This is a genomic window from Pseudomonas sp. MF08831, from assembly GCF_059862645.1.
In genome coordinates, this window is record NZ_JCBCUX010000020.1 from 1 (window position 1) to 51,588 (window position 51,588).

Here is a 51,588-nt window from a genome sequence, read left to right on the forward strand (position 1 = left end):
CGCCGACGCAGTGGCCAACATCAACGCTCAGACGATCAACCTCACGGCCGGGGCTCAGATTGTCCTGACAGTGGGCGGCTCTACGGTAGTTATCACACCCGATTCCGTGAACATCAAGGCTGGAACAATCAATCTCAATAAGTAGGTGTAGGCATGCCAGGAGTTGCGCGAGTAGGCATAGATTCAGCCGGTGGGGTCATCAAGGACGCCCTGGTGCCATCCGTGCTGGTCAATGGTGCACCCATTGCGGTAAAGGGGGCGGGGATTACCGGGCATGGCGCAGGCGCGCATGCCGGGCCTGTAATGATCGGCGCCAGTTCAACGGTATTTGCTGGTGGAATCCCTGTGTGTCGCGCAGGTGATGTAGCCACTTGTGGCGATCAAGCCACGGGCTCGGGCAACGTGTTTGCCGGGTAGCGCAGTTACTCAGGCGCCTTGTACTGGTCAAGCGCCCCCCGATGGATCATCACGAGCATAGGACCCATCTGACCCTCATCTTCCACCAAGTGATACTCAGGAAGGTCATTTGCCTGAATGATTTCACGCAGCATGCGGTTGAACTCCTTAAGCGAGCCAGCGCTACCACTGCGCTGATACAGCGTCTTGAAGCCCCACGTTGCCGAGTCCTTGCCAGCCGCCTTGCGGGCCAGTCTGTACACGAAGCGGCCCAGGGCCGGGTCGATCAGGAAATAGTCGGGATGCACTGTGAGCACATCCGGCTTGGTCCCCTGCGTCACCTCTTGATACATCCAATCGGCAATCTTGATCTCTACGTATTCGACTTTTTTGGTCGAGGGATTGCTGATCACCTTAAACGGGCCGATTAGGTTTTCACCCTCGGTGAGAGTGATGGGCTTGCCCTTGACCGTCTTCGTGCGCTCGATGACTACATGCGTCGTGCTGAGTCGCTGTAGGGCCGGCACCACTGCGTCTTTCTGGTTGCCACCATTGTCCTTTCGACAGAACTTGAGCACGTCGGAAATGTGTGGCTTGAATATCTGGACGGGCTTATCCCCCTTCCCGTCACGGTAGCGATTCATGGCGTCGGTCAGATGCGATACGGCCATGAGCACTATGTCGTAATCCCACACTGACGCCATACCGTATACGCCGGACGAAACCTCAACGAAACCGTCCGGCAAGTCATACCGAATGATTGAGTTGGCCCGCTTGTCCTTCTTCGACAAGCGGAAAACAGCAACATCCATCACTCCACGGCTATCCCGAGCGCCCACGTCGTACAGGGCCGGCGTAAAGAAGTCGCCTTGTTCATCGCCACGAGGCTTGGAGCGCAAGCTGGTAGGTGCCTTTTCAACGGGCTTACGTTCCGGCTTCTGTGCTTGCACCTCTTCCTTGGCCTCTGGCGCTTCCACTGCCGCTAAAAGGTCTCCCTGGGCCGCAGATTGCGCCTGCATGCGGCTCAGGCGCTGCTCCTTCCGTGTCGGCGTAGCGTTCAGGCTGCTTTTCATTGTGGGCGTTTTCCTTTCGCGCGGTGGGATCAGGCAGCGTGCAGCCGAGTAATGGTCGGCACTTCTTTGTGCTTGGCCTGCCAGAGGTCGTATGCCGACTGGCGCCCAAGCCACATATGCGCCTTGCCCAGGCCCGCCAACTCCAACCGCCACGCAAGATCAGCGCTTATGGCTGACCGGCAGTGCAGGACGCTGGACAGCTGCACCCTGGAGTAACCAAGGTGCTTGGCCAGCGCGGTCACAGTCATATTGATGTCAGGCAGCACGTCCTCGCGCAGCCCCTCCCCTGGGTGGGGTGGATTATGCATAGTCATTTGGTGTTCTCCTGTCAGTGGTAGTCGAGATAATCGACCAGCTCAACATCGGTGCCAATAAAGCGGAAAATAACCCGCCAGTTCCCCGACACGCTGACTGACCAGAATTCGGCCAGCTCGCCCTTAAGTAAATGCAAGCGCATTCCCGGCTCATCCATGTCGTCGGGCACCTTGGCAATGTCCAGTGCTGACAGCACACGCCGCAAGCGGGCAGCATGGTCAGCTCGCACACCCTTGGTGCTGCCGGTCTGATGCAGGGCTTTGAGCCCCTTATGTCGAAAAGTCTTTATCATGTGGGAAAGTGTAAAGCCTAGCCATACACCTTGCAAGCTGTTTCTGTATGGCTAGGCTTTACACTTTCTAAGTGGTGGCGCTCGCTCACTCTGGGGCGAAGGTGGGTAATTTACGCGTTTAATGCGTGTGGTCGTCCGGGCGGGCGCTATTTGCGGGGGACCAACCGTAAATTACCCACCGCTGGACGGGCCTTTCAGACGTTTTTCGTAAATTACCCACCGAATCCCGTAGAACACACACTGAGGTCCGTACATTACCCACCCTGTCCCGTAGATTACCCACCAGTCCACAGGTTTACTAACAGGCTCCGGCCAAGGACCGGCGGGCACAGCGACCGGTTATCAACAACGGGTAAAACTTAGATTAAAAACCTTAAAACTAAATAAAACCTCTATGGGTAAAGAAAACGGCTTGCGCGACGTTAACCACCCTGCAAATGGCAGAATTTCTCCCCTACTTTGGCCCCGCACAATACCCCCTGTAATTCACTCCACGGGGGCAGTCATGCCAGCTACGAATACGCTAGATTTTTCCAATGCCCAGGCTGCTGCGAAGGCGCTCAAGAAGGTCAGCCAAATCATGATTCGCGCGGGTCAGCCCGTGGTTTCATCGGAATTCAACGAGAAATCGCGCCGCGCAGCTGGCATCACGTACCGGGAAGCTACCTTGACCGTCGCAAGCGGCCAAATGGTCGTCCTTCGCGTGAACCAGACCGGTGATATTTTTCAGGTGAAACTCAACGGCGCGCATTTGCCTATCAAGAATCAAACCGATTCGGCCCAAGCCATCGGCGAAATTGCCGCGATGCTTGAAAAAAATCAGGTTTCGTTTCAAAAGGCGCAGGCTCGCAAACAGATCGCTCTCCCGAAGGGGATGAGCACCCCCACTCCAAAGCAGGCGCTTGTCTACGCTGAGCGCATCACACAGCTCGACAGCCAGATCGCTGAGCGAAAGGCAACTGTGGTGGAGCTGCAACAGCAGCTGGGGACTATGGCCGATGCGCTTCCCGCCGTAGCGGCGCCCCTACGCCCTGAGCCTATGTCGTGGCTCGGCTTCAAAATCGTGAATCAATCTTTCGTCGATGATGCCGGTCCCATCGAAGTGCCATCACGTTTTCAAATCGGCGCCGATGTGTTCCTGGGCCTGGGCCAGGCCGGTGACAAAATCGACATTGCCGCAAAGGTTATAGGCGCAAACTTCCGGGCATCTAAGGTGCATTACACTTTGGCTGTCCCGACGCAATCTGTTGGTGAGCAGCAGGTGTACGCAGTGCTCTACGACGTAGATTCGATTAACGTCGCCTCTCCGCAAGAAGTCATGCTCGATAGTGACGGCCAGTTCGCGCCTTTGGTGTCGTTTGAACCCCACAAAACGCCATCGCTGGAACGAGAGGACCAAGGGTTAGCGTGGGCCTATGTTGCTGCGCGGGAAATCGTTATGGGCGATCCGGTAATGCTCGACAGTTTGGCCACCGCAGGTGCTGTCGCACAACTGCGCGCTGCCCTTGAGGTAGTAGAAACGAATGCCCCAATTAACGAGGCTGAGGGCAACCTTGATCAGGCCGGACTTGAGCGAAGCCTTGCAAAATCATTCATCACGGCTATCACCATGCTCGACAGCATTGATGCGCCTATTACGGATGCAGGTCTGGACGAATTGATTAACATCGCCACTGTATCGGCGGCCGACGTTAGCGATATCAAGGATCAGCCGGCGCTGGCGCAACTGCTCAAGAGCGGTCTAGTAGAGACCGCCGAAGGCTTGTATATGCTGACCGACGCAGGAAAGAGTGCGCTGGAAGATGCGGGATATGATGCCTACGGCGAGCCCTTTGGCGCCCAGGATTAAACGGACGTGATTTGATACAGCCGAGCGATGTCTTCGCTCATTTTCCCCAGTGACTCGATACCGCGCTGGCGTGACATAAAGTGCGCCAGCGCGAGTATCGCAACCTCATCGTTACCGATATCAGCGGCAAGCCGGTACTTCTGCCCCTGGGTGTCGACACCATCTGATTCAATCCTTGGCCGCCACCTGGCTACGTCGTCCGCCAGGCTTATCGTGCCCATGCCTTCGGCCTCCTTGTATGCAGTGATTGCGTCCGCCAGATGCTCCTCCTTGAACAGGCAGTCGTAGTCGTTCAGCCGCAGATTCGTGACGAACGCAAACCCGTCATCAGCAGACTCCCTATACGAAATCTTATTCAGTACCACCAGGATGCCGAGAGCGTTGTTCTTGAACGCGATAAGGGTGACGGGCTGAGCACCAGCGGGACCGTACCCACCAATTGAAACCATTATTTTCATGCCAGCGGGAGCTTGAGACATTTGAAACCTCACGGAAATACATAAAAACGATGTATCTGTGTTTACATTACAGACAATCAAATGATAATGTCCTTTCCGTCGGCGGCTAGACCGCTCCAGTGAAAGGTATTAGGCAATGAGCGCTGCAAATCTTAAGCGGTTACGCATGTACGTCTGGGCTGGTGTTTTGCTCATGGCGGCGCTGTATCTCCTTGTGGTGCTCGTGTTGGGTGGCAGTGATTATGACCAGGCAGTGGCGCAGCATGAGTGGGCCTGTCAGATGATCAGAGAGGGCAGTTGGCCTCCAGATCCTGCAACCCACTGCCCTGAGCCCTTGGAAAGACTGGCCGCCAACACGCCTGTCCGGTGAGCCAAGTCGGTACGATGCGCCCCGCCAGACGGGGCTTTTTTCTGCCTGAAATAACACCATAACGCATTAACGTTAACGCGTCATAGCGTGAGAGCCCTATTGCGTTATAGCGTGATGGCGCTAGAATCGGCGGCACGTATAAATCGCCGGAGCAAACCAGATGACAGTTATTGCAGTGATGAATGGGAAAGGTGGCGCAGGGAAAACCACAATCTGCCTGGGTGTGGCGCGGGCGCTGAATTTGGTAAGCCGGGACGTCGTTCTGGTTGATTCCGACCCCCAGGGAAGCATGAGGGATTTGGCTGATGAATATCCGGACCAGCCTGTGCAGATTTACACGATTAGCCCTGCACAATTGGCTTTGCAGATTCCAAAACTGAAAAATGAAATCGTGATTATCGACGGTAGCGCCAAGGCGTCCGACCTGGCTAAGAAAACCATCGCTGTTGCTGACATCATCCTGATCCCCGTCCAGCCTTCTCCCTTGGATGTGTGGGCAACTGCCGAAACCGTAGGGTTGATCCAGGACTATCAAGACGCTCAGCGGGCTACGGGCAAAAAGCCCGTTCGCGCGTACTTTGTCGTCTCGCGCGCAATTGGCAATTCCAAGCTCAGCCAGAGCATCGCAAACACTCTTAAGGGGTACGGGTTCCCTGTACTGAATACTCGCCTTGTGTCACGCACTGCGCACCCTAACGCACAGGCTTCGGGCAAGACACCGCTGGACACTCAGCCTGGCGGGCTGGCTGCTCGGGAGTTGCGCGCCTTGCGCGATGAGATCCTGACGCTGATCGCTTAGCAATTAGACGTTAAGGCGCTACATGCACTATGATGCGCGAAACGCCGTAACGTTAAATAGGTAGGTGAATTATGACTGGTGAATTGAAGATAAAGCAGCGTACACGTCCAGCTGAGGAAGCTTCCGCTAGTGTGGATGCCACCGCCGGCCGCACAAACGCCAAGTCAGCACCGGCAGTCATCAAGCTGGGCGCCAAAGAGCGTCTAAATAGCTATTTGACCCCGGAACAGAAGCGCAAGGTACGTCTGCTGGCGATTCAGCGCGACAGTGATATCTCCGAAGTCGTTGGATGGCTTATCGATCAGGCCGAAACCCCGACGTTCTAGATTTGCCGAAACACCCAAGGGGCGCCAGATGGCGCCCTTTTTTGTGTCAGCGATTCGGCGCAAACCGCTGGCCAGGGGCTGGCAAAACCGACGTTATCGTGGCTGCTTTCAGGGAGCGGCTTTGATGACAGACGTTTTTAGCAATCTCCAAAGCGCCGCGCATGCCGGCGCTTTTGGCGTGGGCTCGCAAGCGAACCCTACGCCCGCGCAGATCCGCGCCGGTAACTACGCCAAGGGCAGTTTCCGCATGCACGGGCTGCGTATAACCATCGAGACGCCCATGTATCAGTCCCGTCGGGGTAAGGAAGACGGTGTGCCCTGGTCAGTCACCTGCATGGCGCACTACGGCTATGTGAACGGCACCAAGGGCGCCGACGGAGACGCTGTAGACGTGTTCGTCGGTCCTGCTCCTGAGAGCCTGCGCGTATTCGTAGTCAACCAGCGCGCGAAAGACGGCTCGTTTGATGAGCACAAAGTGTTGCTTGGCTTCACTGACCAGGAACAAGCCTGCACCGCCTACACGAACTCCTATGAGAAGGGCTGGGCCGGCCTGGGCAGTGTGGCGGCGTGCACCATCAAGCAATTCAAGTATTGGCTCCGGCATGGCGATTTGAGCCAGCCATTGAGCCCTGAATTACCCAATATTCCAAAAGATGAGGCCTTGAGCATGACCGACGTACTGACGCGCTGGGGCGCTGACTTCCTTCCCGTGGGCGAAACCGTGGGCGCCGTGCTGTACCAGCTGCGCCGCGCGGACACTTCGGCCCTGATGATGGATAGCGCCACCCTGGCCGATATCAGCGAGAGCCTGGGCGACGGTGGTGAAATGCTCGATGCCATGGTTATCGAGTACAAGCAGTTTGAACGCAAGGCTGGCCAGCTGCTGCGCGTGATGCAGGCGGCGACCTCCCAAGTAAAGGCTGTGAGCGTTGAAGTGAGCAAGCCATTCAAGAATCGCGGCACCACCCAGGTGGCGATGCTGTTCGTCATGGATGACGGCCAGAGCGTCTCAGTGTTCTTTCACAACCCGGATAGCACGCCGAACAAGCTCATGCCGGCCGACGAACTGATCAGCTGGAAGTGGGTACTCAACAAGCTCGATATCACGGCAGTTGTGGCGCCTGAGCGCGGCCAGGACTTGAGCCCGCGTGTGGTTGCCCGGCGAATCATGGCCCTGGTGCAGAAGAACAGCGCGAAGTTCATCAAGGCGAACGAGGGCAAGGCTGAGCGTAGTGCGGCGCTGGAAGCACAGAAAGCGGCCGTGGAGGCCAAAACTACCGAGCTGGCGGACTTGGACAGCCAGATTGTTGAGCTGCAAGCCCAGCTTGAGCAGAAGAAATCAGCGCCTGTACAGCCAGTCGTCGCGGCCAAAGTGCCAACTGCTGATGAGTTCAACGAGGCTTATCCCGCTTGGGAAACAGCAATGATCGAAGCCTTGGCCCTGCTGATGGGGATTTCTGACGGTGATGCCCAGGGCGTGGCCATGGCCCAGGACGACCTGGTAAGCCAATTGCACGTTGATAAAAAGACCCCCGAGGAAGCCGCGCAGGCTGTTGCGGACGCTGCGCGAGGCGCAATTGCTGAGCCTCCAGCCGCCACGCCCGAAATAGATGATTCGTCGGCGATTCTGCAAGGTCCAGCCGGGCCGGTGACGGTCGCCAAAACCAAATACGTGGAAACCGGCGAGTGGGGCGTGAGCTGGGCCAGTACCCATATCGCCACGGCGGCAAACAAGGCTGATGGTTTGGCTATCGCAGCGAGAGTTATTGCGTCTGGCGCTGACAACATCGCTGATATGCGGGCCGCAGCTGCTGACACTGAGCCAGCGCCTGATACCTCTTCGGCGCCGAAATCAGTATTCCTTAGCGCTACCCTGGTGTGGTCGGAAGGCAGTCACGACGAAAACAAGGAATTCTCCACCCTGGCGGACCTGGAGGCGTGGTTTAAATCGACCTATGGCCCCGGCGACATGGCGGAAATCGCTAGCAACGGCGGTTACAGTAAAAACAAACTGGTCATTCGCATTGCGGATGAAAGCGGTCAGGCTCGCGAGGATACGACGCGTGTTGACGTCTCCGGCCTCAAGGGTGATTTTGATCCATCCCGGCAGACCGTGGCGCAGTACCTTTCAGAAAATGGTTTCGGTGGTTTCAGCGCTGGCATGACGCAAATTGTTGATTCCGCTCCCACAGGCCAAGAGCCCGCCAGCGTTGACCCTAAGCCCCTAGTTGAACCTGAAAAGGTTGATCCTGCTCCTACAGGTGCAGACGATCATCAAGACGAGGATACGAGCACCATTGAGGCCGAGGGCCGTGACAACACTGTAAAGACCGCCAAGGGTACAAAGGTCGTTACTGGCTTCAAGGTGATCGAGGCGAAAAACCTCGTTATCAGCCACGAGGCGGACGGCACCGTAAACCCGGACTACCCGGCTGAAATTCAACCCCGAGACCGTGCACGGGCAACGTCGCAGGCCTGGGTGCAGAAAACCGCTCGCAACCTGGACCCGGACAGCCTGGGCCGTACCCAGCGCGCCGACAGCGGTGCGCCTATCGTTGGCGCTGACCGCGTTGTTGAATCGGGCAACGGCCGCGCCATGGCGGTACGTGAGGCCTATCGTATCGGCCAGGCGGATGAGTACCGCGAGTGGCTGCTGGAAAACGCGGAGTACTTCGGCGTCGACCCGGCCAAGATCCAACGCATGAAAGCGCCCGTGCTGGTGCGTGTGCGCAAAACCGACGTGAACCGGGTTGAGTTTGCTGTCGAATCCAACCAGGACGACAAACTGGCGATGACGGCCACGGAAAAGGCCCGCAGCGATGCCAAGCGCCTGGATACGGCCATGTTGTCGAAGTTGGCAGACGGCGACCTCAATAGCGCCGCCAACCGTGACTTTGTAGCGGCGTTCCTGCAATCCCTGGGCGATGCTGAGGCCGCGCAGTACCTGACCAGCGACGGAAACCCGACATCCAGCCTCATCAGCCGTCTACAGGCCGCCCTGTTCGCTGGCGCCTACTCTGATGACCGTCTGCTTGAAATGACCGCGGACCAGGCCAAGCCAGAGATTGCCAACATCGTCAACGCGTTGAATAGTGCCGCGCCTGACTTCATGCGTGCCAAGGAGCAGGATCGTGTGGGCACCGAGCGGGCCGGTGAGCAGGTCACTGACTCCCTGGAGCTGTCGCTCAACCAAGAGGCTGTAAACGCCATCATTGGCGCCACCAACGTGCTGCGCCAGGCCAAAGAGGCCGGTATGGGCCTGGATGAGTTCTTGCGCCAAGGCGACATGTTCGGCGGTACCGACCCGGCCGTGGCGGCAATGGCCGTGTTCATCAGCGCCAACAACCGCAGCGCCAAGCGTATGAGCACTGCATTCAAGGCTATGGCTCAGTTCGTTGAGAGCGAGAACGTGCGCAAGCAGACTGCCGGATTGTTTGGTGATGAGCCGGCGAGCTTTACCGATATCGTCGGCGCCGCCAACCGCAAACTGGAGCAGGAATATGGTGAGGGCATGTTTGCTATCGACCAAGCCGACATGTTCAGCCCAGCGCCGCCAGTCAGCCCGCCTGCACCAGAAGTGCCGCCGGTGACTGAGCCTGAGGAACCCCAAGAGCCGAGTGCCGAGGATGCGTTGCAGAAGGCCAAGGCTTACCTGGACGACATCATTGGCGGCACGACTGACCTGGGTAGCCCTGGCGACGTGCTCAAGGAGCTGGAACGGATCTATGCCGCCTATGGTGAGGATTCGTTGAGTGAGCTGTTTGTAGAGGCTTCGGACGCCTTCCGTGATTACGCGCTTAAAGCCACCGCTGGCGCTTTCTAACCCCAATCAATAGAGCCCTGCCCCAGGGCTCTATCCATCACTTACTCAGGGCGTATACCTCATGGCACAAGAAATTCTATTGGACGCAGGCCTTACCGCCGCAAAATCTTCATCGGTTACTGTTGCTGCTGGGCAGACGGCAACACTGGGCCTGTACAGTCTCACAGGTGACGAAAAATCAGTATTTCCGGCATTCCCGGTGCTGCTGGCGACACCGGGCGTTGAAAACCGAATGGACTACCTCAGCACCGAAAAGCGCCAGATTGTCGTCGGGCCAGGCACTTACCGTGTGCAGCGCTTCGAATACAAAGGCCTCCCCTACGGCGTTTTTGCCGAGAAATAAGGCTATAAACCGGCCTATTAAGCCCGCCGAATGCGGGCTTTTTTGTGGGCGCCGTTTAGCGCTCTAGCGCTGTGACGTATTAGCGCTATAACTCATTAGCGTTAAAAAGTTATTGATCATTAGGCACGTTGTGCCTATTATGATGCCAAGCCGAACGAAGCGGCGCCAATCATCATCGGAGCAAAATCAATGACCTGCACAGCACCCTCCACGCTTAACGTGGGTACCGACCGCCAAAACGCAATCCTCAACGCCATGCTTGCGGCGATCACCTCGGCCCCCACTGACTGGCAGGACATCAGCAAGGCTGTTGGTGAGCAGGTGAAAATCAGAAGCAACGGCTGGGCGTCTGTACGTGGCCTTCTGCAATGGCTCATGAATAACGCCTATGTGGCACGGGCGCCGTTCGATCCCAATGCTGGCGAGTGCTACGTACGTTTGCCGCGATAACCGCCCAACCCCTCCCCCAACCCCCTTAACTGGGGGTGTGTCAGTAGAAGTGCGGCGATATTCGCGCCCTCGGAATAGACGGAATCAGTGATGAGTAGCCCAGCAGCCTTGCCTTCGACATTCAGCTACGCACCAGAACATGCAGCAGTAGGCGCGAATGACTGCGCGCTGTCGGAACTCGTCGAGGGTTTCAGCGCTGCACTGCGCCAGATGAGCGCTCAGGAAGAACTTACTCACCATCTGTTCGATGCCCCTCGGGCCGCTGATGTGGTGCGCTTGAATGACAAGGCAACCGTGCACCAGAAGAACCATGGCTGGATGACACCAGCTGAGGCCCGTCAACGCATTGAGGCGTGGAGCGAGCATTGCGCCGCTCAAGGGATGACTGGCGCGAACGCGGATAAGGTCGTGCTGTCGTTGTTCGACAAGTCCGGCGCCTGGTCGCGGCCTTGGGAAGAGGCTGGCTATCAGGTTTACCGTTTTGATATCCAAGAGAACCCGGAAATTGGTGATGTGAACAAGTTCGACGTGGATTTCTTCTCTGACTGGTTTGGCGACTTCGGCGGGCTCGACATCTACGCAATCCTTGCTGCATGCCCGTGCACGGACTTCGCTCGGTCGGGTGCCCGGCACTTTGCCGCAAAGGATGCGGACGGCCGCACAGCGGCGTCGGTGCAGCTGGTGCACCAAACCCTGCGGGTGATTGAGTACTTCCGTCCGGCGCTGTGGGCGCTGGAGAACCCTGTGGGGCGTATTGAGCGCTTGGGCGGCCTGCCGTCGTGGCGCCTGTCGTTTGATCCCTTCCACGTTGGTGACACGTACACCAAGAAGACGCTCATTTGGGGGCGCTTCAATGCCGATTTGCCGGTGGCCCCTGTTGACCCGGTGGAAGGCTCCAAGATGCACCGCATGTACGGCGGCAGCAGCTTGGCCACCAAAAACGCCAGAAGTGTCACGCCCGAAGGCTTTGCATATGCGTTCTTCATGGCCAACAACGCAGTTGACCACCCTCAGCTGGCGATATCTGGCAAGTATGACCGCCTGTGCGCTCGCCTGATCGGTGAGGCCGTCAAGGCTGGGCTTTCGGCCTCGGATGTCGATGAGCTGGTGGCTGACGCCTATTACATGGACCTGGACGATGCTGGCGCTGAGCAGGCGCTGCGCGATGAACTGGCAGGGTTAGGCGTGAAGCTGGACACCTACGCGGATGAGGCCGGGCAGCTCGCTATGTGGCTCTAGATAACTCTTTAGCGTTTTAACTCTTTTGAGTTAAAGCGTTAAATAGTTGTTGATAAATAGGCACATCGTGCCTATTATCATTCCAAGGCAAACGAAGCCACCACAGTCCTGGAGCAAGCCCGATGACCACCAATCAAAAGAACATCAGCAAGTTTGTACAGCTGGCTCGTCGCCAAAACACGATGTACGTGAAAAGCCTAAAGCTGGGGTATCCGTCTTGCGAGTTCGACTTTGTGCAAAAGCGCCGCATGTATATGGCCTGCGCTCGCGAGGTAAAAGCGAATCCAAATTTGTAGCCCCTCAATTGGGGCTTTCCCGGTACCAACACACGGACAACGGAGTAACGCAAGATGGCAAACCAGTACGACAGCGATGCATACAGGCTCGGGTATACGGCTTGCGAACGAGGCGACGAATACCGAAACCCATTTACGCATGACACTGAGGAGGAGCAGCACAACGACTTTAACGAGGGATGGAGTGACGCCGAACTAGACCTTAACGACGCTTAACCTCAAGCCCCTTAACTGGGGCTTTGCCAGTACAACCTGACGGAGTAGGACCGCATGACCGATAAACGAAATGCCCGTGAAACAATCGCTGCCGTAGCTGAATGGCTGGGTTATCAAGAAGAGCAGTTGTCGTATGGACTTCGCTCGCCCGAAGACGCCCTTAAGCTGCACGCTTACTGGGAGGCGCGCCCGGACACGCTGCCTGAAATGGCTGATGAAGATTTTGACGATGAGGGCGAGGATATTTGCGCCCACCGCATTGCGGCGGTTGGTTATGACCCGATGTATGACGCCAACCCTAATAATTGAAAGCCAAGCCCGCCGTCGTGCGGGCTGAGCCAGTACCAACATAAGGAGATTCACCCATGCCAGCACCTAAGCGCCCTACCGCCGCCCAGCTTCAACAGCAGTGTGATAAGTGGAACGTCGCGAACCAAGTCGGCACCACTGTATCGTTTGAAGAGCTTGTAGGCCGTGGCGAAACCTTTCGCGGTAAGTCGGCCAGTGAGGCCCAGGTGATGGGCGGCCACTCCGCTGTCATCTGGCTGGAAGGCAAGAGCGGCTGTGTAGACTTAGGGCACTGCACAGCAGTTGCTGCCGAGGTCGTGGGCGCATAAACGCTTAGCGCTGTAACAACCCCCTTGATTGGGGGGTTTCAGGTATCAGCAAAGGAAAACCCGAATGAGCTTTAACCACCTACATGGCGCCAAGCCGGACGCAGCCCTGCATAAGCCAGACGCTGCGTACATGCGCGAGCTGGTGAAAGCGACCGGCCTGAGCCAGGCGGACGCCGCGAGCGCTATCGGTATCAGTGAGCGCGCCATGCGCAACTACCTGAGCACTGCCAAAGATACGTTTCGAGAGGCGCCCTATTCGATCCAGTACACCCTGGAGCAGTTGGCCGCTTTCCCACCAGGTGGCGAATCATGAAAAAGAATCAAATGGAGGCCATCAAGCAGCTGGAGGCGGCGCTACTACGCATAAAACGCGCGGGCCTGGTGCTGGTCGGAATCGACAGCAATCTGCACGTCACAGTGGCAGACGAAGCCCTTCAAGACGAAATCCGTGCCACCTCGTCCTGCGAGGCGATCCTGGCGCGTGCCAATGGCGATCATGAGGACACAGACACGGTTAAGACCTACGGTGTCTATCTCGACAGCGGAGGCGCATAACCATGGCCAATCCTGTAAAGAGAACGCTGTTACAGCGCTTGTTCCGTGGCGGCCTGGGGCGGCCACTGGTCAATTTGTGGATTGAAACGCGCGAATGTTGTGATGGCCAGCGCATTACCGATACCAAGTTGAATTTGGGTCGCTATACGGTGCTGCGCTGGCAGAGCATACGCACTGACCTCGATGTATTGGACCGAAGCTGAAAGGAGCGCCGTTATGGCCACCTCGCTGTGCACCGTCTGCAACAACCCAATGGTCGAGGGGCAGGCCTTTAACGGCATGCGCCGTGCCCATTGGGACTGTGCCGAGGGCTCGCCCCTGCTGACATCGCTATTCAACCGGCGAGCGCCTGAGAGCCAGCTGGCGCTCGACAAGGTGAAAGCCGGTATCAATGCGCCAATAGACCGCCCGGCGCCGCGCGTGCCAGAACCTGGGCCTACATCCGCTGATGTTCGGCGTGCAGGTATGAGCGAAGCTGCCCGGCAAGTCGAATCCCGACGCTGGATCGAGGTTTCGCGCAGTCCCGAAAACGGAAAGACCAGGATCGGTCTGGAGTGCCCATTCTGCTACGCCATTGTTCGGGCCTATGTCTGGTCGTTGCCCAACGGCAAGCGTTGCGAGTGCGGCGCTTATCACGGCCGCGCGCTATCCACCCATTGGAGTCAGGCCAAGGCCGGCTGATAGGAACCCATGCCATGCCGAACTCTTTCAAAGGCGCTGCCGTCTACCTGAGTGCTACCGATATCGAGGCGCTGCACCATGCCCAGGACCATCTGTCTACACAGTTGGAGTCGACCAGTACTGAGGTACCGGAGTTGTTACAGGCGCTGGCCGGGGTTCATGCGATTCTCAGTAAGGTCACTCAAGCGCAGCGAACTCGTGCACGTAGTAGCGCCGTGGCAAAGGCGCTCAAGGTAGCCGAAAGCGATTGATAAGCCGCAATACCACACCAAACCAACAGGAAAGGAACTGCCGCCATGAAGAAGCCTTCGCACGCCTTAAGCCGAGCCGACTGGCAGGCGCTCTATGATGATAAAGCCGCCTTAATCAAATCCCCGGAGGCGCACCAGGTCGCGCTGGACGAACTTGCGGGCACCTTGCGCGCCCAAGGCGTGATAGATGACGGTGAGCTGGCCGATCTGGCCGAACAAGCCAGCGCGGCCTATCAGTGGGGTGTGGAGGAACAGCTGAGCGCTGAGTCAAACCCGCCGGAAGACCATTAAGCACAACGGAGTAAGGGCCGTGGCTGAGCACACCCCGCAACAACTGGCGGCTTATGCCGAGGTCAGCGACGCCCTGGACGTAGAAGGCTACGGCGATCTGCTGACGGGCCAAGCGGTCGACGTGCGCGACGCGGTGGCACAGATGCAGTTGGACGCCGAGCAGATGGCTGAGCGGGCCGCACGGCTGCATCGGTTGTTGGCCGGAGCTGACGCCCAGGCCGCCCAAGAACGCCGCGCGGCCGAGCAGGAATAGTCCGCGCGTTACCCATAACGAACCGAGCCGAAAGGAACCCCCGCCATGCCGACCACCGCCATGCAAAAGCTGGCTGGCGAGCAAATCGCCTTTGAACGGATTATCCAAGGGATTTGCACGTGGCGCCCGGACTTGCAGCCGGAGGAAGTCAAAGAGCGCATTCAGCGCCTGGCTGAAGCGAACGTGCACACGCATCGCCAATGGGCTGAGTCGTGTCAGATGCGAGCGCGCGAAGGCGAGCCGATGCCATGGGAAGAAGGCGCGCCGGGGTGACGCCGCGTTACCCATAACGAACCGAACTGAAAGGAACCCAATTTATGCAGACTGAACAATCCCCACCCCCCCGCCAGCCTATCGTGCGCCGCTATTTCTTCGGCATGACCAGCCATATCGAGTTGGCATGCGGCCATAGCCGTGATGAACGCGTGATGTGGGCCGGTAGCGATGTTGCGCCAGGTGAAGCGACGACCTGTTTTGATTGTGGCCTGGTGGCCGCTGGCCTGATGCCGACCGAAGAACAGTTGCAAGCGTTCCGCCGTAAGCACGGGACGGAGTGACCCGCCGCGTTACCAATAACGCTTTATATGTTCAATGCAATGTAACGATTACTAAAACCGCCAGAGATAAAACGATATGTCAAAAACCCTTTTGCAAGGCCCGAAGTTTGAAGCCAAGGACTGTGCCCACTGCGCCGGTACCCGTGTGCGATCAGGGGAGCCCTGCCCCCGATGCAATGGTGCGGGGGCGTTTCTAACCAGGCGCGGCCGTGCTGCGCGAGCGTACATGAACACCCTGCTGGTGAAACCGGGCGCCGAAACGGTCGTGGGGGATGTGATTTGGTTCCCGGTCGGGGGCGTGAAGGTGGCCAGCGCTGTCTTGCGTGTTGAGCACGGCGTGGGCTCAACTGAACGCATCCGGCTGTATGGGCTGCGCCGCATGAAGAATGAAGAAATCGCTTTCACTGTGGCCGCCCATGGCACGGTAGAGCTGGCGCACACTCCCCAGGAGCTGGAAGAGGTGCGCTTGAAGGTCGAGGCGTACCAGGCCAGCCTGACCAAGACGGGAAGCGTATCGCGGCGCCGGCGCTTGCCGTCCTGGTCGATGCGAGTTGCGTAGATGACGCAAAGCCGCTAATGAGTCAAAGCGTTTTAGTGCTTTAGAGTTTGCCCTACGGCCATTCGGGCCGACCGAACATAAGGCGTAGGGCATGAGTGATGTGTTGGCGGTGCGTGATAGTGACTTGGTAATGCGCGAGCTGGCGCAAACGAAGGCATCCGTTATTGAAGCTCAGCGGGTGCTGATCGTAGGCGCAGGCTCTATTCCCAAGCTGGTTGGCGAGTTGAATGCCAGCCTGGCAGACCTCGGCTATGTGTGCGTGCCGTTGGAGCCCGCGCAAGGCTTGTACAAAACATTCGGCGATCTGCTGGCGTGTCCATCGCTGGCGCCGCTGCTACAGCCTGGCGCTGGAGCCCACCAGGCAGTGGCCCCTTCTGAAACGGTGCTGGAGAATGTTGGCGTGGTAGTTGAGTACGAACAATCCCAGCCCGCGGCCAACTCGCCAGAATCCGTAGTGGTGGACGTGTCGACACTCGACATGAGCAAGCCTATCAACTGGAAGGAGGGGGACGTTTTTATCTCCAATCCCCGTATTACGCTCCCCCACCAGTGTCGTAAGTGGCTGCTCGACTTCCTGGACCTGTCCGACCTGGATAATCTGACCGGGGTGGACGTACAAATCAGAAGCCCCAACACCACCACAACTGAGCTGATGACGCTCAAGCAATTTATGGCTCAATACGTCTTTCTAGAGCGCCCGGCCGCCGAGCAAAGCGCTACCGAATAGGCCAGTTTCGACCCCTCAAAATACGGGCTTGCATACCACTATGTAGGCCCGTTTCCATGCCCCTTAATGCGATTCAACAAGCCCGGAGCACCGCGCGGCTATTGCTGCTTCACGCGCCGCTACTGTCGGGCGAACTCACCCCCATCGAGCGAATGCGCGCCACGGCTGAGACCGTCGATCTGCATGCCGCGCTGCTTGATGCAGTCCCCCTTGAAAATCAAAGCCCCCTCAACGCTTTAGAGTTAATGCGTTATAGCGCTGAACTGCTGACAGTGCGCGCCAACCTGGAGGCGGGCAAGCTCAGCGCCATTGAACAAGTGCGCGCCAGTGCCAGGGGGCTGGAGCTGCGCGGCCTGCTGGGTAGTGCTGGCCCCGCCCGCCGGCCGCAACGGCGCCGTAACGCATCCACAGCCAAAGCTGTCACTACGCTGATTACCGACAAGGTAGCTCAGAAGAACGGTGGCCTGCTGGTAGTGGGTAATGCCGAGGCGCTGGACAGCTACGCGCGGACCTTCCTTGATCAAGCCAAATATACGGTTGCGCCCACCGGCCTGCTGTTGACCAAGAGTCAGGCGCGATTAGCTGAGCATCTGCCCAACACTCAGGAGGTGCTGCCATCCGGGGCAGTGATTTTCAGCTATGCCGATATCGGCGGCGTTTCTGTCGCCGTTGGTGGTGAGCTGTCCGGGATCGCTCGCGACCTTCCTGAGCTGAAAAGCCAAATGGCCCAACGCTGGGGCTCCGAGAAGTACCTGGCCGTTTTTGGCGAGACCGCGGCGCCGGCCGATGTGCAGGCCCACCAGGAAGAGCAAGCGCTCATTGCACAACGCAAAGCAGACAACGCAGCCGCCGAGATTGAAGCCGCTGGCGCGCCTCAGCGTGCAAAGGATGAGGCTGAGGCGCTGGCCAAGGCCGAAGCTGTGGAGCTGGAGCAGGCCCGCGCCGCAAATGAGCAGCAAAGCCGAGACTTTCACGCGGCCACCGCCGGCGCCGGCGTATCAGATAACCCAATCTACCAGGCGTATCTGGACACCCTGGAGCAATTGCCGGATTTCAAAAGTGGGAATGCAGATTTTTTGGGCTGGGCCACCATGCGGGCTGGCGAATTTGAGAGCCAGAGCAAGGGCCGCGTGTCCTCCGACAAGGCTGGCCACCTGGCATACGTTCGCCAGTGGGCGGATGAGCACCTATCGCAGCGTGTGAAGGATGCCAGGGCCGCAGCTGAGCCGAAACAGCCTGAGTCGGCGCCGGCGCAGCACCAAATCATTGAGTACACCACCAAAAAACAGAAAGTCTTGCGCGGTGTGCTGCGCACGGACCTTAGCCTTGCCGAGGCGAAGGCTATCGACCCGTACACCTGGCGCATGAACGGCGGTTATTTCATTCGCGAAAAGTACCTGGCGGGCGACACCAGCGCTATCCAGGCGGCGCCGGCGCCGGTGGTGCTGTCTCCCGAGCAGGAAGCTGAAAAAGCCGCCAGTGATGCCCGTTACGTAGAAGAGCGCCGGGTGTGGGCGCTGGGTATCCAGGTTGAAAAGTTGCGCACAGTCGCAAACAAGGCGATTGAGAGCGGCGAGGCTGGGATGACCCAGGACCGCAATACCAACACCGCCAGGCGCGCCGGCATGGCGGCCAGCGCCATCGACAAGGCCGCTGCGAACCATGCGGACGGACGGACCCTCAATAACATCGCTGACGCTATCGAGGTTGGGGCCGGCGGGTTGCTGAGTAAATTAACCAGCCGCGTGCAATTAGGTGAATTGCAGAGAGCGTTGCGTCTCGCCCAGTACGAGACGGATCGAGGATTGAGCTGCAGCGCTCAGCTGCAACGTAAAGGCCGCCCGTTCGATGAGAACGACCTCAAGAACATCGCTTTGCCGAGCCAGGTAACTTGGGCCAGCCGTTTTTCGGCCGCAGCGAAAGCTATCGAAAAACTAAAGCCCATCGGTAACGGCCGCCTGATTGCGGCGTTAAAAAAGATGGGCGACCGGCCTGAGCGCTTTGCGATGCGCGCCGAAGACGCTGCCATTACCCGCAAAGCGAATGACGTGCTCAAGGGCACCATGGACTCGCATGTCCTCGCCGACCCGGTCGAGAGCATTGCTCGCTTGGACCGCCTGGCGCGAATGGGCATTACGGATACAGCCACACTGCGTGAAGCCGCGCGTGAGCTGCTGCCGTTTATGGCTGCAAAGACCGAAGAGAGTGCAGTCAAAAAGGCTGAGCGGGCAATCAATGGCCAGAAGGTCGGCATCGACTTTTTCCCAACCCCTGCGCATGTCGCCCAACGAATGGCCAGCCTGGCGCACATCAGTGAAGGGATGCGCGTACTTGAGCCGAGCGCCGGCAATGGCAACCTGGCGGACGCTGCGAAGTCCGCCGGCGGCGTGGTGGACGTTATCGAGATATCCAGCCAATTAAGGGACATATTGACGGCGAAGGGATACACGGTGGTGGACCACGATTTTGATGGTTTCACGCCCGAGCAGCCTTACCAGGCCATTTTGATGAACCCACCTTTCTCCCAGCGCCGCGATGCAGCTCACATCATGCGGGCATTTGGAATGCTGGCGTCTGGCGGCTACTTAGTGGCCATTGCGGGGGAGGGTGTGTTTATCGGCAGCGACCAAAAGGCTGTCGCCTTCCGAGATTGGTTGGATGCTCATAACGCCACAGTCGAGGCGCTGGAGGGGGGCACTTTCAAGGACAAGGATCTGCTGGCGCAAACTGGCGCAAATGCCAGGTTGATCGTGCTTAAGAGGTAGCTCGCAAACCCACGAAAACCATGCAAACCCCCGCCAAAAACGGGGGTTTTTGGCACTTAACATCATTTCTGAAACGAATCGGGCGCAGCCCACCATCATCAGAAATGAGGTTACACATGCCTACGAACACTTACGCGCCCGACTCCGGTTTGGGCGAAGTTGCCGCAAAAGTTGGCGCTCTGGTTGGTGCCGCCCGCGGCAGCAATGGCAATATGCTGGATAGCCTCAGCGCTCCGGCAGTTGATGCGGTAAAAGATGCTGTTGCCAACGCCAGCAAGCTGTTGCCTGCTCGTATGGCTCGCCTGCTGGACAAGATCGACGGCGACGCCAACCGCGCGTTCGCTGTTACCTCTCTGCTGGACGGCATCACCAGCTTTGAGCGCAAGTGTGGCTTCTCCCCGTCCGCCGACATGCTCGACGCCGTTATCTCCCAGGCTGAAAACTTGGCCGACGGCAAAAGCTCTCAGGTGCTGCCTGACGGCGTCACCCTGGACAGCATCAGCACCAACAACGCATCGGCCACCCTGTCCCACCAGCCGAACCGTATCGCCGTCGCCATCACTGGCGGCCTGAGCGAGGCCATTCCGTTCGGCGCTTATCTGCCTTCGGACCTCAGCTCTAACGAGTCCAAGCTGGCCATCATCACCTCCATTACTGGCTCCAACTTCGGTGCCTACAAGGAAGGTGACATTATCGACGGCACCTCTGGCGGCCGCGAATACACCCGCTCCGAGCGTGTTGTAAGTGTTGTGGTTGATGCCGACCGCACCGGTGGCGCCTTCGCTATCACGTCGCAGATTGCTGGCGCTGGCGTGACTGTGCCGCTGCTGCGTAGCCGTACCTCGGTTGCCGTGAACGGCTTCACCGTTGCTTACGAGCAGTCGAACAACTCCGGTACCGATACCTCGCTGATTTCCGGACAGTTCACCCAGGCCGGCAAATCCTACGTCATCAACGGCAGCGTCAATGTTAAAACCGGCGCCGGCACCCTGACGTTCAACCCGGCTCTGGCGGCCGATATCGACGTGGAAGTTCAAGGTTTCATCGACTTCGAGGCCAAGCCTGAGCTGGCACCGCGTATCGGCACCATTGCGCAGAGCTTCAGCCTGTATTGCGCGCCGTCCCGCCTGATCATGCAGGCCACCCCGGATTCGCGCAGCCAGTCCCAATCGGAATTGGGCGCTGACCGTCTGACCATCGCTGTACAGGCCGCCCGCACCCAGCTGGCGAACGAGCGCTACATTGCTGCCCTGCGTAAGGTCCGCAAGCTGGCCAAGAACACCAGCCGCACCTACGACTTCAATGCCGCCGAGCAGCTGACGCTCAAGACCCGTTCCGACGCCTTGCGCGACCTGGGCTCGTTCATCGCGGCCGTTGACCAGGACGTTGCCAACCAGACCATGGAATTCGGTCTGAGCTTCTTCTACGTCGGCGCCATCGGTATGTCCCAGTTCCTGGCCATGGAAAGCGGCGCCGACTTTGTTCCGTCGGGCCTGCCTTCGAAGCCTGGCATCTGGCGTGTGGGCCGCTACAAGAACAAATACGACGTGTACTACAGCCCTTACGTCGTCGAAGAAACCGACACTGATATCGAAATTCTGTGCATCGGTCGCTCCCCGCAAGTGGCGCGTAACCCGATTGTCTTCTCGGACGCGGTATCGCCGACCCTCATCCCGCTGGCGGTCAATGCCGATCTGAAAACCGGTGCGGCACTGTTCTCCCGTCAGTTGACCGAAGTGAACCCGCACCGTCAGTCCGCACTGGGCTGCGCGCTGATCACCATCAAAAACGTGTACGCACTGGGCTAACTGGGGGCTGTCATGGCTGCGAAAACTGGAGCAAAACCAGCGGTTAAGGCCGCTGGCGCTAAACCCGCAGCGGCCCCCAAAGCACCGGAGGCTGTGGAGGAATCCGCAGCCGCTCCGGGCGCTGGCGAGCCTGCTGGCAGTACAGGTTCCACCGGTAGTTCTGGCTCTGCCGCTACTGACGAGAGCGATTCCGAAAGGGCGGCCCGTGAACAGCTGTTCAGCGACTTGGTTGATGAGGCCGAGCAGTTGAACCGCGAGTGGGATGAAAACGCAGCTCAGGTTCTCCATGAGCGCATGGCCTTGCTTGAGGACGAGGCGCGGGCCATGGACGTCGAATTCAACGAGCTTTCCCTGTTGGAAGGCGAGGCCTGGGCCATGGACGCCGAGCGCACTAAAAGCCAGAAAACCACGCAAACCGCCGCCGAAGAGGCCGCCGGCAGTGCCGTAACGTTGAACGTGTGGGCGCTTCCCGAAATCGGCGAGTTCCCGGCCACTGTCATCCTTGAAAACCACACCCGAAACCGCGTCGGTGTACCTGGCGCCGATGTCGCGCTTGATCCGTATGAGCGCGTCGAGGTCACGGTTTCCCTGGAGCAGTTCGCCAAGCTCGCCAAATCGCTTACCAGCAGTGCGCGGGCGCACAAGTGGGACAACCTCAAAGGCTTACAGGTGAAATATGACCGTAAAGATTGATCGACACGCAGGAAAAGCGCCCCTCACCATCGTTGACGCGTTGGTTGGCGCTCTGAGCTTCCCCCTCGTGGTTGTGCTCACGCACAAGAACGACAAGCCGTTGGTGATTCCGTCCTCGGGCATCAATACCGCTATCGAGCCAGGAGCGCCCACGCCGGTGAAGGTGAAAAGCCGCGATCAGGTATGGATGCTGGTCAGCGATCTGTCCGAATTTGCACACCGCGCCGGTAACGATTCCGACGACTTCGCCGTTTTGAGAGCGCCATCGGACGAAGGCGCTACCCAGGAAGCCCCCCAGTTGTCCCAAGAGGCGCTGGACAGTCCGGCGCCGGCTGATCCATCCGCCGGTGGCGTCAAGCCTGGCAGAACCAAGGAGTCCAAGTAATGACCATTCCTTTTTCTCGTACCATTGATAAGCGTTCGGGCGTACAGCTCAATCCAATCAATGACATGTCGGAAACCCCAAGCACCAGCACCGTAGCGCATAACATGGCCATTACCGGCCGTTTTGCACGAGGTCGCATCGACAAGGTTTTTGCGGTCTCGCGCAACAAGCTCAAGCGCACCCTTGGGGCCGCACAGTCTATGTCGGTCAGTGCGTTGGGTGAGCCTTACGTGCACATCCAGGAAGCGCTCAAGTCGGGTACCGTCCAGGCTATCGTTTCGCGCCTGGTGAGCGCAGAAGCCACCAACAAGCTCATGGTGGCGTCCGTTCCAAAACCTGCACCCGAGGGCGCGGAAGCCGCTCCAGCTTGGACTCTGGTTACTGAGGCGGCCGGTCCTACCGGTGACTACCTGGTAGCTATCAAGCACCTGGAATGCTTCTCTGAAGGTGTCAAGGCTGAAATCCATGCGGACGCCGCCGTTGGTGCCGACGGCAAGCCGGCGCCGTCCAAAATTATCGTCCTGCAATTGCGCGACGTGAACACCAATGAAATCGTCCTCGGCCCCTACAAGGGCTCGCTTGATCCGGCTGCGCTCGACGAGTTCGACAAGAGCTACTTTATCGGCGATATCGTGGCGCAATTCACCGACCTCTTGGAAGTCGTCGAGGTGAACGCAGACGCCGCTGTGCCTACGACTTGTGCGTTCTATGGCAAAAAAGACAACAAAGACGCATACGCTTCGGCCGTGCTGGTGCCGTTCACCGAAGGCTCTAAGCTTTACACCACATCGGACCTGGATGCGGCCGTAGACCGTATCCGTCGCTCCCGCCCGTCCTTCACCTACATCGGTAGCGGCGGCACCGAGAACGTGGCACTGATTTCCCGACTGCTGGAGCTGGGCAAGCTGATCAACAAGCAAGTCTGTTGGGACATCCCCGGTCGTTTCACCCCAGCCGCAGCGATCACGTTTTACGCCTCCGTTGGTGGCGCCACTGACAGCATTTACAGCCAGTGCTATTGGGCGCCTATCAAGGCAACCAACCCGGCGGCAGGCGGTATCGCATTCATGGGTACGTCTGGCCTGAACATCGGCCTGCGCTGCGCTCGCAATGCTCAGACCAACGCCAAGGGCATTGCCCCGCGTAACGTCGTGATCGCGGGCAGTGACTTCGCCGTCAATCGTACCAACATGGTGCAGGCCTACGAGCCGGACGAGGACACTGAGCTGGAAGAGCTGGCCGCGAACCGAATCAACCCGGTGCTGTTCAAGGATTACCAGAGCGGCGGTAAATACGCCTGGATCGACTCCCTCACCGGTGCGCAGACCGAAGGCGCCACCAAGTTGATTGCGGTAGTCGAAATGGCTACCTATGTCGACGACACCCTGGCATCCGCCGCCCAGGAAGCGTTGCAAAAGCCTATGGCCAAAGCCATCGAGAAAACCACCAAGTTTGCTGGCAACTTCCTGGAGTCGCTGCAATCGGCTGGCTGGTTGCAGCCAAGCGCTGAACTTGATGGCGCGTGTTACTCGGCCACCATCCAGGCGAATGCAAACCAGCCATTCGAAAAAATGAACATCGACACGGCAATCTGCTACGACGGTACGGCTCGTATCATCGTTCAGCAGCAGTCCGTCGTCCGCACGTAAGGGGATCAACAATGGATAAGTTACTGCAACACGTACTCAGCACCAGCGCCGCGGTAAGCCTGGCCTACGCGCCGAAGGCGCCCGAAGTGCCTAAAGTACCAGCCCTGCCGCTTGATCCGCTTGTCGCGGCAATGCTTGACGCAGTGAAGCCGGAAAACGCACCGGCCTCTCTGTACACCGATGAAATGCGTCAGGACGCGGTGAACATCGTCCAGGAATGGGCCGAATCGGACCTGGAAGAGGGCGAAGGCTTCGGCGACCGTCTGTATGCGCTTGTTGTCGGTAGCGCGACCGAGGGCGACGACGATCTGACTGACGACGAAGCCGACTATGCCGCCGCCGTGGCCGAGTTGGTGGGCGATTACCTGGAAGGCAAAGGCATCGAATCGTCCGACGTGGATTCGCTGTTGGGTGATGATCCATCGTTCGACAACGACGTGGCCGCGCGCATTCATGATGCCCTGTTGGACAAGCTCCCGCAGGGTGATGACGCCATGCTCGACGACGCCGACAAGTTCGTCAGCGGTGATGACGATCAAATGCTCGATGCGGTTTACAAGAAGGTCGTGGCCATTCGTGGCGGCCTGAAAGTGCGCATCAAAAAGCGTGTCAGTGGCCGCGTGCGCCTGACCGCAGCGCAGAAAGGTGCCATTCGCAAAATGCACAAAAAAGCATTCTCGGGCGCGGCGAAGATGAAGCGCGCGAAGTCCATGCGCCTGCGTCAACGCCTGCTGGGCAAGTAAAACATGGCCGACTTTAGCGTTGACAGTCTTGGCAAAACCGTTTCGGGCGCCATCCAGGGCGCAACTGCGCCGGCTGCCGGAGGCGCGTCAAACACCTTGCTAGGGTCGGCCACCAAATTCGTAGGGAGCGGCGCCGCTGGCGCGGCTTCCGGTATCTTGAAGGCGGGCGTCTCGACCTTCGACGGCATGGTCGGCGGCAAAGCCAACCGCCAGGCGCTTGAGGGCGCGGCAAATACCGTGACTGGTACCGTCTCTGACCTGTGGTCGGGGAAGACGACCGTGGGCGCTGTATACGACTCAGCTTCTGCAAAGGTCATGGGCCTGGTGGAGGGGGCAAAGACCGCCGACCCATCTGCATTGGTAGGCAGCATCACAGGCAGCGTTGGCGAGTATTTGCCAGGGCTTAAAACGTTAAGCTCCGACCTGGGGGGCGACTGGGGGAGACTGTCGCCGCTGTTGCTGGTGCGCCTGTTTGTCTGCAATGCCAAAGGCGTGGCCGACATGAAGGAGTTCACTGGCGTGTACGCGGCGATGAAAGAAGGCTCATTCGAAGCCCAGCAAAATTGGGTTTCGCCGTTTGAGAGCACCGGGCCAGAAACTAAGGCGCCTGCTTTGGCCGGCATGCTTCAATCTGGCTCGCTGGTGCCGGTCCTGAACGCGCTACAGGCGATTTCCCCGTTCAAGGATGGCGCAATAGCGGACTCGCTCAACTCAGGCTCTGACAAGCTCAAGAGCATCATGCGGGATCTTGAGGGCCGCACCGGCATTACCAAGTTGAATTCGCGACAGGTGTTTTCAGGCATGCCCCCGGTGAAGGTCAACTTCACTCTCCACTTCCGGGCGGTGAAAGACGCCCTGACGGAAGTTGAGGCGCCGTTGACGCGCCTGCTTGAATGGGTTTTTCCGCAAGAGCTGGCGGAAGATGGGATTTTGTCCGAGGTGCTGAAAACGACGAACGATATCGAGTCTTTCATACAGGCGCTTTTTCCATCGACGGCCCCTAAGCTGCTCGGGTTCACCTATGCCGGTCGCACCTGGTCGCCGATGGTGATTGAGAGCGTCACGTTTCCCCTGGATGCGCCGAAGACATCGCAAGGCTATTTCTCCGATCTGCCGGTGCAAATATCTATGGCCACGCTCACAGCGCTCGACCGTCCGGACATAAAGCGCTTCTTCGGCCGATAGCTGGCTGAAAACACTGCAAACCCCGCCCATTGGCGGGGTTTTTTGCATGTGACGATTGCCCGGAGTGATCAATTTCTCCAGAGGTGACGTATGACAGTTAGCAGCATGGCGGTTTTGAGCCGCACGTTTCAAAACACCAACGATATTGGCGCCAAAGCTGTTCAGGCTGACGCCTGCCTGGTGATCGATGAATTCCCGGACATGATGCTGCTGTTCAAGCAGTTTCCTTGGCCCGTAGCCACTGGCGGCGCTGTGATTGAGTACTTCGGTCCACTGGGTCAGAAAATGGGTCAGCTGAGCCAGAACAAGACCATGCAGGAAGGCCCGGTCTCGATTTATGAAACCCGCGCCAACCACGCAGGTGAGTTCCTGAAACAGCTGATTGCCATTGGCGGTGAGTTCAACGGCACCGTCTACGCGGGCCGCCCCGATGACTACACCCGCAAGGAAGACTTGAAGAAATGCATGCTGGTCGTTGATACCCCTGACCGTGACTGGGAGAACGATACGCAGGTGCTCATGCTGTCCGGCACCATGACCTTCCACTGGTTTGCGAACCAGTAACCATGAAGCTCAGCCAATTAGTTGAGCAGTACGTTGCTGATCTGCCGATTGGCTGCGTGCTGACCGAAGAGCAAATAGCCCGCAGTCTGCGTAACGCAACTCGGCAGTATTGCGGCTATGCAATCTTGGCCAGCGCCGAAACCCTTGATGCCGTCGGGGCAAAGCCCGGCGGTGTTGATGTTGATTTGTCTGATAGCGAGCTGGCGATTATTCAGCCGCTGTGGACGTTGTATCTGGAGAAAGAAAACGCGCTTGCCCTGGAAGCATCGAAAAGCCAAGGCGCTGAGCTGTTCGGTCGCAGTGTTTCAGAGGTCGTGCCGTCGATTCTGGAATACGAGCTTGCACTGCCACGGCTGGCCTTTTCCTTCGCGGTGAGGTCGGTCTGATGGGCAATATCTTCGAGCGTCTGGCTTACCAAGGGCTCAGCGCCGTAGCTCCAAAGGTTGGCTTGAGCGGCAAAGTGCTCAAGTACAGCAACGTGGCCAAGAACTTCCTCAATGGCAATTTGAACGGCGCGGCCAACGGTCTGCTGGATAACGTGTTTGGGCGTACCAGTGCATTTTCTGAGGGCGGCAACATCATACTGGCCGGCCAGAGTTGGCAGAACCAACTCCAGATGTTTGAAGAGGCGTCGAGCGTCCTGCGTGAGCGGACGAACCTTTGGCATGTCGGCGTCGACCCGGTGGGCAAAGTGTCGGCGCCGCGCGTCAACCTGCTGGCCACCGAGGTTTCGTTTAACAGCGTCCAGCTGGGCTATGAGCCGGTAAAGATCGGCTCGGGCTTCACTCAAGCGCCTACTGGTGCTGATCCGTTGGAGCTGCGCCTTGTTTGCTACGACGTTAGCGGTGAAATCAAGACTTGGTTCGAACAGCTGTTCACCCTTGCCGCACACCCGGACGGAACGTTTGGGCTCCCCACTGACTACGCCAACACGATCACCGTCACTCACGGCGCTGTCGAGGAAGGGCGCGGCTACTCCAAATCCTGGGTGCTGTTACCGGTTTCGTGCGAGGTCAATCTTTCGCGCAGTACGGACGATTTCACGGCCCTTAACCTGTCATTCACCCAATACGACACCTTGGGGACTTTATGAAGTACATCAACCCAATCAACACGCGGCGTATTTCCGTTGAGATGTCGGAAATGGTCATTGAAGACGTGGAAAAGCTCTGTGAAATCCCGGCCATTTATGACCAGCGGACCGTAAGCGAACTTTTGCGTCGGATCTGCAAGCCGATTGAGCGGCCCAACGCCGTATCAGACCCGCGTTTCTGGTCCGTCAATGAGCGCATCTATGTGGTGGCCAGCTACATGGCTTCCACGCGTGACGACGGCCCGGACTTCCCGGTGGGCGCCGGCGATAGCGATGGCCACTTTAGCGACTACCTGCTGCCCAATACTGATTACGTCCCTGACATCCCGTTCACCTATAACGGCGAACAGTTGTTGTTCAGTCCGCTGCTGGGTTATCAGGCCGAGATTATCGAATCCCTGATAGCCGGTGGCGCCTACAAGTCGACTGATTACAGCTGGTGGTGTGGCGCTATGGCGGCGTGCGTTCGTGACGAAGGTGTAGACCCAATTCCTTATACCGATGACGCAAGTTATGAGGCCGCCCTGGTGGAGCGAATCACCGCCATCCGCCGGCTGCCGGAATCAGAATTTGTCGGGCTCTTCCAAGCCTACCTGGGCGCCACCATGGCGGGCGCGCACCTGGTGCACGCAATCACGAGTTCGTACGGCGTGATTGCCTCACCGATTACAGAGCCCAAAGAGGGGGTGCCAGAGTTAGCACCAGCCCGATTTCCTGCCCATTCCTGCATCAGCTTCGGCGCGCGTCAAGTTATGGGATTCGTATAACGCCGTCAGGGCTGAGCTGGCGCTGTACTTCGGCCAAGACCTGACGCGGTGCGGAAAGCTGACCGAAACCAGAATTCGGGCGTTATTTGATAGCAAACCTTTCAGCAACTGGAAGACGGCCCGAGAAAACGAAAACAAAGGGGTCCAGGCAACAATCAATCGTCTGGATGCGGTCATTAAATCACTTGGCAACGTGGCGCAAATCATCGCCAAAAAAGGCGCATGAATGACGCAAACCAGCCGCCAGCGGCTGGCACAAAGCCATAGACAATATCGGTAATTAACCATGACCAGATGGAATAACGATATGGCCGCTGACGTGCAGCGAATCATGGATACACCGCTCGCCAAGCTCAGCCTGGGAATCGCTCAGGCGGGGGCCGTAGCGCTGCTTATCGGCGTGTGCAGCAGCATCACCACCAAGCTCGACAACATTCAGAACACTGTTAACCAAAGCTCGCGGGACATGGCCTTGGTGCAAAACGATGTTCGTCGCTTGGAAACTTCGACCAGCGAACTGCGCGCCGAGCAATCTTCGGGCGAAAAGCGCACCTCTCGGCTGGAGTTCAAGGTTGAGCAGATGGAGAAGGACCGGGCCAATGACCGCAACAAGTAATGCTCAGCCGCCGGCGACATTCAAAAACCTGCTCCGGCAGAAGTTGAAGCCGTACAACAAGAGGATTTTCGCCATCTGCCTGGTGCTCGATGGCCTGGTGGCACTGATGACGCTTTACAGCGATGCGCCGCCATTTGACGCGGTTATTTACGGGGCCATTTCAGCAGTCGTCAAGGCCGCGAACGTGGGCCTTCACTACCTCAAAAGCACCATCCAGGATGAAGATACCGATGCCGCCAGTTAGCACACCACCGGCCGCCACCCAGGCGGAAATCGACATTGTTGCCCGCACCCTTTGGGGCGAGGCTCGCGGCGAAAATGAGGCAGGGCAGATTGCCGTGGCCTGGACCATCCGCAATCGGGTATTTGATGGAAAGACCAACTCCTGGTGGGGGGAGGGCTATATCGGCGTCTGCCAGAAGCCGTGGCAGTTCAGCTGCTGGAACGCCAACGATCCGAACTCGCCTTATCTGCGCGGCGCCAAGCCCATCCCGGCCGGTGAGTACAAGAAGGCGCTGGCGGCCGCCACTGCTGTGCTGAATGGCCTCAAGCCTGACCCAACTGGCGGCGCGACCCATTACTACGCCACCACGATGCCGAAGCCGCCGGCCTGGATCAAAGGCGCCACTCAAACGCTCAAGCTCGGGCGTCACATCTTTTTCAAGAACGTACCGTAACTGTTCACCGGGGCTGGCAAATGAAGATTGCACTGTATGTTCTTGCGGCGTTGCTGTTGCTGACTATCGGAGCGGTAGGCGGCTACTCGCGAGCCTCCAGCAACTACCAGCCCAAGCTCGACGAAGCGGGCACCAGCCTGGCCAGCATCACATCCGCCCGCGACAACCTGTTGGCGCTCACTACTGAGCAGGGGTTGAAGTTGGGCGAGCTGGTGCGGCTTGGCAACGAGCGAGAACTGGCTGCCGAGAAGGCGCAGGCCGGCGCACGAGCAGTGGCGGGCAACCACTATGCCGCTGCAAACGACATCCTGAGAGGGCGAACGGGCGGCGACCAATGCGTAGCGGCCGAGGCGGTAATAGACGGGGAGCTTTTCGGACAATGAAAACGCTGATCATTTTTGCCACATTGCTGGCGCTCTCTGGATGCGCCGGCAAACCAACTGAGCCTCCACCGATTATCCGCGTTCCGGTACCGGTGCCGGTCCCGTGCCGAACGAAGGGCGTAGAGGTTCCAGCCTTTGCTGCTGAGGGTCTGAAAAAGTCCGACCCGCTACAGGTGAAGGTGCGCGCGCTGATGGCAGAGCGGCGTCAGCGCATGGGGTACGAAGTCCAGCTGTTGGCTGCTGTATCAGCATGCCAATGAGTTAAAGAGTTATAGTGCTATCGCGCTATAGAGTTAAAACGCCAAAACGCCAAAAAGGATCGGGGAGCATTAAGCTCCCCGGTCCTTTTTTAGGCGTGGGCGCTCATTGGGTAATGAGCGCCCGAGTGCTTTTCGATGCGAACCGGTGGAGCGCTGCGCTCCATCACATACTTGGCCCATCGATCCATCATTGGGCGCCGACGTTCTAACAAATTGCCTCGGTTGTAAGCCCTGGTGGTGGCGTTGCCTACGGCGTGCGACAGCGCAACTTCACAGAGGTCGGACGGAAATTTAGTTTTCTCGTTTACCCAGGACGTGAATGTGGTGCGGAACCCATGTGGTGTGCTGGTTTCACCGTACTTGATCAGGACGCGGCGCATTGCGTTGTTTGGCATGATCGCTTCAAGGGTGCGGTTGGGGAATATGAACTTGCTTTTGCCCCTGGTGTGCACGTCCTTGAGCACAGCCATTGCCGCGTCACTCAGCGGGATCTGGTGTGGCTTACGGTTTTTCATCCGTACGGCCGGTATGTTCCAGGTCTTGGTTTCGAAGTCGATTTCGTCCCACTCGGCGCCCATAGCTTCGCCACTGCGGCAAGCTGTCAATATTACGAATTGTAGGCAGCGTGCGGCGCGGGTTACATCGCCTTCAAGCTTCTCCATAAAGCTCGGCAAACGGGAGTAGGGCATGGACTCCAGGTGAACTGTCTCTGGTATAGCGCGAGACAGAATGTTTTGCAGGTGGCCACGCCAGCGCGCCGGGTTCTCACCGTCACGATTGCCGCGTGTTTTTGCGAAGTCGAGAATCAGCTCTATGCGGTTGCGGACGCGGCGAGCGGATTCTGGCAATTCACGCCAAATTGGGTCGAGTACGGAAACCACAGCGTCGGTGTCCACGTCGCCCACCGGCAAATGGCCAATAATCGGGAAAACATGGTCGCGCAGTGAGCTGTGCCACTGGGCCGCATGCTTTTCGGACCAGCCATGTTTGTAGCGCTCGATTCGTTCCAGCGCTTCATCTTGAAAAGTAACGGTTTTTTTGACTTCCTGGTGCTTCTCGGCCAACGGGTCAATACCGTTGTTAATTAGCACCCGCATTTCAAGGCTTGCGGCGCGAGCATCCGCCAGCGACACGAGTGGGAATTTTCCCAGGCCCGCGTCGTGGCGTTTGCCATTCATCTGGTACCGAAGTATCCAGAATTTCGCACCGCTCGGTGTCACTCTCAAGAATAAGCCGTGCTTATCCTGGTAAGAGGCCGGGATGGTGATGTTTTGGATAGCCTTCTGCGTGAGAGCCATTTTGGTTTTACCTTTTATGCGCGATTTGTAGGTGCAGCGTTCTGATATCCATTTCGTGAGTGAAGAACAGTGTTTGCAGCTAGACAGTTTGGATTTTGCCGGGGAATCCGACACGTGACCTTTCAGATAGTGCCGAAAGTACGAGGGATATAGTATCCCCGATCAGACGGCTGGAAACCCCCGGATGGGCTGGCTTCTAGCGTAATTGGGGTGAGGTGTTCCCACACTTTGCCCCACACTAAACCGTAGAAGGTTCGCGGGGCGCGGCGCGGGTATATTTTAGGAGGGGGAATACGATCCGACGAGCGGTATGTTTAAAACGGGGTTTTTTTTGCTTTGGTCGCGTTTAAGTAGTTCAAATATCGGTCATTACCGCCGAAAAGCTCAATCATTAGGGCCGTATGCTGCCGTTCTGCCATCATTTGTGCCTCAACGCGCTCGGCTTGATGTTTGGCCTGGTTTTGTGACATGCGCGTGAGCCCCTGGCCAATCTCCACCGGAAGCTGGTAGCCAACCGTCATGCTAAGCGCAAGAATTACGGCGAGCAGCGCGATTCTTAGCCGCTTGGCCAGCGCCTGCCCTGCGATGGACACTTGTTTCAGTGGGTGCAGCGCTGAGTACACGTACATAAGGCCGATGGCCAATACGAGCATGGCAATTGATGGCATTCGTTTATCCCTTAAATTCAAACTGAATGAGCCAGCACCACGGGTTGTCTTCCGCCGGCGTGCTGGGGTGACTGCGTGCCCAATATTTGTGGAAGTCGACCTTGGTGGCATAGCCGCATGCCTCCCAAGCGTGCTGGCCCAGGTCGGCGAAGCGGGCGATGTCTAAGCGTCTCACGCGGCCGGTACCGAACCGGGCGTGCCTTTGCGGCGGTAGCTCTTGCAGCAGGTCAAAAGCGTTTCCTTGCTGGATCGGGGCAATATCGCGGGCGATGATCCCGGCCCTGAATGCCATGCGCACGGCGCCCATGAGCCCTATGGCGTCGTCAATGCTCAAACCGAGGGACGCCAGGGCGCCGGCATCGATCACCGGCTGAGGCGCGAAGGGGACAACCACCAGGCGCACGATACCGCTCTGCACCTTGGCGCTGATTTCGGGGGAAAAGGCCATTTGCTTTAAGGCAAAATCAGGGTTGCCGTCATTGGCGCGCCTGAGATATCCGGTTCCGTCGCTCATTGAGGGCTTCCACCGGCGGGTTTTCTTTCGTGCATGAGTTGGCCCAGGGTTATCGGCTGATGAGGTTGAAGGCAACTTTCTTGATGGGGTGGCCATGCTCTTCAACGAGCTGAGCGCCAAGCGTGTCGATGAGGTTTAACGCCGCTTCTCGGGCTTCTGAATAGTTCATTGGCCCGCCGCTGTTCACGTTCCAGGTGGACTCTAGGGCGTTGCCGTGGTTATCCACGACCAGGAACTTGCCGGACCAGCGCACGGGCTTGCGGGGTTGCTTGCCGTGTACCTGGCTGCACCTACCGTTGAAATTGACCTTCACCCGGCAGCTCCCCACCAGGTGGAAAATAAGACGAACAGCTGCGATTTCATGGGCTTATCCCTTGCATAATTGGCCGCCCTGAGTAGAATCCGGGCGACTTATCTCTGGCGATTTAAGTGGGAAGAAACCGCGCGGCTCCAAGGGGCAACGCGGTTTTTTTTCGTCTGCGATTTGGGTTTTAGATGCCCTGGGGCACGTCTTCGCCGCCCAGCGCCTCGATCAGCGCCGGCAGGAACTCGGCGAAGGTCAGCATCATCAGCGCGAAGCTGGCGTCCAGCTGGCCCATAGCTTCGTCGCCGCCATCCTTCTCCGCCTGGTCTTGCAACAAATCCTCGAATTTCAAACGCTTGACGGTCATTTTGTCGTCGAGCATGAAAGACAATTTGTCCTGCCAGGCCAGGGACAGCTGGGTTACGACTTTGCCGGTGGCCAGGTGCACCTGGATTTCATCGCCAGTCAGGTCTTGGCGCTTGCAGCGCACGGTGCCGCCGTCTTCATGAGTGTCGCGCAGTTCGCATTCATCGAGAACGAAGAAGTCGTCCGCCGGTTTTTTACTGGTGGCCCATTCGGTCATAGTTGCCGTGGGCGCCAATTTCACCGTGAGTGGGCGCACCGGCAGGGTGCCGATCACCTCACGTAGGGTCGACAGCAAGTCTTCGGCCCGCTTGGGGCTGGCCGAGTTGACCAGGATCAGGCCTTGTTTTGGAGCAATGGCGGCGAAGGTAGACGAGCGACGGATAAACGCGCGCGGCAGGAAGGCCTGAATGATTTCATCTTTGATCTGGTCACGTTCCTTTTTGTAGACCTTGCGCATTTGCTCGGCTTCGATCTCTTCGACTTTTTCCTTCACCGCATCACGCACCACGCTGCCCGGCAAGATGCGTTCTTCTTTGCGGGCGGCGATCAGCAGAAAGTCACCGCTGACGTGGGCCAGGGGGGCGTCATCATCTTTACCGAAGGGGGCAGTGAATCCGTATGTGGTCAGCTCCTGGCTTGCACAAGGGCGCGCCCGCTTGGTGGCCATAGCACTTTCCAGCGCTTCGGCAGTAACGGGTAGATCCTGGGTCAGGCGATAGATGAGCAAGTTCTTGAAAAACATGAAGTGTCCTTGGAAGGGTAGGGCGGTGGTGGGCCATTAGGCCCGACAAGGGTTATGCGCCTTGCAGGTAGGGGATCGGGGCGAAGGGTATATCGTCGTCTTTGGAGTCTTTATCAGGACCGGGGACGCCCTGCTGGCTCTGTTGCGGGCGCTGGCGCCCGGCGGTGCTTGGATCTGCCGGCCGGTGTTGTTGCTGGTGCTGATCACCCTGGGGGCGTCCTCCCAGCAGCTGCATGGTGCCTTGCATGTCCACTACGATTTCAGTGGTGTAACGCTTGATACCGTCCTTCTCCCATTCGCGGATTTGCAGCTTGCCCTCGATATAGACCTGGGAGCCTTTGCGCAGGTATTCACCAGCGATTTCTGCGACCTTCCCGAACATAGACACACGGTGCCATTCGGTTTTTTCAACCTTCTGGCCAGTTTGCTTGTCAGTCCACTGCTCGCTGGTGGCCAGGCTGAGGTTGGTTACTGCATTGCCGTTTGGCAAATAGCGCGTTTCCGGGTCTTGGCCGCACGTACCGACCAGTATCACCTTGTTGACTCCGCGAGCCATAAATGGCCTCTCCTTAACTATCCCTATACATCGTTTGGGCGCAAAACCTGCGTTCGGTGCATACGATAAAGCGTTCCGATAATTTAAAACAGCGCTTTTATGTCTGCTTAGTTTAGTATCTGTCTAATATCGACTGAACTGGGGCTATACGGATAATGAATCTGGAAGTGTTTGAGGGGGCGACTACGGTGGAAGAGGCTGTAGAAGCCAGTTATATGGAGCGCCGACGCCGGTTTTACCTGTACGTCGACCTTAAGGCCGACGGCGTTCGCCTTGACCTGTTTCGGCATTTGCCCGAGAAGGAGCTTCATACCCTGTCAAACCAGGTGAGTGTTGCTTGCAAAGCCCGCACGGGTATTACAGAGAAGCTGGCCAGGCGGCTGGAGTACGTTATTGGAATACCGTTTGGCTATTTTGACCAGCCTTTGCCGGAGCGCGAGCTGCGTGCATCCATGGCGCGCGGTGCGCGGTTGGTGCGAAAGCTTCAAAAGTACGACTTAGATCCTGAATGGTCGGGCCGCAGCAAGAACAAAATTGCCCAGGTAATGGACTCGCCGAGCGGTCAGCGCGGTGTGTCGAAAGCCCTGTATTTGCAAGTGATTGCGGCGTTACGGCCGAAGAAATCCAGCACGGAAGGGAATGTATAGGGATTGCTGAATGTTAGACGACCACGATTCAGCTATGGTATACAGCACGCCGATTTGAGGCAGATTGCCTGCATGCACAAATAGGAGACGAAAAAAAAGAACCCGCCCCCGCCAAGGTTATAGGTTCTTTTCGACGTACCAAATGATAAAGCACCACAACCATCAACCCTTAAGCTTTCCTTGCTTGCCTTGTGCTATCCGAAGATGGCGCCGAGGGGGTAAGTCTTGTTGGTAGCCCGAGTATATCACAGCCTCGGGAGATACAAACTTTCCCGCCTTTTTCAAGAATCCAGTATCAGTGTTTCGCTGAACCAGCCGCCTGGCTGTGACTGTCTGCACCTGTTTTGGTTCCTGTTTTTTGCCGTCAGCATCCGACTTCCAGGGGGTGCTCGATGAGCATCATTCGCGCCGCACGAAAAGCCCAGTTCTACAACCTGCCCACCACCATTGTCGACGACGACAGGCTGTCATGGGAGGCGCGTGGGTTGCTGGTTTACCTGCTGAGTAAGCCAGACAAGTGGACGGTACAGGTACGCGACCTGATCAACCGCACCAAGAACGCGATAGGCAAGTCTGCCGGCAAAGACAAGGTTTACAGCATCATCAACGAGCTGCGTGCCGCGGGTTACATCTATCGCGAATTCAAGCGCGAGGGCGGCAGCTTTGTGGGCGTGGACTATGAGGTATCGGAGACGCCTGACATGGATGCCGCGGCCGAATACCTGAGGTCAGTTGAAGCGAAATCTAACGCACCGTTTCCGGATTCGGCGGAAACGGGGGATGTGCCCCCACCATTTCCGGCTTTGACGGAAACGGCGGCACCGGTTACGGCAAATCCCGAAACATTAGATAGCACTGAAAGTGCATCTAGCATTGAAAAAGCAGTAAAACCTATCAGCTCCCTCCATGCGGTAGAGCGCGTGGCGGAATCGCCTACTGATTCGACAGTGCCACCCGATTACCCCGCGGAGTACCCAGGACCGGGCAGCTCCATATTTTCTGCCTGGCGGGCCTACGCTATCGCTTTCCACACCCGCTACAAGCAATGGCCATTCTACAACGCCACTGTGGCCGGGATGATGGGCAAGGCCGTCGCACGCATCCAGGATGCAACGCCAGCTGCTGTAGCCCACTACGTCAAGAACGAGAGCAGCACCTACCTCACCGACAAGCTCCACCCTGTCCCCGTCTTTTTGAAGAACTGTGAGAGCTACGCCAGCAAGGCGGCGCTGGCTGAACAGAGCAAAAAGCGGGCGGACAGGGCGGCGGCGGCTGTGCGGGAAGCGGAACAGGCAAGCTCTGTGGCGCCCCAGGCAGGCGAGCCCAGTAAAAACATACCGTCGCCGGCATCTGCCGGCGCCGCGGCCCTGAGCGTGCTTAAAACCCGCGTGGGCATACCGAGCAAGTGATGCACCTGTAACCCCAATACTCAATCGCCAGAGAGAAAACACTATGCGCCATTCAGGCAAAAACCCTACGAAGGCCCAAGATCAATGGTTCAACGATGTAGCCGACATCTGCGGTTGCATTTGCTGCATGTTGGACGGCCACCCGCGGGACTTTTCAGAGCAGGCCCATGTTTCGATTCACCATTGTGATGGTCGGACCAAGGCCCACGCCCATTACTACGTGTTGCCCCTGTGCGCTGGCCACCACCAGCAGGGTTACGGCCCTCGGCCGGACATGCTGGCAGTCCATGGCAACAAAGCGCGATTCATTCAGGAATACGCACGGGAAATTGAGTTGGTAGACATGTGTGTTCAGTTGGTCGAAAAGTCCGGCCGAGTGGTACCGCCTGGTGTCTATGCGCTGTTGGGTAAGTGGCGCGAAAGCAAGCAGTACAGCGAGGCTGCCGCATAACGGCGTTTTTTTTGGCTAACTTATGTACGGGGATACAAAACGATCCCCGTACACAAATCATAAGTTTTATTCAAATAAAGCTTTATAAAATTCAGGTCCGAGTGGTACGCTTTCTGCTCTACAAAACGCCAGAGATAAAGCTATGCCAACCCTTCCAATCATGTTTAGCCCGATGTCGGCGGACCTTTTAGCGCATCGCATGCGTTTCTTGGGTTGTCCGGAAATTCTGACGGGCCTGTACGAGATAAACCCACCCCCCGGCTTTGATGTTGAGCGCTGGGCCGACACTGCCCGCGGCCTGACGCAGGATCTGCGTGACGGTAAAGCCATCAAGCCGAGCCAGGCGTCGATTGCTCTATTGGTCGAGGCGCTGGAGGGCAACAGCGTTATTGGTATGGCGCCTATTGAACGGCGCGCTGGGTTGATTTCAGTTGCGGCAATGATTGCCCAGCGCTTGGAGCCCTACGCAGGGCGCCCAATTAAACCGGAGGTCCACTGAATGACCGTAGTAGCCAAAATCAAAGCCACGGCGCCTAAACCGGATTGGGTTGGCGCAATGCTGGGAAATCCCCGTTTTGAGTTCACCGCGCGTCTGTGCACTGACATTGATAAGTTGCGGCTGATCGCCAAGCACTTGCCTACCTGCACGACTGTTGAGCTTGATGTGTGTGGCCATGGCAACGCAGACATGAATGTGGCGCGCGTCGAGCTTTGCGAAAAGCTCGTGGCTGCCATGCTGGAAACGGGCATGGTCGAGTATGGATCGAGTCAGTTCGCCCGGTTGCTGCGCTGTGAGTACGCCAATCGGTTGATCGAAGTGATTTCGAGCTACGGCCGCTGCTATTTCTACTCCCGCAAGCGTGACAGCGTGGCCCGCCTGAGTTTTGACCAGCGCGTTTACCTTCACGATGAGAGCGGCGTCACGATTGAGGCAAAGGCCGCCAGCAAGTGGGAGGGTTTCAGCCATAACGGCACTCTGCGCGACTTGGTGCTGCAAATGCGCAATTACGTGATGCGCGGCGAGCGTATTGACCCTGCGTACATCGGGATCGACAGCCCACGAGGGCAAGGCAACATCTGGGGATACTCGCCCGAGCAAATGCGCCTGTGTCGTGAGGCCGCTCAGCAGTTGCCGATCATCAATGTTGCATCGCTCGTGGAGTGCGCCGCATGAGTCTGCATCCGGGGCCAATCGTGTTGGGCCACATCCGCGTCAAGTCCATTTGTGATGAGTGCGGCCGCTTCCGTAGCAGCGGCAATCATGAAAAGTGCAGTAAAAAGCGTCAGGTTCGCACTACCTCGCTGGCACCAAAGCAATGAGCGCCGCTGACCAGGATCAAATCGAAGCCGCCGAGCTGCAAAGCTGGCTTGTAGGCAAGGGCCCCACCGTTCGCCCTATCGCTCGTGTCGGGCTTATGGCGTGGGCGCTGGCCGCTCTCAAGGCAAACCCTGCTGTGGCAGAGCTACACCTGCTGGAAGAGGTGTGTGCCTTCTACACGAATGACGAAGACAAGTTCAACCGTGGGGACGGCGAGCCCTTCGGCTCCATCCCTGTCGAGGTCGGCATGAAGGCCCGCCAGGCTCGTGAGCGGTTTATTGAGCGTGAAGCCCGCGCGACCGCCACCAACACCAGCGGCCTGGCTCATTGCCCTCTCTGCACTGTTTGCCATACGAGCGAGGAAACATGCGTTAAAGCGTTAGAGCGCTTTAACGCGCCAGCGGTTAAGTGCTGGTCGTCGGCCACAACTTCCAAGGAAATCACCCATGAATAACCAAATGGTCGGCGGCCTGTCCCAGGGCGCCCTGACTACCGCCTTGCGCGCCCTGACGCACGGTCTCGAAACCCTGGCCTACGGCGCCGCCCGAGAGCGGTATAGCTCGGCCGTCGCTGAAATCGAAACCCTTTTGAAAAGCCCTGTCGAGGCGGCCCCGGAATGGGCTGAGGCGCTGTTGCCACTGGAAGCGGTGCGCGAAGCCCTTACCAGTAGAGACAGCGCGGAACGACTGGCGAACATGGATGCCGGCAACACGTTGCGCCGGGCAATCGCCAGCCTCAAGAACATCCGTGATAGCGAGCACCAGGGCGTGCCGGCGCAACTTCACTTCCCTACGATGTTGAGAAAAATGTGGTCGGGGGGTGAGGTGAGCCAGTGGGTTGCAGAGCAAGGGCCGCTTTATCGTAAGCCGCTGGTGACGCATGGCGACACTGCCACGCTGCAACAAGTCTATGAGCTGTTGGGCATTGCCGAGTTTGCCCGTACGCCTGGCGTGCTCATGGTTTGCCTGGAAAACATGCAGCGGTTTTGCGAGTACCTGGGGGCAGTAGAGCGGGAATTCTTCATGGTTCCGGGCGAGCCAGGCGACGAGCCTGGGGACGAAGGCCTTGAGCCAGCCGACGAGTGCCTGCTGAGCAAGTTCGGCGCCGAGTCAGCGCAGCACTACGTCGAGCAGTTCCGTACGGCGCTCCTGATGATTTCAAAACCTGCTGGTGAGCCGGTGGGCTACATCCAGTTCGGTGAGGCTGATTCGGGTGAGATTGGCAACTACGAGATTGAGCCGAACCGTAAGGTCTGTGACGCCTTGAACATCGCTGATAACGGCAACGGCACGACCTATGACCTGTACATGTTCCCGAGCCAGGAGGCCGGCACGCAATGAAAGCTCTCTCAATCCGCCAGCCTTGGGCGTGGCTGATCATCCATGGCGGGAAGGACGTGGAAAACCGCAGCTGGCACACCCACTATCGCGGGCGCTTCCTGGTGCACGCTGCCAAGACAATGACCCGTGAGGATTACGCTGAGGGCTTCCGTTTCGCTATGGAGTGCGGCGTTACCGATCTGCCGCGTTTCGATGACATGCAGCGTGGCGGCATCGTCGGCTCTGTGGAGCTGGTCGATAGCGTCGAAACCAGCACCTCGCCCTGGTACATGGGCCAGCGCGCGTTTGTGCTACGCAACCCGCAGTATCTGCCCTTCACTCCTATGCGTGGCCAACTGTCGTTTTTTGAGGTGGTTGACGCTCGCTTGAGTGATTGCCTGGCCAGTAACTCGGCGGTGGGGCAACAGTCATGAGTGAGGTCGACCCTACCGAGCTGGAGCGCGCAATACGCAAGATCAAGCACTGCTTGGCGCTCTCGGCAAGTGCAAACGAGCACGAGGCCGCCGCTGCGCTGCGCCAGGCGCAGAAGCTCATGGCCAAGTACAGACTCACCGAAACGCAAGTCCACCTGAGCGACGTGGGCATGGCCAAGAGCGAAAGCGCCAAGGCAAAGCGTGATCGTTGGGAGGCGTACCTGGCAGCAGTGGTGGGCGATGTTTTTGACTGCGAGTCGCTGACTCATATTGCATGGTGCGACAAAGCGCTGTGCCGGGTAGAGCGCTCTGTATTCGTAGGGGTTTCCCCTGGGCCAGAAATTGCGAAGTACGCCTATGACACGCTGCACCGGCAATGTGTGAGCGCCCGCAAAGACTACGTCTCCAAGATCAAGTGCGGGGAGGTGGTCAGCACCGGAGCAACGGCGAAGACTCGCGCCAACCACTTTGCCCTGTACTGGGTTGGCCAGGTCAAAGAAAAACTTGAGGCGCTAGTGCCGACTGGTGAGGACACGTTGGATTGCGCCGATAGCGACAGCCGCGCGCTGATCGCGATCAAGAGCAAAAACCAGGAATTGATAGACGCGTACCTGAGCGAGCTTACCGGCGGGAAAGGTCCGGCGCCTGGACCCAACCGCCGCAAGATCAAGGCGGCGGCCATAGATATGGTTTCGGGTATGAGGGCAGGCCGTGCCGCGACCGTGAATCATGGCGTGGGCACGGCTGGCGAGCCGCTGGTGGCTATTGGTGAACCCCCTATGGGCACTCAGGGAAGCTTTTTATGAGTGAGTTCGTACTGCAAGACTCCCGAAGCAACACGGGGGATCGGCTGATGTTTTGGGCACAGAACGGTTCTGGCTACACCACGAACCTGGACCAAGCCCAACGCTATACCCGCGATCAGGCCGCCAGTCAGAACGAATGTCGGGAAACCGACCTGCCTTGGCCCTTCGACTACTTGCTGGCGCGCCACACGACTGCCGTGGACTGCCAAAACGTCAGGCCGGACGAAATCGAAGAGGCATTGCCGGCGGCAGAGCAGACCTATTTGTATGTGGCCGGCGCGTGGAATGGCAACGATCTGATTTGGTTGACGCCTGACGGCCGCCACAGCGACAACTTGGGTGAGGCCCAGGTGTACGACGCGACGGTTGGAGTTTCTGTTGGCACCTACAGTCGCCAGGGCGTGAGGGCTATTCCCAAGGTGCTGGCGGATCAGCTGGCGCGCAAGGTGGTGGCCAGCACCAGGGTAAAGCACAAGGAAGCGCTGCGCGGTACGGGGATTATTCTGGCCAAGCCTCGCAAGTTCATGACCGCGCGTCACCGTTGCGACCACTGTGGAGTGTTTATCTCAGACGCCCAACGCTTTCAGGACTGCCCCAAGTGCGGGGGTTGTAACGCGCCATAACGGGTGGCCGCCATAGCTGTACTCCGAACGGCAAAGCGCCAAAACGCTTTGCCGTTTTTGTTTCTGTCGCCGGCGCTGGCCGGTAACCGCCCTGCTTAGCGGCATCGCGTTAAAACGTCAAAACGTTAATGACACATTAGCGCTTTTATGTAATTATGCGGATGCAGTTAAGCCAGAGATAAGGACACCCCATGAATCACTACCAGAAGCCGCACGCCGGCCAGGAGAGCGCAATTGGCTAATTACTTGCTGATTACCCGCGAACTGCTGGCGGGCCTTTATGCCGACCTGGAGCAGGCCGCCCCTGGCACGCCCAACTTGAAGTCGGACGCTGGCGCGCGCCGCAACCTGCTGCGCCTGATCCTCGCCGGCGAGCAGTCCGAGCATATCCGGCCGATCCCGACCACCACCGAAGAGCTGGCATTGCAGGCGCAAGCAATGAGAGACCGCCTGCGCACCGGTGAGCGGCTTCTGCGTCGCTGTCTTCCCCTGATCGTTGAGGGAGGCAAGTACGTTGTGGCGGGCTCAGCTACTGACGCCGTAGAGCGTTTCCTCAAGGACGTTCCACCGGAGAGCAGCGTATGAGCGATCAAAGCGGGCCGGTGCGTTATGACCTGATGTTCAGCATGTCCGAGGCAAGCCATGGGCGTGTTACCCATCTGCTGCAACGGTGTAATCACAACAACGTCAATCTGTTGCTTGCCCGCGGGTTGGCATTGGTCCAATGGGTTGAAGATCAGCAAGACTTGGGGCGTACCATCGGCGCCGTGCTGTACGATGGGGAAGATGTCGACGTTACCGAACTGGCAGAGCGTCCTGAGCTTTTGAAACCTCAGCCTCGGCCCCAGTCCATCCCCCTCAAGCCAGTAGAGCCTGCCGTCGAGGCCAAACCCGAGCCGGTGCCGGCCCCTGAACCGGTGGCCAGCGCTGATAAACCCGTAAATCCGAAGCTGGTACCGCGCGAAAAAAAGCCTACCCCCCCAACGCCGCCGAGATACCGGGCACCGAGTGGCCGTGAGCAGCAGCTGCGAGCCCATATCCCGAACGACCATGGCCCAGTCAAGACTTACACCTGGGTGCGATGGAAGTGCGAAATGGACAAGCGGATGCCCCCGATCCTGATTGGTGATGACCGGGCGTTACCTGGCGAGCTGACCCAAGATCACCTGCCAGAGCTGGAGCGCATGCTCGTCGATGCCAAGCACGCCACGCACTTCCTGCTTACGCCTGATGGCTTTCTGTCCTACTACGCCTATCAGCCCGGCAACGGCAAGCGGGGAGGCTGGCGCTACGTAGAAGAGGGCTCCATGCAGCTGCGCAAAGACGATCACTGCGAGGCCGGCCTATTCGCGATCTTTCCGGTAGTCATGGCGGTGGAGTACTTGCGCCGCCAGGCGGCGTCGGCGCGCACGTTGGCCAGCGTATGAAAGAGCATGTGATTGCAGTTATTGACCCCTACGACGAGCGGCCAACCGTTTGCAAAGGCTGTGGTCAGCACGGTGACGCTGACAATCCGATCACCGGTGAATGCCCGGCGCCATACCAGTCGCGCAAGCAACTGCTGGCGGCGCTGTCGGCTTCTGGTGCGTTGCTGCTTGAAGTGGCGAACCGTGGTCGCTTGATGGGCTGGGAGCTGGGCCTGGTCGAGCAGATCGAAAAACACCTGGCCAGCGAGGGCCGTACCAATGGTTAAAGCATTTCCCTGGACGATCAATGGCCTCACCTTCCGAACTCGCGTCGAGCTGGAGAAGGTAGTGGAAGCCTTCGCGAATGCCGGCACCCGACAGCACCTTTCCGCCGCCAACGAGCTTATGAGCGCAGCGATCAAGCAGAGCAAGTTGAGCGCAGACCAATACACCGAAATTAAAGAGAGGCTGCACTTATGAACAATGCGAAGCGGTACGCAGTTGAGCGGCAAACCATGTGCCTACACCTGCCGGGCCACCGGCTTGGCACCGAAGAGCGCTTGGTTGTAAACGCGGCCGACTTTGACGCTGCACTGGCCGCCCATAAGGCGGGCCTGGCTCGTGAGGCGGTGCTGCGCCAGCAGTTGAACGACGCCACCACGTCGCTGGAGACGATCAGCCAGCAGGCTGGCCGCGAAGACGGCTTGAAGTACATGAGCCAGGTATGCGGCTACGCCAACAGCCGCGCCCTGGTCGCCCGTAATTTCCTAATCCAGTCAGCAGAGGTCGTGCCTCATGAATAACGAACGTATTCGGTTCCTGGTTGAGCTGCTTGGCGCTGTTGCCGGTACCGCTTTCAGGCTTGCAGACAACAGTGAGGATTCAGGCTCACCCGAAGAGATTTCAGTACAGCGGTCGGACTTTGGCACGCTCAGCGCCGCCCTGGACGCCTGCGACGAGCTTCCAGAGCTGGATGGTGACTTTGTGCGTGATGGATGGCTTCGGGCATTGGATGAGCTGCGCGCCCTGCTGGATACGGCGCCAACCGTTCAATGCAACACCTGTTCAGGCACTGGTGATATGCACGAGCCGGGGCAAGAGCCCGGTAGCTGCGCCCGTTGTGAAGGAACTGGCCGCTTACCAGCCGATCATCACTATGGCGAGCCCTCGCACTGGGCCAACTTGGCCGGACAGACGATCACGGCCGACCTTAAGGCGTACAACCTGAAATCGGGTGGCGCGCCAGCTGCTGCATGTGCTGCGTACTCGATCCCGCTCTACCGTCACCAGGCCGCCCAGCCCCAAGGCGAGCCGGTGGCTTGGCGGGTCACTGGCCGTGGCGGTCTGACGGTGACACCTGAGTACCCCAAGTGGGCGACAGGTAAATGCTCAGAAGGGCTCAAGGTTGAAGCATTGGTGGTCGCCGATCAGCCCAAACTCGCGCCAGTAATTGCCGGTAGCGTCCTGGATAGCTACGACTATGCGATTGCAGACCTCAATCCTGAAAGCGCATGCACCTACGTGTCGAATGGTGAGCTGGCGCAGCTTGTTGCGGCAGTCAGAACGTTGCAGGTACGGCAGTTGACGCAGCCCAAGGCTGAGCCCGACCGTGCCCTGGTTGCGGAAATCGTGGAGTTCGGTTTTGGCCTCAAGGAAATTTCGTGGGTTGGCGGCAAAATGCCAGAGGTCGGGACAAAGCTGTATATCTGCCCCGACCTGCCTTCAATCCTAGAAATGCCGTATGACTTGGCCCAAAAGACCGAATGTGAGCTGCCTGCGCGGCGGCTGCCTAATGGGCATGTCGTCGAGGGTCTGCACTTCCCTGCACCAGTAACCGCGCCTCACGCGGCCCTCCTGGCCTATCGCGTAATTTTCAACGATGGCGAGTCGAGCAAGTGGGAGGATGGTGCACCTCAGTCGCAAGACCTGTACGACGTTCGCGACGGCGTTATCCGTGGTGTTCAATGCGCCTATGCTCAGTTGCCAGACAAGGCCGCAACGGTGCCGGCAGAGCCAATTCTCGTTGAGGCTGTAGCAGTCACTCGCGAGTGCGATGAGGACGGCCTACGACTGGATTGGTTGGTTGAGGGTGGTATCGCTGCCCTGGAGCATCCTGGCACCATGCTGCTGGTGGCCCAGGGCGTACTGACGAACGACAGCGGCAACGGCTATGTATATCCTGCACGGAATCCAGAAGATGACGAATAGAAAACTGGGTGGTATCCAGATCCTCAAAAACGAATTTCTGCCGCCGATGACGCTCATGGCCAGCCCTGACCTGTTCGCGCAGCTGACCGATACGCCTGAGCAAGCCGAAGCAAAGCACCAATCGCTAATGGCGCAGATTTCGCAACTGACGGCACTCGTTGCAAGGGCCACGTCCAGGCCCGCATGCCAACTGCCTCAGGGGCACCCGACACGCTGCGGCTGTAGGGTTCGATCATGACAGGTGCGAAGCGTGTCGAGTTCACGATAAAGCAGGGCGACGAGGTTGTGACTGCGACCCTCGAAATTACCGAGGCATTCAGCCTTACCGAGGTGGTGGACGCGGCCCTTGGGGGCATCTTCCCCATGACGACGGCCGCCACACAGGGGCGGTGGCCACCTCTGCCGACCGGCGCTCTAACAAAGCTGGCGCTCGTACCCGACCAGGTTGTCGGTCGCATTTACGATCAGCCTATCCAGCCCGTACATGTAGTGCTGAACTCCAGCGGCCGGGCGCTACCGGACGATACCCGACTCTATGCCCGCCCCGCTGATACGAGCCGGCGCTATGTTCGCGCGCCATCCCGAAAAGATCCGAAGTACCACCAGGAATGGCCAGAGATTGAGGGCGGCCCGGTCTTCGATGGTGTCACCTACTGCAATGATCTTTTCGAGGCGCTAAAGCGCTATAACGTTTTAGTGGCGGAAACGTTGCCAGAGGGCGCAGTCGATGAGTAAGGCGAAAGTGGCAAAATTGCAGGCCATCATAGACAAGATGGTCGCGGACTCAGCAGAGGCGCGAAAGCTGGCGGTTGAGCTGTATGGCGAAGATGCGCACCTGTTTGAAGAATCCAGCTGCCTGTTCGTTATGTCGGGCGACTGTGACGGGCCGTCTCGTGAACGCCAGAAGTTCATCGAGCTGACCGCCTCAGGGTATTACTGGGTCGGCGGGGGGGCTTGGTGATGGTTGCCCAGCAATTGGTCGATACCGCCCCCGCCCAGGAAGAGCCGCAATGCTACCTGGTAACAGCGGTTGTCGATTTCGAAAGCTTCACCATCCTCAAGGGGTTTGATAGCGAGTCGGCCGCCGAGGTTTTCCGGGCTGCGGCTGAGGCCTATCACCGTACCGCCCCTGAATGGCCTGCTGACAGCTCGCCTGATGAGGAATACGAGCGTTTTCACGCTGCCCATTCAGTTTGGCTCCGTGCTCACCCAGGAGGCTTGCATGCGAGTGGCGCCCACAGCTTCGGTATCATTTCCGCACCATACGTGACATCGACCGATCAGCCGAATTCAGCTGACGTATCTGCCGTGCTGGTGGATCAGGCCCACCTGGTGCGTGAGCTGGATGTTCTGTTGAACGGTGAGGCTGGCGCTGCCCAACAAGCCAGCCTGTGCGATATCGTCGCCCAGTTGCGTAGCTGGCTCGTTAATCCTGTAGCAGCCAAAAGCCCCGACAAAATGCGGCGAAAGCGCAAGGTACAGTCGCCTGCCCCAACTGGCGCCGGGCGGCCTGCTGCCGATATCACCAAGGAAGTAGTAATACTCGAAACCAAGGACGGCAAGGGGGTGGACCTTTGGATATCCGACTGGGACGGGATTTTCATGTTGGACTGCGGATTTGACCGGCATGGCTTCAAGGCCTTCGGTGAGCTGCCACGGGTCTATCGAACCGAACGGGGAGCTAGGCAAGCGGCCGCGTTGCTGACGGGAGAGAAATTGAAGTGGACCAATGTGGTCGGAGGGCGTGAACTATGAAAATCGTCAACCGCAAGACCTTCCTCGCAATGCCAGCGGGCACGGTGTTCGCCAAGTACGACCCGAGCATAATCCGCGAGCCGATGGTGAAATTCGATACGATTGACTCCGGCGGTGAGGTGGTCGACTTCTATTACGCAAGCTTGACTGATGAGGTCGATTGTAGCGGCTCGTTTGAGCGAGACGGGATTATGGATTTAGCCGAGATAGAGGGCGCGCCGTTCGCCCTACATTTCAATACGCAATGCCGTGACGGCATGTATGACGCTGATCAGCTCTTTGCGGTGTGGGACCGGGACGACGTAGTGGGATTGATCGCTAGGCTCCAGTTGGCGCTGACTGATGGTTACTGACCGAAGGCTGTGCGCTGTACAGAGAGCTGGTAAACTGCCGGCAAAACGCCAGCACGTAAAAGTTGGCGCCGAATTACAGGGAGCAGGATGTGAATAAGGCAAGCCAAAAGCCTGAGCGGCTGGTATTTCCGACAAATGATCGAAAGATGTGGTCAGGGCATGAAGTGCAGCGCTGGCTTGATGAACAAGGTCTGTTTTATCGAGCGCCGAGAGCCAAGGTTGAGGCGCAGCAGAAGCCCATTTATCCACCCCTTGAGGTTTGGCCGGCTTGGTCAAATTGGTGCGGGCTTGCACCGAGCGGCTATTGGGTGTTCTTTGAAAGAGAGCCGGTGACCACCAATACGTCGCGGGAGGCTTCAACAGGGCAGTGGGGGAATTCGCTTCCCGGCGAGTACCTGCCCAACTGGCGAGAAATGTTGTACCAGCGCCCTATGGAGGAAGCCCCGGCCCTGCCGAACAAGGAGATTGCGCGGGTGTTCGGTGTGCCGGTCCCGAAAGGATATGGCGGTAAGGCGCTATAGCGTCAATGAGTCAAAGCGTCTTAGTGTCAAAATACAAAGCCCGCGTTGCCACCAGGTGCAATTGCGGGCTTTTCGCTATCTGGTCTGACGTGAGCCTGGGGGCGTCTTTCATAGTATCTTGCGGCCATGGATGGAAACCAAACCACAAGGGAAAGCCCCACGATGTCGAAAAAGATCACTGCGTTAGCGCTCACTGCCGGGCTGTGCCTGGCCGCCGGTATCCCCACCGCGTTCGCTGGCGTGAACCTGTTCAAGGATTATGTCCAGGGCACGCCCATCGACAAATACACCCGCTCTGCCGGGTATTACGACTGTTCGAACAGTGTGCAGAAGGGCCGATGCACCGATGGCTTTGATTTTGTTGGCGAGAAATTCACCGTCGCCCTGTTCTTTCGCGAGGACAAGCTGGACGTGGTGGCGCTGATCGCCCCGTACAAGCTGGACCTGTACCCGAAAGTGTCCGCCGCCCTGGCCAATACCTTCAACATCATTTCCATGGAAAACGAGAAATCGTTTATCGACATGGTGACGCTGCGTAACACGGCCACCCAGGACGAGTACGTTAAGAAGTTTGTGGCCTTTGAGGGGGCGGCGCTGGCGGCCGGTGATTTGACCTATACCTACTTGGAGGTACCGGACACGGTTGGCTATGCGGACGTGGGCGCAATCCTGGCTGCTGCGCCGGAAGATGTGCGTCAGGCGGCCGTGAGGCTGGTCAGTGATAACCAAGCATCTAGCGTGGTCGTGCGGTTTGAGCTTCCCAATGTGAGCTATAAGCACGCATCGGCCGAGAAATTCTGAAAGAGGTCCGGGTGACAATGAGCGCCATCGAGCAGCTGGAGGGCGTGGGCCTTCCACCCCGCGTACGTGACCACATGGAAAAGCACCTGGCCCAGATCACAATCACCGCCGACGCCGGCGCGCTGCACCTGGCTCAGGCGCGTGCGGAAGGGTTTGTGCAAGGCCTGGAAGTGGCTGGCGCGCTGAACGCCGGTACAGTCGAGGCCTTGTATATCGCCGTAGACAACGAAGCCGCCGCCAGGCTGATAGAGCTTGAGCAGTAGCCGGCCTACCTCCCTTGGGCAGTTGCGGCTTTGTCGACAGCCTCGGCGATTATCTGAGCTGACGTGCTGAGCGCGCTGTAACGCTTACTCAGCTCAAGTTCCGGAGTGCTGGAGGTGGTGCGCTGAAACTCAGCGTGCAGTCGGCGGAAGTCGCGCAGCGTGTCAGCTAAGTGCGGTGTCAGTTCCAGGGTAATGTTCATCTGTGGCCGCCTCTATTTGCGTTGGTCCTTATCCTGCCATGCCGTGAGCCCCTGAATCACACCAGGGGCTTTTTTTTGCCTAAAATCCAAATAAAAACATAAAAATGATGTATTGATATTTTGGCCCGGTGTATAGTGGCGCCAAGCCAGAAATAGCCAGTTGGGTACATGGGCATGTCGGATACGGATAACGTGGTAGAGATAGGCGAACTGCGGCTTGCACGCATAAAAGCGGACTACACACGTCGGCATGAAGGCTGCCAGCACCGCCTTTTAGAAATGGACGATGTGGGCGAAGTTGTCACTTGTAGGGACTGTAAAGTGCAAGTGTCCGCGTACTGGGCGCTAAGCATTTTACGGGAGCACTGGCGGGAGCACTCGCTCAAGGTGAATCGAACCCTTGCCGCCGCCCAAGAAGAGCGTGGCGCCGTCCTGCACCTGACTGCCGCCAAAAAGGTAGAGAAGGCCTGGCGCAACAAAACCATGGTGCCGGGCTGCCCGCACTGTGACCGCGGGATCTTTCCTGAGGATGGCCTTGGCGGCTCGATGGTGATGCGCCGCTTTGAGAATGGCCTGCGTGAGCGGGAGCGTGCAGACAGCATTGCCCAGGGATTGCCAGTGGTTGCGAAGCTGTTGCCTCGTAAGCCTGTGTCGCGCAAGCCGGCCACCGCCAAGCCTCGATCCAAGGTCAAGCCCAGGCCGCTGTGGGAGCACGCCCCAGCCTGGGCGGAATGGCTAACCTGCGACGTTAGAGGCCGCTGGGACTGGCACCAGATAGAACCATTCGAAGTTTCGAACGAATATCACAGCGGCTCCATGTGCGCGTTTGCCGGCACCACGCTGGCGCCCGTGGATGGGGCTGGAATCAAAGAGAAGCGCCCACGTGGCGAGCAGGGAGTACCGCAATGAGCCGCGAAGAAGAGAACAAGCACCTGGCTGACGCCGGTAAATGGCTGAAAGACCACGCTTATACCGAGCTGGCGAATGCCAACGGCGTGGAAGTGTGGCGCTGTCAGAAGCCCGGCAGCATTCACCAGGCGTTCGACATCTGCATCACCCGCTTCGGCACTGCCGTCTTTGGCGATATCGGTTCGCTGACATTCGGTGTGGGCTCGTCCTATGGCCTTCCATTCCTGGCCGGTGACGACGGCGACTACATCTACGGCAAGCTTGAGGCCACCAGCAAAGTCACGGAACTTGACCGGGATTACTTTGTGCAGATCGTGTGTGAGGCGATTAAGGATCTTCTGCATGGGCGTGTTGAGGATCTTCCTGAGTGGAAGCAATCCCCGACCCCGCTTGATGACATCTGCGCGGAGCTGGACAACTGGCTGATGATGGCTGCCGAGAAGAGATTCCCGACTGGACTGCACATGTCCTTTCTGAGCGCCCTGGTGGTAGCGCTCAGGTCGTGCCAGCGCCTTGAGGGTGGGGCTACTGAGGCCTATGCCTGGATCAACGAGCACGAAGAGCTGTTGGACCTTGGCAGCAACCTTGACTACGACCTTCACAGGCCGACAGACAGCGTGCTACGCCGTTTGGCTAAGGTTCGCCACGCCGCCAGGATGATTGTGGCTCAGAAGGCAGCAGCGGAAGCGCAGGCCGTGGTCTCGTGAATATGCGTGAGCGCTTTGAAGCGCTTCACCCGGTGCCAGAGGGCGTTCGGTTCGACGACCACCTAAAGGTCTACTACGTCGAGCCTGGCCCGCACAGTATCGCCAAGCAGCTGCATTGCCTTTGCTGGAGCATGTGGGTTGAGTCCCGCGCTGAAATGCTCGTACAGCTGCCTGATGCCCATTCCTACACGGTGCCAGACGTTGCTGGTGCTGCGATTCTCGACTGCATGGCCGCCATCCGTGGCGCCGGCGTAAAGGTGAAATCATGAACCCAATTGCCCGTGACGCTCTTGCCCGTAGCGCCAAACGCCTGGAAGTCCCGCAGTGGGAGCTTGAGGCAGTTTCTCTGCCCGTGCCCAAGCCTTCTGCTGTGGCTCCCGCCTATGATTCCCGCACCGCCGACAAGTTTGTCGCCCGCTTGCCCGATGGCGTGCGTGCACGTGTTGCCGCTCAGGCTGCGCTTGAGAGTCGCAGCATGAACAGTGTTGTGGTGCTGGCGGTCGAGCAGTACCTCGATAACCAGGAGCAGCACCAGATCATGATGAGCGCTCTTGTGTTACTCAAGCAGCAGCTCCAGGATCAGCTGGCGGCCGCGAAAGGGGAGGCCCGGCAATGATTCCAGCGCAGCCAATCGAAAAAATCGAGAAAGAGGCCGACCTTTGCGCCCTGTTCATCCAGGAGTTCAA

The 51,588-nt window shown here is 58.3% G+C and carries 77 protein-coding genes (1 of these 77 only partly in view); 66 read left to right on the forward strand and 11 right to left on the reverse strand.

From position 1 onward, the window contains the following. The first annotated feature begins 153 nt into the window (after positions 1 to 153). Positions 154 to 417: a PAAR domain-containing protein gene (locus AC19YS_RS29415; protein WP_500603272.1), complete on the forward strand. Its 264-nt coding sequence runs from the start codon at positions 154 to 156 to the stop codon at positions 415 to 417. Between the two features lie 5 nt (positions 418 to 422). On the opposite strand, the gene AC19YS_RS29420 is transcribed toward AC19YS_RS29415, so the two are convergent. The 3 genes from AC19YS_RS29420 to AC19YS_RS29430 are packed head-to-tail and all read right to left on the reverse strand — an operon-like array spanning position 423 to position 2,076. Further along, the gene (locus AC19YS_RS29420) at positions 423 to 1,469 is read right to left on the reverse strand and encodes a replication initiator protein A (RefSeq protein ID WP_500603273.1); all 1,047 of its coding nucleotides are present in this window, start codon (positions 1,467 to 1,469) and stop codon (positions 423 to 425) included. A 29-nt stretch (positions 1,470 to 1,498) separates the two neighbouring features. After that, positions 1,499 to 1,783 (reverse strand): HigA family addiction module antitoxin, encoded by a 285-nt coding sequence (locus tag AC19YS_RS29425; RefSeq protein WP_500603274.1) that lies wholly within the window; start codon positions 1,781 to 1,783, stop codon positions 1,499 to 1,501. A 14-nt stretch (positions 1,784 to 1,797) separates the two neighbouring features. Continuing rightward, positions 1,798 to 2,076, reverse strand: coding sequence for a type II toxin-antitoxin system RelE/ParE family toxin (locus AC19YS_RS29430; protein ID WP_500603275.1), 279 nt, complete (start codon positions 2,074 to 2,076; stop codon positions 1,798 to 1,800). Between the two features lie 505 nt (positions 2,077 to 2,581). Here AC19YS_RS29430 and AC19YS_RS29435 point away from each other — a divergent pair. Continuing rightward, complete coding sequence (locus AC19YS_RS29435; protein WP_500603276.1) at positions 2,582 to 3,925, forward strand: defense against restriction DarA-related protein; 1,344 nt, start codon at positions 2,582 to 2,584, stop codon at positions 3,923 to 3,925. Here the strand turns inward: AC19YS_RS29435 and AC19YS_RS29440 are convergent. Next, complete coding sequence (locus AC19YS_RS29440) at positions 3,922 to 4,404, reverse strand: hypothetical protein (protein ID WP_500603278.1); 483 nt, start codon at positions 4,402 to 4,404, stop codon at positions 3,922 to 3,924. The genes AC19YS_RS29435 and AC19YS_RS29440 overlap by 4 nt on opposite strands. Before the next feature lie 509 nt (positions 4,405 to 4,913). On the opposite strand from AC19YS_RS29440, the gene parA reads away from it, so the two are divergent. From parA to AC19YS_RS29620, 36 genes are all read left to right on the forward strand, one after another. After that, complete coding sequence (gene parA, locus AC19YS_RS29445) at positions 4,914 to 5,552, forward strand: ParA family partition ATPase (RefSeq protein WP_500603279.1); 639 nt, start codon at positions 4,914 to 4,916, stop codon at positions 5,550 to 5,552. A 71-nt stretch (positions 5,553 to 5,623) separates the two neighbouring features. After that, complete coding sequence (locus AC19YS_RS29450; RefSeq protein ID WP_500603280.1) at positions 5,624 to 5,878, forward strand: hypothetical protein; 255 nt, start codon at positions 5,624 to 5,626, stop codon at positions 5,876 to 5,878. A 124-nt stretch (positions 5,879 to 6,002) separates the two neighbouring features. Beyond that, on the forward strand, positions 6,003 to 9,701 hold the full coding sequence (locus AC19YS_RS29455; protein ID WP_500603281.1) for a pyrophosphatase-like OB fold-containing protein: 3,699 nt from the start codon (positions 6,003 to 6,005) through the stop codon (positions 9,699 to 9,701). A 61-nt stretch (positions 9,702 to 9,762) separates the two neighbouring features. Beyond that, on the forward strand, positions 9,763 to 10,044 hold the full coding sequence (locus AC19YS_RS29460; protein ID WP_500603282.1) for a hypothetical protein: 282 nt from the start codon (positions 9,763 to 9,765) through the stop codon (positions 10,042 to 10,044). Between the two features lie 189 nt (positions 10,045 to 10,233). Next, positions 10,234 to 10,494: a hypothetical protein gene (locus AC19YS_RS29465; protein WP_500603283.1), complete on the forward strand. Its 261-nt coding sequence runs from the start codon at positions 10,234 to 10,236 to the stop codon at positions 10,492 to 10,494. A 90-nt stretch (positions 10,495 to 10,584) separates the two neighbouring features. Then, the gene (locus AC19YS_RS29470; protein WP_500603284.1) at positions 10,585 to 11,733 is read left to right on the forward strand and encodes a DNA cytosine methyltransferase; all 1,149 of its coding nucleotides are present in this window, start codon (positions 10,585 to 10,587) and stop codon (positions 11,731 to 11,733) included. Positions 11,734 to 11,855: 122 nt separating this feature from the next. Continuing rightward, on the forward strand, positions 11,856 to 12,029 hold the full coding sequence (locus AC19YS_RS29475; protein ID WP_500603285.1) for a hypothetical protein: 174 nt from the start codon (positions 11,856 to 11,858) through the stop codon (positions 12,027 to 12,029). Between the two features lie 270 nt (positions 12,030 to 12,299). Further along, positions 12,300 to 12,554 (forward strand): hypothetical protein, encoded by a 255-nt coding sequence (locus AC19YS_RS29480; protein WP_500603286.1) that lies wholly within the window; start codon positions 12,300 to 12,302, stop codon positions 12,552 to 12,554. Between the two features lie 56 nt (positions 12,555 to 12,610). Next, positions 12,611 to 12,862 (forward strand): hypothetical protein, encoded by a 252-nt coding sequence (locus tag AC19YS_RS29485; RefSeq protein ID WP_500603287.1) that lies wholly within the window; start codon positions 12,611 to 12,613, stop codon positions 12,860 to 12,862. Positions 12,863 to 12,926: 64 nt separating this feature from the next. Next, on the forward strand, positions 12,927 to 13,175 hold the full coding sequence (locus tag AC19YS_RS29490; RefSeq protein ID WP_500603288.1) for a helix-turn-helix domain-containing protein: 249 nt from the start codon (positions 12,927 to 12,929) through the stop codon (positions 13,173 to 13,175). Next, the gene (locus AC19YS_RS29495) at positions 13,172 to 13,417 is read left to right on the forward strand and encodes a hypothetical protein (protein WP_500603289.1); all 246 of its coding nucleotides are present in this window, start codon (positions 13,172 to 13,174) and stop codon (positions 13,415 to 13,417) included. The genes AC19YS_RS29490 and AC19YS_RS29495 overlap by 4 nt, the downstream gene beginning before the upstream one ends. 2 nt (positions 13,418 to 13,419) lie before the next feature. Beyond that, entirely contained in the window at positions 13,420 to 13,620 is a 201-nt protein-coding gene (locus AC19YS_RS29500; RefSeq protein ID WP_500603291.1) for a hypothetical protein, read from the forward strand. 13 nt (positions 13,621 to 13,633) lie between these two features. After that, a complete protein-coding gene (locus tag AC19YS_RS29505) occupies positions 13,634 to 14,098 on the forward strand; it encodes a hypothetical protein (RefSeq protein WP_500603292.1) in 465 nt (154 codons plus the stop codon). Between the two features lie 14 nt (positions 14,099 to 14,112). Continuing rightward, complete coding sequence (locus AC19YS_RS29510; protein WP_500603293.1) at positions 14,113 to 14,349, forward strand: hypothetical protein; 237 nt, start codon at positions 14,113 to 14,115, stop codon at positions 14,347 to 14,349. 45 nt (positions 14,350 to 14,394) lie between these two features. Further along, positions 14,395 to 14,640, forward strand: coding sequence for a hypothetical protein (locus AC19YS_RS29515; RefSeq protein WP_500603294.1), 246 nt, complete (start codon positions 14,395 to 14,397; stop codon positions 14,638 to 14,640). Positions 14,641 to 14,659: 19 nt separating this feature from the next. Continuing rightward, positions 14,660 to 14,893 carry a hypothetical protein gene (locus AC19YS_RS29520; RefSeq protein WP_500603295.1) on the forward strand — a complete coding sequence of 78 codons (234 nt, stop codon included), beginning with the start codon at positions 14,660 to 14,662 and terminating at the stop codon, positions 14,891 to 14,893. 45 nt (positions 14,894 to 14,938) lie between these two features. Beyond that, complete coding sequence (locus AC19YS_RS29525; RefSeq protein WP_500603296.1) at positions 14,939 to 15,166, forward strand: hypothetical protein; 228 nt, start codon at positions 14,939 to 14,941, stop codon at positions 15,164 to 15,166. A gap of 44 nt (positions 15,167 to 15,210) precedes the next feature. Continuing rightward, positions 15,211 to 15,450, forward strand: a complete 240-nt coding sequence (locus AC19YS_RS29530; RefSeq protein WP_500603297.1) for a hypothetical protein — start codon at positions 15,211 to 15,213, stop codon at positions 15,448 to 15,450. 226 nt (positions 15,451 to 15,676) lie between these two features. Further along, positions 15,677 to 16,009 (forward strand): hypothetical protein, encoded by a 333-nt coding sequence (locus tag AC19YS_RS29535; protein ID WP_500603298.1) that lies wholly within the window; start codon positions 15,677 to 15,679, stop codon positions 16,007 to 16,009. Between the two features lie 91 nt (positions 16,010 to 16,100). Further along, positions 16,101 to 16,736, forward strand: coding sequence for a hypothetical protein (locus AC19YS_RS29540; RefSeq protein ID WP_500603299.1), 636 nt, complete (start codon positions 16,101 to 16,103; stop codon positions 16,734 to 16,736). A 56-nt stretch (positions 16,737 to 16,792) separates the two neighbouring features. Next, the gene (locus tag AC19YS_RS29545; protein ID WP_500603300.1) at positions 16,793 to 19,501 is read left to right on the forward strand and encodes a hypothetical protein; all 2,709 of its coding nucleotides are present in this window, start codon (positions 16,793 to 16,795) and stop codon (positions 19,499 to 19,501) included. A gap of 116 nt (positions 19,502 to 19,617) precedes the next feature. After that, entirely contained in the window at positions 19,618 to 21,309 is a 1,692-nt protein-coding gene (locus AC19YS_RS29550; protein WP_500603301.1) for a hypothetical protein, read from the forward strand. Between the two features lie 93 nt (positions 21,310 to 21,402). Beyond that, the gene (locus AC19YS_RS29555) at positions 21,403 to 22,002 is read left to right on the forward strand and encodes a hypothetical protein (RefSeq protein ID WP_500603302.1); all 600 of its coding nucleotides are present in this window, start codon (positions 21,403 to 21,405) and stop codon (positions 22,000 to 22,002) included. Then, on the forward strand, positions 21,986 to 22,387 hold the full coding sequence (locus AC19YS_RS29560; RefSeq protein ID WP_500603303.1) for a hypothetical protein: 402 nt from the start codon (positions 21,986 to 21,988) through the stop codon (positions 22,385 to 22,387). Before AC19YS_RS29555 ends, AC19YS_RS29560 begins: the two co-directional genes overlap by 17 nt. Further along, complete coding sequence (locus AC19YS_RS29565) at positions 22,387 to 24,036, forward strand: hypothetical protein (protein WP_500603304.1); 1,650 nt, start codon at positions 22,387 to 22,389, stop codon at positions 24,034 to 24,036. Before AC19YS_RS29560 ends, AC19YS_RS29565 begins: the two co-directional genes overlap by 1 nt. Before the next feature lie 11 nt (positions 24,037 to 24,047). Then, positions 24,048 to 24,779 carry a hypothetical protein gene (locus tag AC19YS_RS29570; RefSeq protein ID WP_500603305.1) on the forward strand — a complete coding sequence of 244 codons (732 nt, stop codon included), beginning with the start codon at positions 24,048 to 24,050 and terminating at the stop codon, positions 24,777 to 24,779. Positions 24,780 to 24,782: 3 nt separating this feature from the next. Beyond that, entirely contained in the window at positions 24,783 to 25,964 is a 1,182-nt protein-coding gene (locus AC19YS_RS29575) for a hypothetical protein (RefSeq protein ID WP_500603306.1), read from the forward strand. Between the two features lie 90 nt (positions 25,965 to 26,054). Next, positions 26,055 to 26,528, forward strand: a complete 474-nt coding sequence (locus tag AC19YS_RS29580) for a hypothetical protein (RefSeq protein ID WP_500603307.1) — start codon at positions 26,055 to 26,057, stop codon at positions 26,526 to 26,528. A 2-nt stretch (positions 26,529 to 26,530) separates the two neighbouring features. Then, complete coding sequence (locus AC19YS_RS29585; RefSeq protein ID WP_500603308.1) at positions 26,531 to 26,914, forward strand: hypothetical protein; 384 nt, start codon at positions 26,531 to 26,533, stop codon at positions 26,912 to 26,914. Next, positions 26,914 to 27,621: a hypothetical protein gene (locus AC19YS_RS29590; RefSeq protein ID WP_500603309.1), complete on the forward strand. Its 708-nt coding sequence runs from the start codon at positions 26,914 to 26,916 to the stop codon at positions 27,619 to 27,621. The genes AC19YS_RS29585 and AC19YS_RS29590 overlap by 1 nt, the downstream gene beginning before the upstream one ends. Beyond that, on the forward strand, positions 27,618 to 28,388 hold the full coding sequence (locus AC19YS_RS29595; protein ID WP_500603310.1) for a hypothetical protein: 771 nt from the start codon (positions 27,618 to 27,620) through the stop codon (positions 28,386 to 28,388). The genes AC19YS_RS29590 and AC19YS_RS29595 overlap by 4 nt, the downstream gene beginning before the upstream one ends. Before the next feature lie 307 nt (positions 28,389 to 28,695). Next, complete coding sequence (locus AC19YS_RS29600) at positions 28,696 to 29,004, forward strand: hypothetical protein (RefSeq protein ID WP_500603311.1); 309 nt, start codon at positions 28,696 to 28,698, stop codon at positions 29,002 to 29,004. Then, on the forward strand, positions 28,988 to 29,248 hold the full coding sequence (locus tag AC19YS_RS29605) for a hypothetical protein (protein ID WP_500603312.1): 261 nt from the start codon (positions 28,988 to 28,990) through the stop codon (positions 29,246 to 29,248). Before AC19YS_RS29600 ends, AC19YS_RS29605 begins: the two co-directional genes overlap by 17 nt. Then, on the forward strand, positions 29,223 to 29,681 hold the full coding sequence (locus AC19YS_RS29610; protein ID WP_500603314.1) for a cell wall hydrolase: 459 nt from the start codon (positions 29,223 to 29,225) through the stop codon (positions 29,679 to 29,681). Before AC19YS_RS29605 ends, AC19YS_RS29610 begins: the two co-directional genes overlap by 26 nt. Before the next feature lie 20 nt (positions 29,682 to 29,701). Beyond that, positions 29,702 to 30,064, forward strand: coding sequence for a hypothetical protein (locus AC19YS_RS29615; protein ID WP_500603315.1), 363 nt, complete (start codon positions 29,702 to 29,704; stop codon positions 30,062 to 30,064). After that, entirely contained in the window at positions 30,061 to 30,324 is a 264-nt protein-coding gene (locus AC19YS_RS29620; RefSeq protein ID WP_500603316.1) for a hypothetical protein, read from the forward strand. The genes AC19YS_RS29615 and AC19YS_RS29620 overlap by 4 nt, the downstream gene beginning before the upstream one ends. Positions 30,325 to 30,413: 89 nt before the next feature. Here the strand turns inward: AC19YS_RS29620 and AC19YS_RS29625 are convergent, their stop codons facing one another. The 6 genes from AC19YS_RS29625 to AC19YS_RS29650 form a co-directional block, all read right to left on the reverse strand. Further along, positions 30,414 to 31,622, reverse strand: a complete 1,209-nt coding sequence (locus tag AC19YS_RS29625) for a tyrosine-type recombinase/integrase (protein ID WP_500603317.1) — start codon at positions 31,620 to 31,622, stop codon at positions 30,414 to 30,416. Positions 31,623 to 31,936: 314 nt separating this feature from the next. Further along, entirely contained in the window at positions 31,937 to 32,290 is a 354-nt protein-coding gene (locus AC19YS_RS29630) for a hypothetical protein (protein ID WP_500603318.1), read from the reverse strand. Positions 32,291 to 32,294: 4 nt separating this feature from the next. Beyond that, the gene (locus AC19YS_RS29635) at positions 32,295 to 32,804 is read right to left on the reverse strand and encodes a hypothetical protein (RefSeq protein ID WP_500603319.1); all 510 of its coding nucleotides are present in this window, start codon (positions 32,802 to 32,804) and stop codon (positions 32,295 to 32,297) included. 49 nt (positions 32,805 to 32,853) lie between these two features. Next, positions 32,854 to 33,117: a hypothetical protein gene (locus tag AC19YS_RS29640; protein WP_500603320.1), complete on the reverse strand. Its 264-nt coding sequence runs from the start codon at positions 33,115 to 33,117 to the stop codon at positions 32,854 to 32,856. 178 nt (positions 33,118 to 33,295) lie between these two features. After that, positions 33,296 to 34,216: a recombination-associated protein RdgC gene (rdgC, locus tag AC19YS_RS29645; RefSeq protein WP_500603321.1), complete on the reverse strand. Its 921-nt coding sequence runs from the start codon at positions 34,214 to 34,216 to the stop codon at positions 33,296 to 33,298. Between the two features lie 52 nt (positions 34,217 to 34,268). After that, positions 34,269 to 34,772, reverse strand: coding sequence for a single-stranded DNA-binding protein (locus tag AC19YS_RS29650; RefSeq protein ID WP_500603322.1), 504 nt, complete (start codon positions 34,770 to 34,772; stop codon positions 34,269 to 34,271). 155 nt (positions 34,773 to 34,927) lie between these two features. Between AC19YS_RS29650 and AC19YS_RS29655 the strand changes: the two genes are divergently transcribed. The 23 genes from AC19YS_RS29655 (at position 34,928) to AC19YS_RS29765 (ending at position 49,086) form a co-directional block, all read left to right on the forward strand. Then, the gene (locus AC19YS_RS29655; RefSeq protein WP_500603323.1) at positions 34,928 to 35,419 is read left to right on the forward strand and encodes a hypothetical protein; all 492 of its coding nucleotides are present in this window, start codon (positions 34,928 to 34,930) and stop codon (positions 35,417 to 35,419) included. Between the two features lie 392 nt (positions 35,420 to 35,811). Further along, positions 35,812 to 36,828, forward strand: coding sequence for a hypothetical protein (locus tag AC19YS_RS29660; protein ID WP_500603324.1), 1,017 nt, complete (start codon positions 35,812 to 35,814; stop codon positions 36,826 to 36,828). A 43-nt stretch (positions 36,829 to 36,871) separates the two neighbouring features. Further along, positions 36,872 to 37,279, forward strand: a complete 408-nt coding sequence (locus AC19YS_RS29665; protein ID WP_500603325.1) for a Ref family recombination enhancement nuclease — start codon at positions 36,872 to 36,874, stop codon at positions 37,277 to 37,279. Between the two features lie 142 nt (positions 37,280 to 37,421). Then, positions 37,422 to 37,778, forward strand: coding sequence for a hypothetical protein (locus AC19YS_RS29670; RefSeq protein WP_500603326.1), 357 nt, complete (start codon positions 37,422 to 37,424; stop codon positions 37,776 to 37,778). Next, a complete protein-coding gene (locus tag AC19YS_RS29675) occupies positions 37,779 to 38,453 on the forward strand; it encodes a YoqU family phage-derived protein (RefSeq protein ID WP_500603327.1) in 675 nt (224 codons plus the stop codon). Between the two features lie 142 nt (positions 38,454 to 38,595). Then, positions 38,596 to 39,051, forward strand: coding sequence for a hypothetical protein (locus AC19YS_RS29680; protein WP_500603328.1), 456 nt, complete (start codon positions 38,596 to 38,598; stop codon positions 39,049 to 39,051). Next, entirely contained in the window at positions 39,044 to 39,937 is an 894-nt protein-coding gene (locus tag AC19YS_RS29685; RefSeq protein WP_500603329.1) for a hypothetical protein, read from the forward strand. The genes AC19YS_RS29680 and AC19YS_RS29685 overlap by 8 nt, the downstream gene beginning before the upstream one ends. Further along, positions 39,934 to 40,350: an ASCH domain-containing protein gene (locus AC19YS_RS29690; protein ID WP_500603330.1), complete on the forward strand. Its 417-nt coding sequence runs from the start codon at positions 39,934 to 39,936 to the stop codon at positions 40,348 to 40,350. The genes AC19YS_RS29685 and AC19YS_RS29690 overlap by 4 nt, the downstream gene beginning before the upstream one ends. Next, entirely contained in the window at positions 40,347 to 41,156 is an 810-nt protein-coding gene (locus tag AC19YS_RS29695; protein WP_500603331.1) for a DUF2786 domain-containing protein, read from the forward strand. The genes AC19YS_RS29690 and AC19YS_RS29695 overlap by 4 nt, the downstream gene beginning before the upstream one ends. Further along, complete coding sequence (locus AC19YS_RS29700) at positions 41,153 to 41,779, forward strand: hypothetical protein (protein WP_500603332.1); 627 nt, start codon at positions 41,153 to 41,155, stop codon at positions 41,777 to 41,779. Before AC19YS_RS29695 ends, AC19YS_RS29700 begins: the two co-directional genes overlap by 4 nt. A 234-nt stretch (positions 41,780 to 42,013) precedes the next feature. Next, positions 42,014 to 42,364, forward strand: coding sequence for a hypothetical protein (locus tag AC19YS_RS29705; protein ID WP_500603333.1), 351 nt, complete (start codon positions 42,014 to 42,016; stop codon positions 42,362 to 42,364). Then, a complete protein-coding gene (locus AC19YS_RS29710) occupies positions 42,361 to 43,206 on the forward strand; it encodes a hypothetical protein (RefSeq protein WP_500603334.1) in 846 nt (281 codons plus the stop codon). The genes AC19YS_RS29705 and AC19YS_RS29710 overlap by 4 nt, the downstream gene beginning before the upstream one ends. An 8-nt stretch (positions 43,207 to 43,214) precedes the next feature. Continuing rightward, entirely contained in the window at positions 43,215 to 43,472 is a 258-nt protein-coding gene (locus tag AC19YS_RS29715) for a hypothetical protein (protein ID WP_500603335.1), read from the forward strand. Continuing rightward, entirely contained in the window at positions 43,465 to 43,665 is a 201-nt protein-coding gene (locus AC19YS_RS29720) for a hypothetical protein (protein WP_500603336.1), read from the forward strand. Before AC19YS_RS29715 ends, AC19YS_RS29720 begins: the two co-directional genes overlap by 8 nt. Beyond that, positions 43,662 to 43,988: a hypothetical protein gene (locus tag AC19YS_RS29725; RefSeq protein WP_500603337.1), complete on the forward strand. Its 327-nt coding sequence runs from the start codon at positions 43,662 to 43,664 to the stop codon at positions 43,986 to 43,988. The genes AC19YS_RS29720 and AC19YS_RS29725 overlap by 4 nt, the downstream gene beginning before the upstream one ends. Continuing rightward, the gene (locus AC19YS_RS29730) at positions 43,981 to 45,393 is read left to right on the forward strand and encodes a DnaJ-like cysteine-rich domain-containing protein (protein ID WP_500603338.1); all 1,413 of its coding nucleotides are present in this window, start codon (positions 43,981 to 43,983) and stop codon (positions 45,391 to 45,393) included. Before AC19YS_RS29725 ends, AC19YS_RS29730 begins: the two co-directional genes overlap by 8 nt. Positions 45,394 to 45,627: 234 nt before the next feature. Then, positions 45,628 to 46,128, forward strand: a complete 501-nt coding sequence (locus AC19YS_RS29735) for a hypothetical protein (RefSeq protein WP_500603339.1) — start codon at positions 45,628 to 45,630, stop codon at positions 46,126 to 46,128. Continuing rightward, positions 46,121 to 46,354 carry a hypothetical protein gene (locus AC19YS_RS29740; RefSeq protein WP_500603340.1) on the forward strand — a complete coding sequence of 78 codons (234 nt, stop codon included), beginning with the start codon at positions 46,121 to 46,123 and terminating at the stop codon, positions 46,352 to 46,354. Before AC19YS_RS29735 ends, AC19YS_RS29740 begins: the two co-directional genes overlap by 8 nt. Next, complete coding sequence (locus tag AC19YS_RS29745) at positions 46,354 to 47,148, forward strand: hypothetical protein (protein ID WP_500603341.1); 795 nt, start codon at positions 46,354 to 46,356, stop codon at positions 47,146 to 47,148. Before AC19YS_RS29740 ends, AC19YS_RS29745 begins: the two co-directional genes overlap by 1 nt. Continuing rightward, a complete protein-coding gene (locus AC19YS_RS29750; RefSeq protein WP_500603342.1) occupies positions 47,145 to 47,501 on the forward strand; it encodes a hypothetical protein in 357 nt (118 codons plus the stop codon). Before AC19YS_RS29745 ends, AC19YS_RS29750 begins: the two co-directional genes overlap by 4 nt. A gap of 89 nt (positions 47,502 to 47,590) precedes the next feature. After that, positions 47,591 to 48,022, forward strand: coding sequence for a hypothetical protein (locus AC19YS_RS29755; protein WP_500603343.1), 432 nt, complete (start codon positions 47,591 to 47,593; stop codon positions 48,020 to 48,022). Between the two features lie 162 nt (positions 48,023 to 48,184). Then, the gene (locus AC19YS_RS29760; protein ID WP_500603344.1) at positions 48,185 to 48,823 is read left to right on the forward strand and encodes a hypothetical protein; all 639 of its coding nucleotides are present in this window, start codon (positions 48,185 to 48,187) and stop codon (positions 48,821 to 48,823) included. A gap of 17 nt (positions 48,824 to 48,840) precedes the next feature. Continuing rightward, a complete protein-coding gene (locus tag AC19YS_RS29765) occupies positions 48,841 to 49,086 on the forward strand; it encodes a hypothetical protein (protein WP_500603345.1) in 246 nt (81 codons plus the stop codon). Between the two features lie 5 nt (positions 49,087 to 49,091). Here the strand turns inward: AC19YS_RS29765 and AC19YS_RS29770 are convergent, their stop codons facing one another. Next, complete coding sequence (locus AC19YS_RS29770) at positions 49,092 to 49,286, reverse strand: hypothetical protein (RefSeq protein WP_500603346.1); 195 nt, start codon at positions 49,284 to 49,286, stop codon at positions 49,092 to 49,094. Positions 49,287 to 49,460: 174 nt separating this feature from the next. On the opposite strand from AC19YS_RS29770, the gene AC19YS_RS29775 reads away from it, so the two are divergent. The 5 genes in view from AC19YS_RS29775 to AC19YS_RS29795 are tightly spaced (at most 2 nt apart) and all read left to right on the forward strand, a layout consistent with a single transcriptional unit that may run on beyond the window. Next, the gene (locus AC19YS_RS29775; RefSeq protein ID WP_500603347.1) at positions 49,461 to 50,195 is read left to right on the forward strand and encodes a hypothetical protein; all 735 of its coding nucleotides are present in this window, start codon (positions 49,461 to 49,463) and stop codon (positions 50,193 to 50,195) included. Then, on the forward strand, positions 50,192 to 50,902 hold the full coding sequence (locus tag AC19YS_RS29780) for a hypothetical protein (RefSeq protein ID WP_500603348.1): 711 nt from the start codon (positions 50,192 to 50,194) through the stop codon (positions 50,900 to 50,902). The genes AC19YS_RS29775 and AC19YS_RS29780 overlap by 4 nt, the downstream gene beginning before the upstream one ends. Positions 50,903 to 50,904: 2 nt before the next feature. After that, positions 50,905 to 51,171 carry a phiTE_015 family protein gene (locus AC19YS_RS29785; RefSeq protein WP_500603349.1) on the forward strand — a complete coding sequence of 89 codons (267 nt, stop codon included), beginning with the start codon at positions 50,905 to 50,907 and terminating at the stop codon, positions 51,169 to 51,171. Next, on the forward strand, positions 51,168 to 51,518 hold the full coding sequence (locus tag AC19YS_RS29790) for an Arc family DNA-binding protein (RefSeq protein WP_500603350.1): 351 nt from the start codon (positions 51,168 to 51,170) through the stop codon (positions 51,516 to 51,518). Before AC19YS_RS29785 ends, AC19YS_RS29790 begins: the two co-directional genes overlap by 4 nt. Then, on the forward strand, positions 51,515 to 51,588 hold the 5' portion of the coding sequence (locus AC19YS_RS29795) for a hypothetical protein (RefSeq protein ID WP_500603351.1). 730 nt of this gene lie beyond the right edge of the window; only the first 74 of its 804 coding nucleotides appear in the window; it begins with the start codon at positions 51,515 to 51,517; its stop codon lies off the right edge, out of view. Before AC19YS_RS29790 ends, AC19YS_RS29795 begins: the two co-directional genes overlap by 4 nt.

Bases quoted from the DNA above. Each gene is read 5' to 3' on its own strand.
- AC19YS_RS29630 (WP_500603318.1), bottom strand. From the start codon at position 32,290: ATGCCATCAATTGCCATGCTCGTATTGGCCATCGGCCTTATGTACGTG.
- AC19YS_RS29670 (WP_500603326.1), top strand. From the start codon at position 37,422: ATGCCAACCCTTCCAATCATGTTTAGCCCGATGTCGGCGGACCTTTTA.
- AC19YS_RS29505 (WP_500603292.1), top strand. From the start codon at position 13,634: ATGGCCACCTCGCTGTGCACCGTCTGCAACAACCCAATGGTCGAGGGG.
- AC19YS_RS29540 (WP_500603299.1), top strand. From the start codon at position 16,101: ATGAGTGATGTGTTGGCGGTGCGTGATAGTGACTTGGTAATGCGCGAG.
- AC19YS_RS29685 (WP_500603329.1), top strand. From the start codon at position 39,044: ATGAATAACCAAATGGTCGGCGGCCTGTCCCAGGGCGCCCTGACTACC.
- AC19YS_RS29735 (WP_500603339.1), top strand. From the start codon at position 45,628: ATGACAGGTGCGAAGCGTGTCGAGTTCACGATAAAGCAGGGCGACGAG.
- AC19YS_RS29660 (WP_500603324.1), top strand. From the start codon at position 35,812: ATGAGCATCATTCGCGCCGCACGAAAAGCCCAGTTCTACAACCTGCCC.
- AC19YS_RS29650 (WP_500603322.1), bottom strand. From the start codon at position 34,772: ATGGCTCGCGGAGTCAACAAGGTGATACTGGTCGGTACGTGCGGCCAA.
- AC19YS_RS29440 (WP_500603278.1), bottom strand. From the start codon at position 4,404: ATGTCTCAAGCTCCCGCTGGCATGAAAATAATGGTTTCAATTGGTGGG.
- AC19YS_RS29580 (WP_500603307.1), top strand. From the start codon at position 26,055: ATGACAGTTAGCAGCATGGCGGTTTTGAGCCGCACGTTTCAAAACACC.
- AC19YS_RS29470 (WP_500603284.1), top strand. From the start codon at position 10,585: ATGAGTAGCCCAGCAGCCTTGCCTTCGACATTCAGCTACGCACCAGAA.
- AC19YS_RS29515 (WP_500603294.1), top strand. From the start codon at position 14,395: ATGAAGAAGCCTTCGCACGCCTTAAGCCGAGCCGACTGGCAGGCGCTC.
- AC19YS_RS29450 (WP_500603280.1), top strand. From the start codon at position 5,624: ATGACTGGTGAATTGAAGATAAAGCAGCGTACACGTCCAGCTGAGGAA.
- AC19YS_RS29595 (WP_500603310.1), top strand. From the start codon at position 27,618: ATGAAGTACATCAACCCAATCAACACGCGGCGTATTTCCGTTGAGATG.
- AC19YS_RS29605 (WP_500603312.1), top strand. From the start codon at position 28,988: ATGACCGCAACAAGTAATGCTCAGCCGCCGGCGACATTCAAAAACCTG.
- AC19YS_RS29720 (WP_500603336.1), top strand. From the start codon at position 43,465: ATGGTTAAAGCATTTCCCTGGACGATCAATGGCCTCACCTTCCGAACT.
- AC19YS_RS29610 (WP_500603314.1), top strand. From the start codon at position 29,223: ATGAAGATACCGATGCCGCCAGTTAGCACACCACCGGCCGCCACCCAG.
- AC19YS_RS29690 (WP_500603330.1), top strand. From the start codon at position 39,934: ATGAAAGCTCTCTCAATCCGCCAGCCTTGGGCGTGGCTGATCATCCAT.
- AC19YS_RS29745 (WP_500603341.1), top strand. From the start codon at position 46,354: ATGGTTGCCCAGCAATTGGTCGATACCGCCCCCGCCCAGGAAGAGCCG.
- AC19YS_RS29500 (WP_500603291.1), top strand. From the start codon at position 13,420: ATGGCCAATCCTGTAAAGAGAACGCTGTTACAGCGCTTGTTCCGTGGC.
- AC19YS_RS29525 (WP_500603296.1), top strand. From the start codon at position 14,939: ATGCCGACCACCGCCATGCAAAAGCTGGCTGGCGAGCAAATCGCCTTT.
- AC19YS_RS29575 (WP_500603306.1), top strand. From the start codon at position 24,783: ATGGCCGACTTTAGCGTTGACAGTCTTGGCAAAACCGTTTCGGGCGCC.
- AC19YS_RS29635 (WP_500603319.1), bottom strand. From the start codon at position 32,804: ATGAGCGACGGAACCGGATATCTCAGGCGCGCCAATGACGGCAACCCT.
- AC19YS_RS29700 (WP_500603332.1), top strand. From the start codon at position 41,153: ATGAGTGAGTTCGTACTGCAAGACTCCCGAAGCAACACGGGGGATCGG.
- AC19YS_RS29565 (WP_500603304.1), top strand. From the start codon at position 22,387: ATGACCATTCCTTTTTCTCGTACCATTGATAAGCGTTCGGGCGTACAG.
- AC19YS_RS29770 (WP_500603346.1), bottom strand. From the start codon at position 49,286: ATGAACATTACCCTGGAACTGACACCGCACTTAGCTGACACGCTGCGC.
- AC19YS_RS29455 (WP_500603281.1), top strand. From the start codon at position 6,003: ATGACAGACGTTTTTAGCAATCTCCAAAGCGCCGCGCATGCCGGCGCT.
- AC19YS_RS29750 (WP_500603342.1), top strand. From the start codon at position 47,145: ATGAAAATCGTCAACCGCAAGACCTTCCTCGCAATGCCAGCGGGCACG.
- AC19YS_RS29790 (WP_500603350.1), top strand. From the start codon at position 51,168: ATGAACCCAATTGCCCGTGACGCTCTTGCCCGTAGCGCCAAACGCCTG.
- AC19YS_RS29655 (WP_500603323.1), top strand. From the start codon at position 34,928: ATGAATCTGGAAGTGTTTGAGGGGGCGACTACGGTGGAAGAGGCTGTA.
- AC19YS_RS29420 (WP_500603273.1), bottom strand. From the start codon at position 1,469: ATGAAAAGCAGCCTGAACGCTACGCCGACACGGAAGGAGCAGCGCCTG.
- AC19YS_RS29730 (WP_500603338.1), top strand. From the start codon at position 43,981: ATGAATAACGAACGTATTCGGTTCCTGGTTGAGCTGCTTGGCGCTGTT.
- rdgC (WP_500603321.1), bottom strand. From the start codon at position 34,216: ATGTTTTTCAAGAACTTGCTCATCTATCGCCTGACCCAGGATCTACCC.
- AC19YS_RS29620 (WP_500603316.1), top strand. From the start codon at position 30,061: ATGAAAACGCTGATCATTTTTGCCACATTGCTGGCGCTCTCTGGATGC.
- AC19YS_RS29675 (WP_500603327.1), top strand. From the start codon at position 37,779: ATGACCGTAGTAGCCAAAATCAAAGCCACGGCGCCTAAACCGGATTGG.
- AC19YS_RS29490 (WP_500603288.1), top strand. From the start codon at position 12,927: ATGAGCTTTAACCACCTACATGGCGCCAAGCCGGACGCAGCCCTGCAT.
- AC19YS_RS29760 (WP_500603344.1), top strand. From the start codon at position 48,185: ATGTCGAAAAAGATCACTGCGTTAGCGCTCACTGCCGGGCTGTGCCTG.
- AC19YS_RS29625 (WP_500603317.1), bottom strand. From the start codon at position 31,622: ATGGCTCTCACGCAGAAGGCTATCCAAAACATCACCATCCCGGCCTCT.
- parA (WP_500603279.1), top strand. From the start codon at position 4,914: ATGACAGTTATTGCAGTGATGAATGGGAAAGGTGGCGCAGGGAAAACC.
- AC19YS_RS29430 (WP_500603275.1), bottom strand. From the start codon at position 2,076: ATGATAAAGACTTTTCGACATAAGGGGCTCAAAGCCCTGCATCAGACC.
- AC19YS_RS29535 (WP_500603298.1), top strand. From the start codon at position 15,677: ATGAACACCCTGCTGGTGAAACCGGGCGCCGAAACGGTCGTGGGGGAT.
- AC19YS_RS29665 (WP_500603325.1), top strand. From the start codon at position 36,872: ATGCGCCATTCAGGCAAAAACCCTACGAAGGCCCAAGATCAATGGTTC.
- AC19YS_RS29680 (WP_500603328.1), top strand. From the start codon at position 38,596: ATGAGCGCCGCTGACCAGGATCAAATCGAAGCCGCCGAGCTGCAAAGC.
- AC19YS_RS29590 (WP_500603309.1), top strand. From the start codon at position 26,914: ATGGGCAATATCTTCGAGCGTCTGGCTTACCAAGGGCTCAGCGCCGTA.
- AC19YS_RS29570 (WP_500603305.1), top strand. From the start codon at position 24,048: ATGGATAAGTTACTGCAACACGTACTCAGCACCAGCGCCGCGGTAAGC.
- AC19YS_RS29695 (WP_500603331.1), top strand. From the start codon at position 40,347: ATGAGTGAGGTCGACCCTACCGAGCTGGAGCGCGCAATACGCAAGATC.
- AC19YS_RS29740 (WP_500603340.1), top strand. From the start codon at position 46,121: ATGAGTAAGGCGAAAGTGGCAAAATTGCAGGCCATCATAGACAAGATG.
- AC19YS_RS29415 (WP_500603272.1), top strand. From the start codon at position 154: ATGCCAGGAGTTGCGCGAGTAGGCATAGATTCAGCCGGTGGGGTCATC.
- AC19YS_RS29775 (WP_500603347.1), top strand. From the start codon at position 49,461: ATGTCGGATACGGATAACGTGGTAGAGATAGGCGAACTGCGGCTTGCA.
- AC19YS_RS29465 (WP_500603283.1), top strand. From the start codon at position 10,234: ATGACCTGCACAGCACCCTCCACGCTTAACGTGGGTACCGACCGCCAA.
- AC19YS_RS29550 (WP_500603301.1), top strand. From the start codon at position 19,618: ATGCCTACGAACACTTACGCGCCCGACTCCGGTTTGGGCGAAGTTGCC.
- AC19YS_RS29725 (WP_500603337.1), top strand. From the start codon at position 43,662: ATGAACAATGCGAAGCGGTACGCAGTTGAGCGGCAAACCATGTGCCTA.
- AC19YS_RS29545 (WP_500603300.1), top strand. From the start codon at position 16,793: ATGCCCCTTAATGCGATTCAACAAGCCCGGAGCACCGCGCGGCTATTG.
- AC19YS_RS29530 (WP_500603297.1), top strand. From the start codon at position 15,211: ATGCAGACTGAACAATCCCCACCCCCCCGCCAGCCTATCGTGCGCCGC.
- AC19YS_RS29425 (WP_500603274.1), bottom strand. From the start codon at position 1,783: ATGACTATGCATAATCCACCCCACCCAGGGGAGGGGCTGCGCGAGGAC.
- AC19YS_RS29765 (WP_500603345.1), top strand. From the start codon at position 48,841: ATGAGCGCCATCGAGCAGCTGGAGGGCGTGGGCCTTCCACCCCGCGTA.
- AC19YS_RS29435 (WP_500603276.1), top strand. From the start codon at position 2,582: ATGCCAGCTACGAATACGCTAGATTTTTCCAATGCCCAGGCTGCTGCG.
- AC19YS_RS29510 (WP_500603293.1), top strand. From the start codon at position 14,113: ATGCCGAACTCTTTCAAAGGCGCTGCCGTCTACCTGAGTGCTACCGAT.
- AC19YS_RS29585 (WP_500603308.1), top strand. From the start codon at position 26,531: ATGAAGCTCAGCCAATTAGTTGAGCAGTACGTTGCTGATCTGCCGATT.
- AC19YS_RS29560 (WP_500603303.1), top strand. From the start codon at position 21,986: ATGACCGTAAAGATTGATCGACACGCAGGAAAAGCGCCCCTCACCATC.
- AC19YS_RS29495 (WP_500603289.1), top strand. From the start codon at position 13,172: ATGAAAAAGAATCAAATGGAGGCCATCAAGCAGCTGGAGGCGGCGCTA.
- AC19YS_RS29475 (WP_500603285.1), top strand. From the start codon at position 11,856: ATGACCACCAATCAAAAGAACATCAGCAAGTTTGTACAGCTGGCTCGT.
- AC19YS_RS29615 (WP_500603315.1), top strand. From the start codon at position 29,702: ATGAAGATTGCACTGTATGTTCTTGCGGCGTTGCTGTTGCTGACTATC.
- AC19YS_RS29485 (WP_500603287.1), top strand. From the start codon at position 12,611: ATGCCAGCACCTAAGCGCCCTACCGCCGCCCAGCTTCAACAGCAGTGT.
- AC19YS_RS29600 (WP_500603311.1), top strand. From the start codon at position 28,696: ATGGCCGCTGACGTGCAGCGAATCATGGATACACCGCTCGCCAAGCTC.
- AC19YS_RS29780 (WP_500603348.1), top strand. From the start codon at position 50,192: ATGAGCCGCGAAGAAGAGAACAAGCACCTGGCTGACGCCGGTAAATGG.
- AC19YS_RS29710 (WP_500603334.1), top strand. From the start codon at position 42,361: ATGAGCGATCAAAGCGGGCCGGTGCGTTATGACCTGATGTTCAGCATG.
- AC19YS_RS29480 (WP_500603286.1), top strand. From the start codon at position 12,300: ATGACCGATAAACGAAATGCCCGTGAAACAATCGCTGCCGTAGCTGAA.
- AC19YS_RS29460 (WP_500603282.1), top strand. From the start codon at position 9,763: ATGGCACAAGAAATTCTATTGGACGCAGGCCTTACCGCCGCAAAATCT.
- AC19YS_RS29785 (WP_500603349.1), top strand. From the start codon at position 50,905: ATGCGTGAGCGCTTTGAAGCGCTTCACCCGGTGCCAGAGGGCGTTCGG.